Source organism: Umezawaea sp. (assembly GCF_036375055.1).
Taxonomy (GTDB): Bacteria; Actinomycetota; Actinomycetes; order Mycobacteriales; family Pseudonocardiaceae; genus Umezawaea.
In genome coordinates, this window is record NZ_DASUSQ010000111.1 from 1 (window position 1) to 44,073 (window position 44,073).

The window sequence follows — 44,073 nt, forward strand, 5'->3', positions numbered from 1 at the left end:
ATCGTGGTGGCGCATCGGTTGAGCACGGTGGTGCGGATGGATCGGTTGGTGGTGCTGGATCGGGGTCGGGTGGTGGAGCAGGGGACCCATGCGGAGTTGTTGGCGGTGGGTGGGGTGTACGCGAAGCTGTGGCGCCACCAGTCCGGCGGGTTCCTCGACGAGGAGGAGGCCGACGAGCCCCTGCCCGACGACGACAGGGGAGCGGTGGGCGCGAAGTGAACCCGCCCCCGTCGAGGGCGCCCGCGCCGCGCGCGCACCTCGCGGAGGCGCCCGCGCCCTGACGGGTCACCGCGGGCGCACGGCGTCCACGACGAGGTCGAGGAGTCTGCCGGTCCGCTCGGGGTCGCCGCCGACCGTGGTGGACAGGAAGACGCCGAGGAGCATCGCGGTGACGTCCTCGGGGTCGACGTCGGCGCGGAGGGCTCCCGTCCGCGCGCCCTCGGCCAGGATGGCGGCGATGGCGGCGGTGACGCGCTCCCGCGTGGCCGGGGTCGCCGTGCGCCCCGACTGCCAGCCCGCGCGGAGCGTGGTGATCATCCCCCGCTTGGTGTCGACGAACGCCGCGTAGCGGTCCAGCCACGCCCGCAGGGCGACCTCGGGCGGGTGCGCGGCCAGCAGGGCGGGTGCGCTGGTGGCGACGGCGTCGAGTTCGGCGGCGTAGACGGCCTCGACGAGCGCCTCGCGGGTGGGGAAGTGCCGGTAGAGCGTGCCGATGCCGACACCGGCGTCACGGGCGATGGTCTCCAGCGGGACGGTGTCGTCGGCCGCCGTGAAGGCGTTCCGCGCGGCGGTGAGGAGCCTCTCGCGGTTGCGCGCCGCGTCCGAGCGGGGTCTGCGGGCGCTCGGGTCGGGTGCAGACAAAACGGAGGCACCTCCGGTAGCGTTGTGGTGAAACGGAGGAGCCTCCGTCTTGGCGATCATCGCACGAGGACAGGATTCCCATGCCTTCACCCGTCACCACCCGCCCCGGCGGCCCCGGCCCGCTCGCGGGCCGCACCGTCTCCCGCGTCGGCTACGGGGCGATGCAGCTGCACCACGGCGCCGACCGCGCGACGGGGGTCGCGGTGCTGCGGCGCGTGGTCGAGCTCGGCGTCGACCACATCGACACCGCCCACTTCTACGGCCCCGCCAACGAGCTGATCCGCGAGGCGGTCCGGCCCGAGGACGACGTGCTGATCGCGAGCAAGGTCGGCGCCGACCCCGACCCCGGCGCCCCCGTCCCGCTCCGCCTCGCGCAGCGGCCCGAGCAGCTGCGGGCGAGCGTCGAGGCCAACCTCGTCGGCCTCGGCCTCGACCGGATCCCGCTGGTGAACCTGCGCCGCACCGACGCCGGACCCGGCCTGCGCGCCGAGGGCGACCAGGTGGTCGACCTCGACGACCAGCTCGCGACCATGGTCGCCCTGCGCGACGAGGGCAAGATCGGCGCCATCGGGCTCAGCGGCGTCTCGTCGGACACCCTGCGCCGGGCGATCCCGGCGGGCGTCGCCTGCGTGCAGAACGCCTACAGCCTCGTGTCGCGCGACGACGAGGACCTCCTCGCCCTGTGCGCCGCCGAGGGCATCGCCTGGGTGCCGTTCTTCCCGCTCGGCGGCGGTCTCCCCGGCCTGCCGAAGGTGACCGAGCAGCGGGCCGTCCTGGCCGTGGCGGAGTCCCTGGGCCGCACCCCCGCCCAGGTCGGCCTCGCGTGGCTGCTCCACCACGCCCCGAACGTGCTGCTCATCCCCGGCACGTCGAACGTCCGGCACCTGGAGGCCAACGTCGACGCGGGCGCGGTCGTGCTGGACGACGAGGCGCTCGCCGCGCTCGACGCGGTCCCGACGCGGTCGGCGAACCTCGACCTCGGATGACCTGGTCGGCCGTCGCGGGCGCGACCGATCGGGCGAGGGCGAACGAGCTTTTTGACCTTAAATCTGATGAAATGTCCGATATGAGCCTTTTTGATGCTTTCAAGGAAAAAGCCGCCGAGCTCTTCGGCGGCGCCGGAGACAAGGTCACCGAGCTGACCGGGATCGAGGTGCCCGGCGCCGAGGCCGTGGACCAGTTCGGCCAGTCCGCCGACCAGGTCGCGCAGACGGCCGGTGGGTTCGTCGAGGGCGCGGGCGAGGCCGGGCAGAACCTGGCGGGCACCGCGCAGGACTTCGGCACCACCGCCACCGACGCGGCCGGCGGCTTCATCGACCCCCACACCCAGAGGTGATGTGCCTCCCCTGATCTCGCCGTAGCACAGGGGTTCCCGCCCTCGCCCGTGGTCGACACCGGTGGTCGGTGTCGACCGGGGGCGACGGAGGTCCGCGGCGGCGCGGTCCGACGGATCAGCACACCCGGACGCCGGTGGCGGGCAGCACGGTGTCCGGCGCGCGCCGGGGTTGGCCGCGACGACCCGGTCGACCACCGCCCGGACCGTCGGACCGGGTTCCGCCCGCGCGGTCGCGGACGTCAGCGGCAGCGCCGCGCGGACGGCGGCCGGCGGGGCCAGTGCTCTCGCGGTCCCTCCGCGGTCAACCCCGGACCGACCGGATCGCCACGCCCGCGGGCAGCAGGACCGACGACCCGCCGGGGACGCAGAACTGCTGCCCGGTCCCGCCGACACCCGTGGCCGCGCAGGCGTCGTCGTCCGGCACCTGGTCGTTCACGATCACCCTGACGCTCTGGAAACCGGTCAGGTCCTGCCACACCTCGTCCCGCACGACGATCACCTGGCCGGAGCCGTCCGGGTTCGCGCAGAAGCACGCCGCGCCCACCGCGCACCACGGCGCGGCGCTCGCCGGTGCGGCGCCGACCACCGCGCCGACCGCCGGTGTTCTCCCCGTGGTTCCTCCCCCGTCCGGTCGGCCGGATCGCCGACCCCCCATGCGTACCGGAGGGTTGTTGTTCACCGTCGGGTCGAGCGCGGTTGACGAACAACGCGTGGACGAACGTGTGGTTGGGTGAGCACCACTGTGCGGAACACGTCGAGGGATGGTGATGCGGTGCTATCGGGTGATGTGCTTGCGGCGGCCGAGAGCGCGCCGCCGGTGGAGTCGGTCGAGGTGGTCGCGCGCGACCTGGCGAAGCGGTTCGACGCCTTCTACGTGTCGTTCCTGCTCGTGGACCTCGTCGACGAGCACCTGGTGCGGCTGACCTCGACCACGCACCCCGCGGGGGCCGGTGCGGAAAGCGTCGACCCGCGGGACGGCTCCTACGACGAGGTGCTGCGCACCCAGCTGCCGTGGCACCAGCCGGAGGACGACGGGGTGCGGGTGGTGCTGCCGGTGACCAACCGCGGCGACTGCATCGGCGTGCTGGAGGTGACCGTTCCCTCCCTCGACGAGGACGTGCTGGGGCAGCTCGGCGAGGCCGCGCACGCACTGGCCTACGTCATCGTCACCGACCGCCGCTTCACCGACCTCTACCACTCCGGTCGCCGCACCAGGATGATGAGCCTGGCCGCGGAGATCCAGCACCAGCTGCTGCCCACGGCGTCCTGCTGCGAGGCGGCGCAGTTCACCGTCGCGGGAGCGCTGGTGCCCGCCCACGACATCGGCGGGGACACCTACGACTACGCCCTGGACCGCGACTCCCTGCACGTGTCGATGACCGACGCCGTCGGCCACGACGTGAGCTCGGCGCTGACCGCGACCCTGCTGGTGGGCGCGCTGCGCAAGGCCCGCCGGGACGGCAGCGACCTGGCCGAGCAGGCGCGGCAGGCCAACCACGCGCTGATGGACCACCGGCGGGGGTCGCTCGCGACCGGAGTGCTGCTGCGCGTGGACCTGCGTGCCGGAGCGGTGGAGCTGGTCAACGCGGGCCACCCGCCGCCGCTGCTGCTGCGCGACGGCGTGGTCGAGCCGCTGGAGCTGAAGATCGACCTGCTGTTCGGCGTCGCCCCGCACGACTACCGCGTGCAGCGGCTGGACCTGCGTCCCGGCGACCGGCTGGTGCTGCTCACCGACGGCATGTTCGAGCGCGACGCGGAAGCCGTCGACCTGCTCGCGCTGCTCCGCGACACGCAGGACCTGCACCCCAGGGAGGTGGTGCGGGTGGTGACGAGGGCCGTGCGGCGCGCCTGCCGCGACCGCCTGGAGGACGACGCCACCGTGCTCTGCCTGGACTGGCACGGAGCGGGCCACACCGAGCGCCAGGCCGACAACGGCGCCGACACGGACACCGCCTCGCCCGCCTCGCCCGTCTAGCGCCGCCACCGTCCGGCGGACGGTGGCGTGTGTGGCGGTCGGGGTCCGGTGACGCGAACGCGCCTCCCGCACCGCGGGCCGACGACCCGGTCCACGGTGGCGATCCGGTGCGCGACCGGGATCGTGGTGCGGACGCTCCCCGGTGGTGCGGGCGGGACCGTCCTTCCGGGAGCGACCAGGTGGTTTCCACCGACGCGGGTGGATCACCCGATCGATACCGTGGCGCTGCTCCCCGGTCGGCCGGACAACCGCCGACCTCGACGAGAAGGGCCCCACCACATGGCTGATCCGACCGACCTCGACCTGCCGGACAACTGGGGGCGGTGGGGGGCCGACGACGAGCTCGGCACGCTCAACCTGATCACCGACGAGGTGCGGGCGAGGGCCGCCGCGGAGGTGCGGCTCGGTCGGTGGGTGTCGCTCGCGCAGCCGATCACGCCGAACCCGATGGTGAGCGGCCCGTTCGCGCCCACGACGGTGGAGGTGTCCCCGGTTCAGCAGATGGTGTCGCACACCGGGATGGGGGTGGCGGCGGATCTGGTGCTGGTGACGAACCACCACGTGCGGTCGACGCACATCGACGCGCTGGCGCACTGGTCCCGCGACGACCTGGTCTACCCCGGCAAGCCCAGGGAGCAGGCCGTGACGCCCGGCGGTGTCGTGCACGGGTCGACGGGGGCGTTCGCCGCCGGGATCGTGACGCGGGGCGTCCTGCTCGACCTGGCCGCGGACGGGCCGCTCGCCCCCGGCCACGCGGTGACGTCGGAGGACTTCGAGCGGGCCGAGCGGCGCCAGGGCGTCGAGGTGGGCGAGGGCGACGCGCTGGTGGTGCGGCTGGGGTGGTCGAGCGTCCCGGTGCCGGGGACGCCGACACCGGGGATCAGCCTCGACGCGGTGCGCTGGATGCACCGCCGAGGGGTCTCGCTCTGCGCCGCCGACCGCGGTGACGCGCACCCGCCGCTCGACCCGGACGGGCCGTCGCCGCTGCACGGGGTCGGCCTCGGCCGGATGGCGATGCCGCTGGTGGACGCGGCCGAGCTGGACGACCTCGCCGAGCTGTGCGCGGAGCTGGGGCGCCACAGCTTCCTGCTCACCGTCGCCCCGCCGCGCGTCCACGGCCTGACCGGCGTGCCGGTCAACCCCGTCGCCCTGTTCTGACCTGGTGCGGGCGGGTCACGACCCGGCGAGGCCCGCCCGCCAGGCCCACGACGCGATCTCGACGCGGTTGCGCGCGCCGAGCTTGCCCAGCACCGAGGTCAGGTGCGTCTTCACGGTGGACAGCGACATGTGCAGGGCGACGGCGATCTCCTGGTTCGTGAGCCCGCGCGCCACCTCGCGCACCACGTCCTGCTCCCGTGCCGTGAGCCTGTTCCGGTCCGCGCTCTCACCCCGACGGGTGAACTGCCGCAGCAGCCGCAGCGTCACCTGCGGCGAGATCAGCGCATTGCCCTGCGCCGCCGCCCGCACGGCCTCCACGAGCAGTTCGGGCCCCGCGTCCTTGGTCAGGAACCCGCTGGCCCCGTGCTGCAACGCCGTGTGCACGTACTCGTCCAGGTCGAAGGTCGTCACCACGACGACCTTCGACGTCGGCGCGAGCCGCTTCGTCACCTCCAGGCCGTCGAGACCCGGCATCCGGATGTCCACCAGGCACACGTCCGGCCGCAGCTCGCGCGCGGTCGTGACGGCCGCGACCCCGTCGGCCACGTCGGCGACGACGGAGATGTCCGGCCGCCTCTCCAGGATCAGCCGGAACCCCGTGCGCACCATCTCCTGGTCGTCGGCGATCAGGACCGAGATCACGCGTGCCCTTCCCACGGAAGTTCGGCGACGACCCGCCAGCCGTTCCCGTCCGGACCGGCGGAGAACAGGCCGCCCAGGATGCCCACCCGTTCCCGCATGCCGACGAGACCGTAACCCGCCGACCGCGCCGACCCCGGCCTGCCGTCGTCGGTCACGACCACGCGCACCGCCGTGGGCGTCCGGGACAGCTCCACGTCGACGGCGGTCGGCTCGACGGCGTGCTTGTGCGCGTTGGTCAGCGACTCCTGCACCAGCCGCAGCACGGAGCGGCCCAGCTCGGGCGGCAGGTCCGGCGGGAGGTCGATGCGCAGCCTGGTGGGCAGCCCCTGGTCGCGGGCGCGCTCGACGGCGGCCAGGACGTCGGCGCCGAGGTCGGTCGTCGCCACCTCCGCCTCGCCCTCGCGCAGCGTGCCCACGAGCCTGCGCATCGCGCCCACCGCCTCAGTCCCGCTGCCGATGATGCCGGGCAGCAGCCGGTGCGCCGCCCCTGGGTCCTCCTCCGCCACGTCCAGGGCGGCCTGCGCCTGCACCAGCATCCCGGTCACGTGGTGCGCGACGACGTCGTGCAGCTCGCGGGCCAGCGCGATGCGCTCCTCCCGCTGCGCGTCGGACACCGAGGAGGACAGCAGGCGCTCCCGCTCGGCGTCCCGCGCCCGGAAGTACCGGCCCGTCCCGATCGCGACCACGCCCAGCAGCAGCGAGCCCGCGACGTTCGACTCGGTCCAGGAGAAGCCCGTGCGCACCACGGCCGCGTGCGTGCTCACCACGACGAGCACACCCACGCTCACGCCCGCCGCCCTCGGGGTCGCGCACCGCACGACGGCGGCCACGATCGCCATGCACGCCGCCGTCTCGGCCAGCGACAGCGGGCTCAGCAGCCGTTCCAGGCGCGACCCGTCCTCGTCCACGGCGAGCGAGGTCAGCACGACGGACGTGGCCGCGACCGCCGTCGACACCGCCGGGAACCGGTGGGCGGCGAGCGCGGCCGCGCACGCGGGCACGGTCAGCAACCAGACCCAGACGTCGGGGCCGCGGACGGGCAGGAGCCAGGTCAGCTCGACCACCAGCAGCGCGCCGAGCGCGAGCGCGGTAGGCCACTGCCTGCGGAGTCCGTCCATGGTGGAGACGCTACTGATCCGGTTCACCTCCCACCTCGGTCACTTGACCGATCCGAAGTGGCGACGTGACCGAGGTGGGGACCGGCGGCGGCTCGACAGCATTCACGGCATGGCTGCGGTGTCGAGGGTTCGTGGGTCGGTCGGGGTCCGTCCGGTGTGGAGGCGTGCGCGTGCGCCGCGGGACGGAGGGGTCGCGTGAGGCTCGCGATCACCCTGTTCCGCGGCGACCGCGGCGCGCGGGTCTCGGCCGTGCTCGTCGCGCTCGGCGTGGCGGTGGGGGTGCTGCTGGTCCTCTGGCTGGTCACCGCTCCGACCGCCCTGCGGGCGCGGGAGGACCGCGTCGCGTGGCGCGGCGCGAGCCCCGAGGGGCCGCTGACGGTCGCGGCCACCCGCGACGAGTTCCGCGGCAAGCTGGTCGAGCGCTTCGACGTCGCGTCGGACGACCCGGCCGGGGTCGCCGTGGCGCGGGGGATCCCGCGCCTGCCCGGCCCCGGTGAGGTGGTGCTCTCGCCCGCGCTGGCCGACCTGGTCGGCGCGGTGCCCCCGGCGAGGCTCGGCGACCGCTTCCCCGGCGCCGTCGTGGGCCTGCTGGACGAGCGGGCGCTGGGGTTCCCGGACGAGCTGGTCGCGATCGTCGGCCACCCGCCGGGCGCGGTCGACGGCGTCCGCGCGAGCGACCTGCTCGGGCCGCGCGTGCGCGTGGCCGACACCGCCGGGATGCTGCACCTGCTCACCAGGATCGGCCTGGTGGTGCTCGTGGTGCCCTGCCTGGTGCTCGTCGGGTCGGTCGGGCGGCTCACGTCCGCCAAGCGGGAACGCAGGCTCACGGCCCTGCGGCTGGTGGGCGCCACACCGCGCCAGGCCGCCGCGGTGGTCGCGGTGGAGATCGCGGCCGGGGCCGTCGCGGGCAGCCTGCTCGGCGTCGCGCTGGCCTGGCCGTCGAGCCACCTCGTCGCGCGGGTCCCGTGGGGAGGCGGCACCTGGTTCCCCGACGACTTCACCCCCGACCCGCTCGTGGCCGCGGTGGTGGCGGTGTGCGCGCCGCTGCTCGTCGTGGGCGCCGCGCTGGTCGGCCACCGGAGGGTCCTCACCCGTCCGCCGGGCGCGGTGGAGGTCCGCGGCGTCCGGTGGCGGCGAACGCCGGTCCTGGTCGGGGCGTTCGCGCTGTTCACCGTCGGCCTCGTGGTCGCCCGCGAGGTCGGCGGGCCGAACCGCTTCGAGGTGGTGCTGGCGGGCGTCGCCGGGGTCGCGCTGGCACTGGTGTTCACCGGACCGGTGCTGACGTCGCTGGTGGGCTGGCTCTTCGTCGGGCGCTGGCGCCGACCGGCGACGCTGCTCGCCGGACGGCGGCTCCTCGGCGACCCGGTCGCGGCCTTCCGCGGCACGGCGGGCGTGGTCGTCGCCGTGTTCACCGGGGCGCTGGCGCTGACCATGGTGCCGACGCTGGAGCGGCAGGTCATCGTCGACGACGGGACGTGGGCGCCGGACGCCGTCGTCGCGCACGACGTCACCGACCCCCGGCGGATCGACGCGCTGCGCACGGCGACGACCGCGCCCGTCGTGCCCCTGGTCGACGGACTGCTGGACTCCGGCGGCCGGTCGTACCCCGCGGTGGTCGCCCGGTGCGCCGACGTCGCGGCCGTCCTCACCGGGCTCACCTGCGAACCCGGACCGGCGGTGTACGCGCCGCACCCGCTGGACACCGTCCGTCCACTTCGGATCTCCAGCCGCCAGGCGCGGCCGAGGGTCGCCCTGCCGGACGGCGTCGGGGTCCGCCTCCACCACGGCGGCTCCCACGTCGTCGTCGACCCGGAACTCGTCCCGACCCTGGCCGCCCGGCCGAACGGCGTCGCGGTGCTGACCACACCGGAGAACCGCGAGGCGGTCCACACCGCGCTCGTCAGGGCCGTTCCGGGATCGCCGCTGCGGAACTCCGCCGAGTCCGACACCCTCGCCACCACGATGCTCGCCGACCTCCACCGGGCGGTGCTGATCGGCCTGGTGGTCGCCGCGCTGCTGGGCGGCTCCGGCGCGGCGGTGAGCGCCGTGGGCTCGGTGGTCGAGCGGCGCCGGACGTTCAGCGTGCTGATGGCGGCGGGCACACCCGCGCGAGTGCTGCGCACGGTGCTGCGGCGCGAGGTCGTGCTGCCGGTGGTCGTGGCCACGCTCGCGGCCTGCGCGGCGGGTGTCGCCGTGGGGCACGGGCTGCTGACGGTCGCACCGGGCGTCCCGGACGACGCGGGCACGACGGTGACGCCGTGGATCGCCGCCCCGGCCGCCGCCGGGTTCTTCGTCTCGCTGGCCGCCGCCGCGGCGTGCGGGCGGGCGCTGCGCACCATCACCCCGACGACCCACCAGGAGGACCAGGCATGACGCGCACGACATCGACCCGCCCGCGCGGGACGGGGGCCGCCTGATGGGCTCCGGGAAGCTGCGCTCGGCGCTGGTCATCGGCGGCCAGGGCATCCGCGCCCGCAAGCTGCGCACGTTCCTGTCCATGATCAGCCTGTTCCTCGGGGTGCTCGCGGTGCTGACGGTGCAGGCGGGCTCCGAGATCGCCGAACGCGCGATGCTCTCCGGCGTCGAGCTGTCGCGGGGCAGGGACGGCACGCTCTGGATGAGCGTGCCCGACGAGCCGTCCGCGCTCACCGTGGTCGAGCGGACCCTGTCGGGCAGGTCCGACGGGGTGGCCTCGATCGGCATGAACGCGGTCATCGGCGAACCCGGTGTGCGCCCGATCAACGACGGCGCGGTGCCGTTCGACCACGCGCGGGCGGGTGGTCCGTCGGACGGCTCCGGCGAGCCGGACGGCCAGGCGATCGAGGTGAAGCTCGAAGCCCTCACCGGGGACGTCCGCGGGTTCCGGCCGTTCCGCCCGGTGTCGGGGGAGTGGCTGGACTTCGCCTCGGCACCGGCGCTGGCCCCGAGGGTCGTGCTGAACGAGGAGGCCGCGGTCGGCCTGCGGCGGTACCGGGTCCCCGGCGAGATGGCGCTGCCCGGTGCCGCGTTCCACGTGACGCCGCAGGTGGTCGGGGTGGTCGCGGACGGCAACCCGCAGCCCGCGGTCTACGTGCGCCTGGACGAGGTGGGGGCGTGGCTGCCGACCGCCGGTCCGTCCCGCGAGGGCTCCCGCGTCCAGGTGCTGCTGTCACCCGCCGCACCGGAACTCGTGCGGACGCTGCGCGCCCGCCTGGTGGCCGTCGGCGTGGCCGAGGACGGGTTGACGGCGTACCCGGTCAACTCGCGGGAGGACATGGAGAACCAGCTCTCGCTGATGCGGTTGATCTTCCTGGGGATGGCGGCGCTGGTGCTGCTGATCGGCGTCGCGGGCATCCTCAACGTCGGACTGGCCACCGTCGGCGAGCGCGTCGAGGAACTGGCCCTGCGCCGCGCCCTCGGCACGTCGCGCCTGCTGCTGGCGGGCATCGTGCTGGCGGAGACCCTCCTGGTCGGCCTGCTGACCGCGGCGGCGGCGATCGGGACCGGGGCAGCCGGGGTGGAGGTGGGGTCGGCCCTGTTCGGGTCGAGCTACCCGGCCCTCCAGGACATCTCGTTCCCGTGGCAGGCGGGGGTCGCCGGGGTGGTGGCGGGGGTGGTCGCCGGGGTGCTCGGTGGACTGGTGCCCGCGATCCGTGCCGCCCGCATCCCGATCGCGGCGGTCATGCGGGCCTGAGCGGTCCCGTGCCGCGCACGGCGGTGAGGATGGGTTCGGCGTGCTCGGGCGCGCAGATCAGCAGGTCCGGCAGGTACGGATCGGCCTGGTTGTAGGTCAACGGCGTTCCGTCGACCCGCGAGGTGTGCAGCCCGGCCGCCGCGGCGACGCCCACCGGCGCGGCGGAGTCCCACTCCCACTGGCCGCCCGCGTGCAGGTAGGCGTCGGCCTCGCCGCGCAGCACGGCCAGGGTCTTGGCGCCCGCCGAGCCCATGCCGACGAGGTCCGCGTCGAGCGCGGCGGCGACGGCGGGGGCGAACCACGGCGGTCGGCTCCCGCTCACCAGGATCCGCGGTCGCGCGGCCGTCCGGCGCACCGCCACCGCGGTCCCGCTCGCGCACACCACGTCCAGCGCGGGCTGCGCGACGGCGGCGGAGGTGATGCCGCGCCCCCGCTGCCACAGCGCCACGTGCACCGCCCAGTCGGTGTGACCGAGGAGCCCGTACTCGCGCGTGCCGTCGAGCGGGTCGATGATCCAGACGCGGTCCTCGGCCAGCCGCCGCGGGTCGTCGGCGCCCTCCTCGGACAGCACGGCGTCGTGCGGACGGGCGTCGGCCAGCGCCCGCACCAGGAACCGGTGCGACAGCAGGTCTCCCCGTCTGCCCAGCTCCGCACCGCGCAGACCGCCGCGCCGCAACCCGGTCAGCAGCCGCCCCGACTCCTCGGCCAACACCGCCGAAAGCCCGCCGTCGCACAAGACCATGGTCGAAACTTCCCCCCGCCCCGCACCACCAAACCGGCTCGCGGCGCGCATTCATTCCACCCCTGTGGTAATTCGAGGCTCAAACCGCGAATTCGTCGCATCCGATTGCTCTGAAGGTGCCACCGGCATTCGTAAAAATGTCTCAAATTTTGTGCCCGTGCAATGGGGAGTTTGCTCGGAGTTGGCCGGGGTACTGCCGTTGAACGGAGACGGCGACGGGCGACCTGAGGGGGAGCGATGCTGTTGCGTCCATCCATTCGCGATTCTTTTGCGATGTGCGAGCGGGTTCTCCCGCCGCTTTCCGCGACCCGGTCACCCGATTCCGGACGCGTCCGCTGAACCAGTCCTCACACCGGGAGTGAAGGAGCATCATGGCGCCTGACCACGCCGCCCCGCCGCTGCCCCGCTCGTCGCCGGGCGCGGTGCCGCCGCGCACGGTACCCGCCGACCCGGTGGGGCTCCTCGGCTCCAAGGCCGAGACCCTGGAGAACCTCGCCCCGCTGGTGCGCACGGCGCGGGTGCTGCCCCTGCTGCACTTCCGGGTCGACGAGTGGAGCGCCGACCGGGACCGCGTCCTCGACCGGGTCGAGGACCGCCCCTGGGGACACCGCCCGCTGATCGTGCGCAGCAGCACCAGGCGGGAGGACGACCCCCGCACCCTGATGCCGGGCAGCTACCTGTCGGTGGCCGGGGTCACCGGCCGCGCCGCCCTGCGCACGGCGGTCGACGCCGTGATCGACTCCTACCGCGCCCGCGTCGACGTGCTGCCCGAGCACGAGCTGGGCGACCAGCTCGTGCTCGTCCAGCCCCTCGTCCGCGACGTGACGATGAGCGGGGTGGTCTTCACCTGCGACCCGAACACCGGTTCCCCCTACCTCGTCGTCAACTACGAGGAGGACGGCGACCCGGCGGCGGTGACCGGTGGCGGTCGCGCGCGGCTGCGGACGTTCTACTCCTGGAAGTCCGCCGACACCTCCCGCGTCGACCCGCGGCTGCGCCGTCTCGTGCTGCTGTCCCACGAGCTGGAGGAGCTGCTGGGGCGCACCGGTCTCGACGTCGAGTTCGCCTTCGACCACGACGGGGAGCTGTACCTGCTCCAGGTGCGCCCGCTCGTCGTGGAGCCGCTGACCGACGACGGCGCGCTGGAGGAGGCGCTGGCCGCCGTCGCCGCGAAGGTCCGCACGGCGAGCCAGCCGCACCCGCACCTGTGCGGACAGCGGACCGTGTTCGGCGTGATGCCGGACTGGAACCCGGCGGAGATCGTCGGCACCCGCCCCCGTCCGCTGGCCGCGTCGCTGTACCAGCGCCTGATCACCGACGGGCAGTGGGCGGCCCAGCGGGCGCGCTACGGCTACCGGGACGTCCGCGGCTTCCCGCTGATGCTCGACTTCCGCGGGCTGCCCTACGTCGACGTGCGCGCGAGCTGCAACTCGCTCGTCCCCGCGTCGCTGGACGACCGGGTCGCGGAACGGTTGGTGGACCACTACATCGACCGGCTCGTGGACAACCCCGAGCTGCACGACAAGATCGAGTTCGACGTCGTCTTCTCCTGCTACTCCTTCACCGTCCGGGAGCGGCTGGCCGACCAGGCCGGGCACCTGTTCGGCGCGGGGGAGCGCGACGACGTCGTCGTGGCGCTGCGCACCCTGACCAACGACCTCATGGACCCGGAGTTCCCGGCGCGGCAGGAGGACCTGGCGGCCATCACCTCGTTGCGCGCCAAGCTGAACGAGGTGCGGCAGTCCGACCTCGACCTGCCGAGCCAGGTCTACTGGCTGCTGGAGGACTGCCGCCGGTTCGGCACGCTCGCGTTCGCGGGCTTCGCCAGGCTCGGCTTCATCGCCACCGAGATGCTGCGGTCGCTCGTCGGGATCGGCGTGCTGACCGAGCAGGACGTCGCCCGGCTCATGGCCTCGCTGGACACGGTGACCAACAGGATGCTGAGCGACCGCACGGCGCTGTCGCGCGAGGAGTTCCTGCACCGGTACGGGTTCCTCCGCCCCGGCACCTACGACATCCGGTCCCCGCGCTACGACGAGGACCCCGACGGCTACTTCGACTGGCCCGACCGGCGGACGCGCGCCGTGGACCCGCCGCCGTTCCGGCTGCCCGCGAGCACGATGCGCCTGGTCGACGGGCTGCTCCGCCAGCACCGGCTGGAACTGGACGCCCACGGGCTGCTGGCGTTCGTGGTCACCAGCATCGAGCAGCGCGAGAACTCCAAGTTCGAGTTCACCCGGCACCTGAGCGAGGCGCTCTCGCTCCTCGCGCGGCTGGGCCGCGAGGCGGGCGTCGACGTCGACGACATGTCCTGCACGACGATCACGTGCGTCGACGAGCTGTACCGCGGCGCGGCGAGCCCGGAGGAGGTGCTGCGCCGGAGCGCCGACGCGGGGCGGCAGCAGTACGGGCTGACCCGTCGCCTCGTGCTGCCCCCGGTCATCGCCTGCCCCGAGGACGTCACGTCGTTCCACCTGCCCACCAGCGAACCCAACTACGTCACCCAGGGCACCGCAACCGGTCCCGTCGCGTTGATCTCGTCGCGGCCGGCCGACGTCAAGGGCAAGATCCTGATGCTGCCCAGCGGCGACCCCGGCTACGACTGGATCTTCGCCGAGGGCGTGGCGGGGTTCATCACCCGCTTCGGCGGCGCCAACTCCCACATGGCCATCCGCGCGCACCAGCTCGGCATCCCGGCGGTCATCGGCGCGGGCCAGGTGCTCTACGACCGGTGGTCCACCGCCCGGCGGCTCACCGTCGACTGCCTGAACCGCAGGGTGGAGGTGCTGCCATGACGTGCGTCGCCGTCACGTCCCGCGTGGTGGTCGACCCGGAGCGCGGCACCCGCCACGACGCCGTCGACCAGCGGTGGTGGTCCTTCCTGGCGGACTGCGGGCTGCTGCCCGTCCCGGTGCCCAACGACCCCGCCCGCGCGGCCGGGGTGCTCCGCGCGCTCCCGGTGGGCGGTGTCCTCCTGACCGGCGGCAACGACCTCGTCGAACTCGGCGGTGACGCCCCCGAGCGGGACCGCACCGAGACGGCGCTGCTGGACGCGGCGCTGCGCGCCGGTCTCCCCGTGGTCGGGGTGTGCCGGGGGATGCAGCTGCTCCTGCGCCGCTTCGGGGTGCCGCTGACGCGGGTGAGCGGGCACGTGGCGCCCCGGCAGACCGTGCTGGCGGACGGCCGGGAGCGGGTGGTGAACAGCTACCACCACTGGGCGGCGGTCGGGTCGAGGCCGCCGCTGCGGGTGTGGGCGACCGGTCCCGGTGGCGTCGTCAAGGGCGTGCGGCACGAGACGGAACCGGTGCTGGGCGTCATGTGGCACCCGGAACGCCTGCCGACCGCGCTCGCCGAGCCGGACCGGGAGCTGTTCCGCTCGCAGTTCGGCGGTGGGCGATGAGGGGGGTGATCCTCGCGGCGGGCCGGGGCAGCAGGCTGCGCCACCTCACCGACGACCGGCCGAAGTGCCTGGTGCCGCTGGCGGGCCGTCCCCTGCTGGCGTGGCAGCGGGCGGCGCTGACCGCGGCCGGGGTGACCGACCTGGCGATCGTGGCGGGCTACCGCGCCGACGACCTCACCGGGCTGGGGCTGCCGGTGTTCCCCGCCCACCGGTGGGCCGAGACCGCCATGGTGCGCTCGCTGCTCGCCGCGTCGGAGTGGCTGGCCGGCGGGCCGTTCGTCGTCTCCTACGGCGACATCGTCTACTCCGCGGCGACGGTGCGCGGCCTCGTCGCCGCGCCGGGGGACCTGGCCATAGCCCACGACCCCCACTGGCTCCAGCTCTGGGAACGGCGGTTCGCCGACCCGCTCGACGACGCGGAGACCTTCCGGCTGGCCCCCGACGGGGCGCTGGAGCGGATCGGTGCCCGGCCGAGCACGGTCGCCGAGGTGCAGGGGCAGTACCTGGGGCTGCTGCGGTTCACCCCGGAGGCGTGGGCGGCGACCCTGGCGCTGCTGGACGGGCTGCCCGCGCGGCGGGTCGACGAGCTGGACGTGACGAGCCTGCTGCAAGCGCTGCTCGACGCCGGGGAGCGGATCGAGACCGTCCCCTGCCACGAGGCGTGGGGCGAGGTGGACAGCCCCGGCGACCTCGACGTCTGCGAGGACCTCGTGCGGCGGGGCCGGTTGGTGTTCGGCGACGGGCAGGAGGTGCTCGGGTGATCGTCTGGTTGATCGGTCTGTCGGGTGCGGGCAAGACCACCGTGGGCACGCGCCTGGCCGCGCGGCTGCGCGAGGAGTCGGCCAACCTCGTCTACCTCGACGGCGACCTGCTGCGCGAGGTGTGGGGCGGCGCGCTGTCCCACGACGTGGCGGGCCGCGAGGTCAACGCCGAGCGGATCAGCCGCCTGTGCCGGATGCTCGACCGACAGGGTGTGCACGTGGTGGCCGCCGTGCTGTCGATCTTCCCGCGGTGGCGCGCGTGGAACCGCGAGAACCTCTCGGACTACTTCGAGGTGTTCCTCGACGTGCCGATGGACGTGGTGGTCGAGCGCGACACCAGGGGCCTGTACCGGGCGGCCCTCGACGGCGAGCAGTCCGACGTGGTGGGCGTGGACATCCCGTTCCCCCGCCCCGAGGACCCGGACCTCGTGCTGGACAGCTCCGGCCGCGACGGCACCCCGGACGAGCTGGTCGAGCGGATCGTGGCCGCCCTGACCGCGCGGGTGACGACGTGACGGCCGCCGGGCGGCTGGCCGCCGCGGCGGCCGGGTACCTCGCGGCGGAGCTGGCCGTCCACGCGCTGGTGCGGGCGCTGCGGCCGGACTTCCCCTGGCTCGTGTCGCGGCGCGACCTGGCACCGGAGATCCCCGCGGCACTGGTCGAGCGGCACGCCGCGAGGTCGTTCGACCCCGAGCTGGGGTGGTGCAGGCGCGCAGGGGAGCACGGCACCGAGACCACCGACCGGGGCACGACGAGCTGGGCCGTGGACGAGCGCGGACGCAGGCGCGACCCCCGCCTCGACGGCGGTGCCGCCGTGGCCTGCTTCGGCGACTCCTACACGTTCTGCCGCCTCGTGGACGACGACGAGACGTGGCCGCACCTGCTGTCGCGGGCGCTCGGCGTCGGCGTGGCGAACTACGGGGTCGGCAACTACGGCCTCGACCAGGCCCTGCTGCGCCTCGAACGCGAGCTGCCGACCCTGGAGGCCGACGTCGTGGTCATGGGCGTCGTGCCGGAGACCGTCGCACGGGTGCACTCGTACTGGAAGCACTACTTCGAGTACGGCAACGTGCTCGCGTTCAAGCCGCGGTTCACCCTGGGGCCCGACGGCCTGGTGCCGCACCCGAGCGCGGTCGACGACCCCGGCGGGTACGCCACCTACCGCGAGCGACTTCCGGAGATCACCCGGCTGGATCCCTTCCACGCCACCAAGTTCCGCCGCGACCTGCTGGACTTCCCCTACCTGCCCAGGCTGCTGCGCCGCGCGCGGCGGCACCTCCCGGTGCTGGCGCACCTGCTGACCGGGATCGGTCGCGGACCCGAACGGCGGGAGCGGGCGGTCCGCGCGGCGTTCGGCGTGGTGCTGCGGGACAACGCGCGCTGGACGGCGCGGCTCTGCGCGGACCCGGACGCCCGCCGCCTGCTGCGCGCGCTGGTGGAGCGGTTCGCCGCCCGGTGCCGCGCGGCGGGCAAGCACCCGGTCCTGCTCGTCGTGCCGCAGCCGGTGGACCTGGAGCGGCCCGACGGCGGCACAGCCCACGAGGAGGTGTTCGCGGGCCTGCGCTCGACGCTGCCCGTCGTGGACGTCACCGAGCGGTTCCGCCGGGACCCGCGGTGGCGGGAGCTGTTCACCCTGGGCCGGTTGGGGCCGCACTGCGGGCCGCGCGGCAACGCCGTGGTCGCCGACGCGCTGCGTCCCGTCGTCGCCCCGCTGCTGAGCGGCTCGACCGCCACGACCACGTCCACGAGGGGGTGACGCGCCTGGACCGTTCCGCCGAGCACGAACTCCACCAGCGTCCGCTGAGACCCCGCTGTGCGGCAGTGGCCGCGTCCGACCCAGAGGAGGACCGCATGCGCGCGAAAGTCCGGGACACCGAGTTGTACTTCGACGTGGAGGGCGCGGGACTCGTGCCGGACGGCGTCGACATGCGCGAGAAGCCGGTGCTGTTCGCGCTGCACGGCGGCCCCGGCGGCGACCACAGCGGCTTCAAGCCCGCGTTCTCCGCGCTCGCCGACAAGGCGCAGATCGTCTACGTCGACCACCGCGGGAGCGGGCGGTCCGCGCGAGGGCCGAGGGAGACCTACACGCTGGAGAACAACGTCGAGGACGTCGAGGCGCTGAGGCGGTACCTGGGCCTGGAGAAGATCGGCCTGCTCGGCGTCTCCTACGGCGGGATGGTCGCGCTGTCCTACGCGACGCGCTACGACCACAACCTGTCGCACCTGATCGCCGTGATCACCGCACCCGACCACCGGTTCATCAGCCGCGCCAAGGAGTTGCTCGCCGAGCGCGGTACGCCGGAGCAGCGCGAGGCCGCGGAGAAGCTGTGGGCGGGCGCGTTCCGGGACGAGGAGGAGCTCCGCGAGTACTTCGAGGTCCTCGGACCGGTGTACTCGCGCACGTTCGACCTCGCGAAGGAGCGCGAACGGCGGTGCGTCTACTCGCCGGAGGCGCTCAACGAGGGCTACGCGGGATTCCTCCGCACCTACGACGTCACCGGCGACCTGCACCGGATCACCGCCCCCACGCTGGTGATCGGGGGACGGCACGACTGGATCTGCGCCCCGGAGTTCTCCGAGGAGATCGCGCGGAGCATCCGGGGGGCCGAACTCCGGATCTTCGAGAACAGCGGCCACACCGTCTACACCGACGAGCACGAGGCCTTCGTGGACGTGGTGCGCGGGTGGCTGACCTACACCCCCGCCGCCACCTGAGCGACCCACCGACTTCCGCACGTCTGCCACAGGAAGGTGTGAATCGACCATGACATCCGCCAACAAGCCGCTGGAGTGGGACTACACCAAGCTCGCGGCGACCTACACGCAGCGGCCCCCGTACGCGCCGCGCGCCGTGGACCGGATCGTCGAGCTGGCCGGACGGCCCGCTCCCCGCGTCGCCGACATCGGCGCGGGCAACGCCCACCTCACCGTCGACCTGCTCGCGCGCGGCTGCGTGGTCGACGCGGTCGAGCCGAACGACGCGATGCGCGAGATCGGCGTCGAGCGGACGAGGGGCGGCGAGGTCACCTGGCACGTCGGCATCGGCGAGGACACCGGGCTCGCCTCCGCCGCCTACGACATCGTCACCTTCGGCTCGTCGTTCGCCACGACCGACCGGCCGCTCGCGCTCCGCGAGACGGCCCGCATCCTGCGGCCCGGCGGGTGGTTCGTCTGCGTCTGGAACCACCGCGACCTGGAGGACCCGCTCCAGGCGGAGATCGAGGGCCTGATCCGGGCCAGGATCCCGGACTACGGCTACGGCGCGCGGCGCGAGGACCAGGCGCCGGTGATCGAGGAGAGCGGCCTGTACGGGACGCCGACCGTGCTGCGCGAGCCGGTGCTGCACCGGGTCCCGGTCGCGGACTGGCTGGCGGCCTGGCGGTCGCACGGCATCCTGGAGCGCCAGGCGGGCGAGCAGTTCGACGCGATCCTCGCCGACATCGACCGGCACGTCGAGGCGCTCGGCGTCGACGAGATCGACGTCCCGTACGTGACGGTCGGGTGGATCGCCGCCGTGCGCGACGCGGGGGAGCGGCGATGACGGTGCTCCCCGACCACGACCTGGCCCTCGGTCGGGTGAGCGAGCTGTACCGGCGCAACGTGACCCGCCTCGGGCGGCAGGACGTCGTCGTCGCGAGCCACGGCGGGTCGGGCCAGTCCCTCATCGGGAACGTCCTGTTCGAACTCGGCCTCAACTACGTCGACGCCTACACCGAGGTGCTGCACGAGGACGGGCGGGCCGAGGTGGCGGCCGACCACGTGGCCTACCGCCGCCACCTCGCCGCGCAGCACGACAAGGACGAGACCGGCGACGGCCGTCCCGTGGCGCTGTGGCCCCGCTTCGTCAAGACCCACCACCCGCCGGTCGTGTTCGGCGAGGCCGACGTCGGCGGTGTGTGGGTGCTCGTGCGCGACCCGCGCGACGCGATCTACGCCAGCTACCAGTGGCGGCGGCGGTTCGCCGAGGAGGAGTGGGACCGCGTGCCGGACACCTTCGCCGGGTGGCTGCGCGGTCCCGGCGACTTCAGCCCCGGCCCGGTGGACGACTGGCCCGCCTTCTACGCGTCGTGGGCGGAACGGGCCGAGCGCGCCGACCACGTCCACGTCCTGCGGTTCGAGGACCTCAAGCGGCGACCGGTGGAGGTGGTGTCGACGGCGCTGCGCGAACTCGGCGTCGAGGCCTCCGAGGCCGAGGTCGTGCGTGCCGTCGGCGCCAGTTCGTTCGCGCGGATGCGGGAGCACGAGGACCGGGTGGCCGCGGCCCACCCGGAGCACGACGACCAGCGCAGGGTCGTCCGCGAGGGCAAGACCGACGGGTGGAAGGACTGGATGACACCGGAACTGGCGAGGTTCTTCTCGGGCGGGGAGCTGCGGGACGTCGCCCGGCGGTACGGCTACGACCTGACGACGTCCGCATGACGGGGGAGGTGGGGACGCGGGCACCGGGTGGCGGCCGGACCACCGGGCCGGCGGTCCGGCCGTGGCCGGTGGCCGTCCTGCTCGGCAGCGCCTCCCTGCTGGTCCTGTTCGACAGCCTGGCGGTCGCGACGGCGCTGCCCTCGATCGGCTCCGAGTTCGACCTGGCACCGGGCGCCCTCCAGTGGGTGCTCAGCCTGTACTCGCTGAGCATCGGGGCGCTGCTGGTCCTGGGCGGGCGGGTCTGCGACCTGTGGGGGCGTCGCCGGACGCTGGTGGCGAGCCTGGCGCTGTGCACCGTCGCCGGGCTCGTCGCCGGACTGGCCCCCGGCCTGCCGCTGCTGCTCGTCGGACGCGTGCTCCAGGGCGTGGCCGCGGCGTTCGCGATCCCGGCGGCGCTGGCCACGGCGGGCTCGGTGTTCACCGCGGAGCCCTGGAAGAGCCGGGTGTTCTCGGTGATCGCCTTCGCGGCGTGGGTGGCCGGGCTGGCCGGTGCGATGCTGGGCGGGCTGATCACGGTCCAGCTCGGGTGGCGGTGGATCTTCCTGGTGACCGTGCCGGTCGGGGCGGCGGCCGTCGGCGCGGCACTGGTGTTCCTGCCCCGCGACGAGCCGCGCCGCGGGGCCGCGGGCAGGCTCGACGTCCTCGGCGCCGTCGTGGTCACCGCCGGGCTGGTCACCCTGCTGCTGGGCATGGAGGAACTCGGGCGCGGCGACCACACCGGCCGCGCCGCGCTCGTCGTGTGCCTGGGCCTGGTCCTGCTCGCCTCCCTGGTGCTCGTCGAGCGCCGCGCGTCCCACCCCCTCATCACCCCGCGCCTGGTGCGCTCGCGCCGGATGGTGGGCGGCTGCCTGGCCTTCGGCGCGTACTGCGCCGGCTACACGGCCGTGATCGTCGTCGGCAGCCTGCGCCTCCAGCAGGAGCACGGGCTGTCGGCGGCGGGTGCCGGTCTCGCCCTGTCACCGGTGCTGGTCAGCGGGATCGTCAGCTCGCTGCTGACCCCGGTGGTCCTGCGCAGGCACGGCACCCGTCTCGTCCTGGTCGTGTCCATGCTGCTGTGCGCCTCGGCGCTCGCGATGATCGCGATCAGCGGCTCGGACGGGGTGACGGCGATGCTGCCGTGGCTGGTGCTGTGGGGGATCTCCTCGGGCCCGATCTACGTCGCGCTCACCCGCGAGTGCGTCGGCGACGCCGAGGAGGCCGACCGCGGCACGGCGTCGGCCCTGCTGGAGTCCATGAGCCACGTCGGCGGTGGCCTCGCCGCGTCCGGCTACCTGATCCTGCTCGGTGCCGGGGCGGGCTTCCGGGCCACCGAACTGGTCGGCGCGTTCGCGGTGGCCGCCGGAGCCGCGGTCGCGCTCGGGGTGCTGCCGCGCCGGGGCTCACCGCGGTGATGCCGCCGCGGGCGGGACCGCTTCGCCGGTCCCGCCCGCGGCGCCGTCACCCGACCTCGGCCAGGAAGGGCAGGAGCACGTCGGCCACCTCGTCGGGGACTTCCTCGGCGAGGTCGTGCCCGGCGTCGAAGACGTGGCCGACGACGTCGTGGGCGAGCAGGCGCATCTGGGATTCGTTGCGGTCGCCGATGAAGGCGGAGCCACCGAGCGCCAGGACGGGGATGTCCAGTTTCCGCTCGGCGGCCTGCCGGTTCTGCTCGGCGTCGACGAGGATCGCGCGGTAGATCGAGAGCATGGCGCGGATGCCACCGGGGGTGGAGTAGCAGCGCACGTACTCGTCGACCGCGTCCGGGCCCGCGCTGTCCGGACGGGCGCGCTCGAACTTGATCATGTACGTGATCAGCTCGCGCTCGTGCCCGGCGATCAGCGCCTCGGGCACGTCGGGCTGGAAGTAGAAGCCCAGGTGCCACAGGTGCAGTCCGCTCGCGACGTTCTCGGGGGTGAGCGCGACGTGCTCCTCGAAGCCGAACCCCGGCATCAGCGCCTCGGCGAACACGAGGGCGTCGACGTGGTCGCGGTGGCGGGCGGCGAGCTGGTAGCCGATCACCGCCCCCCAGTCCTCGCCGACCGCGGTGTAGCTCCGGTGTCCCAGGTGGGCCATCAGCTCGGCGACGTCGTCGCCCATGGTCGCGGAGTCGTAGCCGTCCGCCGGGCGGGCGGAGTCGCCGAGGCCGCGGAGGTCCGGCACGACGACGGTGTGGTGGGGCGTCAGCTTCGGCAGGAGGTGCCGCCAGTGGTAGCCGGTCTTGGGCACGCCGTGCAGCAGCACGACGGCGGGCCCGGACCCGGCCGTGCGGTAGTGCAGGCTCGTGCCGTTGACGGTCGCCCTGCCCGTGCGGACGGGTGCTCCGTCGTGGTCGAACATCATGTCTCCCAACCTTCCTGGCGACGATCGTTCTCTGGATCGACCGATGCGGTGTGAGGGCGTGGCGCACCGGTCGAGTGGGGAGCGTGGCGCATCAGTCGAGGGCCGCCAGCGCGACCTCCACGAGGGGTTCGAGCGCCGCGGTGTCCGGCGTGACCTTCGAGGAGATGAGCAGTCCGTTGAGGAAGGTGACGAGGAAGGCGGCGAGCGTGCGGGGGTCGTGCCGCGCCGCGATCTCGCCGCGCTCGGCCGCGACCCGCAGCACCTCGGCGAGCGCGTCCCGGCTGGCGTCCTGCACGTCCCGCACGGTGCGCCGGGTCGTCGGGTCCTCCGGCAGGCGCTCGCAGGCGGCGTTGACCACCAGGCAGCCCCGACCGCCGTCGGCCACGGCGATCCGGATGCGCTCGACCAGCATCGTGCGGATCGCCGACCGGGCGTCCACCCCCTTCTCCAGGTCGGCCAGCGCGGCGGCCGCGCGGGTGGTGCGGTAGTGCTCCAGCGCGGCCCGGTACAGACCGTCCTTGTCGCCGAACGCGGCGTAGAGCGACCCCTGCCCGATCCCCAGGTGCCGCGTCAGGTCCCGCACCGAGGTCGCCTCGTAGCCGCGCAGCCAGAACAGGTCCATCGCCCGGCTCACCACGGCCTCGGTGTCGAACTCGCGGGTCCTCGCCATGGCCTCACCGTACGTTATCTGGATCGTACGATCAAGAATGGGCCTCAGTCGACGACCAGGCAGTCCAGGTTCCCGCCGCTCGCACCGGTGGCGGTGGCGCGGACCGTGATCGCGCTCCCCGCCGGGAGCGCGGCGGTCAGCCGGGCGGTGGCCCACGTCGTCCAGGCTCCCGTGGGGGCGAAGGGCAGCGTGCCGACGACCGTGCCGCCGACCGAGACCCGCAACGGCCGGTCGGTGGTACCGCCGTTGGCGTACCGGAAGCCGAGCGCGCGGGTCCCGGCCGAGGGCACGGCGATCGTCCACTCCACGAAGTCGTCGGTGGCGCCGGTGAAGTCGACGTAGCCGTTGCCCGTGTACCCGGCGTGCCGCGACCCGATCACCGCACCGCCGAGGGCGGCGTCCTCGGCCCCGTGCACGGTCCTGCCCGACGGCGTCGGGAACGCGGTTCCGCTCGGTTCCACGACCGCCGCGGCACCACCGCCGGTCACCACGGCGATCGTGGGCGTCACGACCGAGAGGACCTTCCTCGCGGGGTCCCAGACCTGGCCGCTGCCGTTGAGCACGGCCGCCGCCTCGCCGGTGAACGCGGGCAGCGCGGCGCCGCCGCGCACGCGCATCCCCACGGGCGCTGCCAGGCCGTGGAAGCGGACCACGTAGCGGCGCTCGGTCGGCGCGCCCCGGTAGGTGCCCACCGGGTGGTCGACCACGACCCGCCTCGCCGAGTCGGTGTAGGTCAGCGCGGTGGTGCTCGCCGCGGAGCCGACGCGGAACTCCTCGGTCACGCCGTCGTCCTCGTGCACGGCGAACGACCCGTCCCCGCCCGCGTAGACGTCCACCTCCAGGTGGGTCCGGTCGAGGAAAGCGGTGCTCTGCGCGTACCGGTACCGGGGCAGGACGCTCCCCGCCCTGACGTACATGACGATCTCGCCGGTCCGGGTGGTGTGGGCCTTGTCCGCCGTGTCGGAGCCCGCGGTCCTGGCGTCGGACCAGAAGTCGTACCAGGTCGTGCCCGCGGGCAGCCACACGTTCTGGACCGCGCCGTCCACGTCGGTGGTGACGGGCATGACGAGGATCGACGGACCCCACATGTACTGGAGGTCGTGGGAGTAGGCGTTGCCGTTGTGCTGGTGGTCGATCACCATCGCCCTGGCCATCGGCATCCCGGTCGCGTGCGCGGCGTGGGCGATGGAGTAGACGTAGGGCAGCAGCGTGTAGCGCACCCGGCTGTACTTCAGGAAGTCGGCCTGCACCGCGGCGCCCTGGTCGATGGGCCAGCGGGACGCGGCCCGCCCCAGCACCGCGGTGTCGCCCGTCGAGTGCGGCCGCCAGATCGGGGACGTGCTGGCCCAGGCCGCCACCCAGTTGCGGTACAGCGCGTCGGACAGCACGCCGCCGAAGAAGCCGCCCGCGTCGATGTTGGAGTACGGGAAGCCGCCGAGGCCCGCGTTCTGCATGCCCCGGATCTGCTCCCGCATCTCCGAGTAGGTCGAGTCGATGTCGCCGGTCCAGAGGTGGCCGTAGCGCTGCTGGCCCGCGGTGGCGCCTCGGGTGAACGTCCAGGGGCGCTTGGCGGTGCCGACGTAGCGGTCCCAGCCCTCCTGGCCGACGCCCTTCTGGAAGTGCAGGAAGTACGCGTTGCGCAGCTCGGCCCAGCGCTGGCCGTTGGCGGCGAGCGCGTTGTGCGGGATGGGTCCCATCTCGTCCGGCTCGTCCAGCCACAGCGCGTCGCCGGGGAAGCCCAGCGCCGGGTCGAGCGCCTTGGTCCAGAAGACGCGCCACACCCACGCGCGGGTCGCCGGGTTGCTCCAGTCCGGGACCGCGTCGTTGTCGCTCACGCCGGTCAGGTCGGCCGGGGCGAAGCTGTAGCCCGGTGGGGGACCGGGGATCCAGCCCGCCATCTCGTTGGAGTTGTTGCGGTTGTAGTCCAGCGTGGTGAGCACGCCGTTCTCGGTGGCCCAGCGCTTGAAGCCCGCGGGATCGGGCCACCGCACCGGGCTGAACTCGAACCAGGACCCGCTCCAGTTCCCGGAGCCCGCGCGCCAGCGGTTGTCGTGCACCTGCACGTCCAGGGGGAAGCCCGCGTCGCGCAGCGCGGTGATCCTGGTGGTCCACCAGTTCTGGTCGCTGACGCTCGGGAAGTTCTTGTCCGACAGCTGCAACCCGAAGACGCCGATCCGCGGGAAGCGCGGCCTGCCGGTCAGGCGGGTGTAGCGGTCGAGGAGGGCGGCGAACCCAGGGCCCTCGATGACGAAGAAGTCGATCTGCGGTCGGACGCCGGACGTGTCGTGGCCGTCGGCGGAGAACTCGTACCTGCCGCTCGCGCCGAAGCTGAACGTCGTGTCGAAGGTGGTGTTGACGAAGACCGCGTACCCCCTGGACGACAGGTAGAGCGGCACGATCGCGGGCGCCTGGTCCGAGTGGTCGCCGCGCGCGCCGTAGTTGTGCGACACGACCTCCCCGGTCCGGTCGACCCCAGGGGCCCGTCCGTAGAGGCCGTGGCCGCCCTTGACGAAGCGCTCGCCGCTCGCCGCGGGCGTGAAGGCCTGGGTGACCACGCTGCCGTTCCAGCTCATGCTCCGCGTGGCGTCCTCGCCCGCCAGCAGGCTGTTGTCGCTCGTGCGGCGGTACTCCAGGCGCAGGGGGTTCTTCCGCAGGACGATCGTGATGCCGTCGGCCGCGCCGGTCGTGATCGTGAGGCCGGCGCCCTCGTCGACGACCCGCAGGCTGCCGGTCATGCCCGCGTGGTTCGCGGGGTCGACCATCTCGTAGCGGTCGTCGGCGAAGAAGGTCTCACCGCCGCGCACGGCCCGCACCCGGACGACGTGGTCGCCGTAGGCGGTGATGGCGAGGTGCTGCCCGGTCGTGCTGGTCGTCGTCACCGTGCGGCCGTCGGTGCTGTGGCCGCCGTAGTCCGCCAGCGTCTCGACGGCCCGCGCCGACGCGGTCGGGGCGGGCACCCGCGCACCCGCGGCCGCACCGACCGCGATGCCCGCCGCCCTGAGGAAGTCGCGCCGCGTGGGCTTCCTGGAGGACATCCGCTTCTCCTTGTCGTCCGGACTGGATGTCGGGAGGCGGGGCGGGGACGGCCGACTCCTCCAACGCTTACGGCAGCACCCGGACGTTGTCAACAGAAAGCAACAGGATCAGACATTTTTCGACAGGGTCCGTCGGGGTGGCGTCCACCCGGCCTGCGGCACGATCACCCGAACGGCGATCACCGACGAGCGGTTGGGCCGGCGGCACGGGGTTCCCGCGGACGTCGCGGAGGAGTTGGCGGGGCCGCTGAGGCCCTGCGTCCTGCTGGTGAGGCACGGGGACCTGCCGGAGGGTTCCCTCGTCCTCCACGTCCCCGCGGGCGTGCCGACCGGGGAGCGTCGGCCGTCGGAGGGCGCGGTGGTGCGCGAGCCGCACGCGCTGTACCCGTTGCCGGGGCTGACCATCGACCACGGCCGGCGCGGCGCCCCCGCGGTGCGGGCGTTCCTGGACGGCGGCGAGCCGCTGGACGGCTTCGCGGCCGCGGTCCTGGGCAAAGTCCACAACGGACGGTCGCCCTCCGTCGTCGCGCGGGTGGGCGGGTTCTCCGACCAGCGGCGGGACCCGCCGGACCAGGACGGGCCGGTGCTCCTCGCCCAGGTGTCCGGCAACGGCGTCGACCACGGCCTGTTCACCCCGAACCTCGTCGTCGGCACCCGCGAGGACATCGCCGCCGGGCGCTGGGAGGACCTCCGGTGGGAGCGACAGTGCCGAACCGGTCCACTGTGGACCGTTCGGGGCCTACTTCTTCGGCGTGATGGTGACGGGCACCTCGACGACCAGCGGGACGTCGGAGTCCGTGGTGGCGGTGATCGTGCCGTTCTGGGCCTTCGGGCCCGCGAGCAGCCGGAAGACGAACGTCACCGAGTCGCCCGGCGCGAGGTCCTGCTCCGCCGTGCAGACCACCGTGACCTTGCCCGCCGGGCAGCCGACGGTCTGCGTGGCGCCGTCGAGGCCGACGAGCCTCCTGCCCCGGAGGTTGTTGCCCGGCCCCACGACCTTGAGGTCGTCGGGCAGCGACAGCGTCATCGTCGTGGGCGGCGCCGGTGCGGAACCGGTGTTGCGGATGGTGATGGGGAAGTCGGTGGGCGGTCCGCCGGTGGACGTGGTGAACCCGGCGGGCGCGCTCGGCGCGAGGGTGGGCGCCGCGGGTGGGGCCGTGCCCGGTGGCGCGACGGCCGTGCCCGTCGGTCCGACGGCGCTCGACTCGCCCGTCGACGTACCCGGCGATGACGACGAGGTGGTGCCGGTGGGCGCGGACGAGGTGGTCTGCTGCCCGGCGGCCTCCGTCGTCCGGGCGGTGGTGGCCGACACGGGGGCCTGGGCGACGGTCGTGGCCTCGGCCGGGCCCTCCGGGCTCTCCAGCCCCGAGCCGATGGTGATCGCGAGCAGCGCCGTCGAGGCGACCGCGCCGATCCAGTGCGGCGTCGAGGCTCCGGTGCTCGCGACGAGCGACGTGACCGCGTTCGCCTTGCCCGCTCCGGCGGCCAGGTAGCCGGTGGTGCCGACGCCGAGCACCAGCGGCGCGACGACGGCGCGCAGCGCGCCGTTGACGTCGGCCAGTTCGGCCGTCAGCGCCCGGCAGGCGGCGCAGTCGTCCAGGTGCGCCTCGACCTGGGCGGTCTCGCGCTTGGACAGGCCGCCGCGGGTCCAGGCGCCCAGCTTGGCCGCCGTCGCCCGGCAGCGTTCGGAGGGGTTCACCGCCACGTGCGCCTGGAGGTAGGCCTTCCGCAGGGCCTCGCGGGCCCGGTAGGCCATCGCGGAGACGCCGTTGGGGGTCAGGCCGAGCAGAGGCGCGACCTGCGCCGGGGTCTGGCCCTCGATCTCGGTGTGCCACAGCACGGTCTGCCAGTTCTCGGGCAGGCTCGCGAACGCCCTGGCGGCCAGCGACCGGTCCAGCCGCGCCACCGCCGTGTCGTGGAACGGCAGGCTGGTGGTGGCGGCGACGCCCGAGACGGCTTCCACGTCGTCGGCCAGTTCGAGCCTGCGGTCCCGCCTCGCCTTGTCGTAGGCCGTGTGGCGCAACGAGGTCAGCAGGTACGCCCGGAAGGACGAATCGGGGCCGCCGCCCCCGCACAGCACGGAGAGGACCTTGGCGAACGCGTCCGCCACCAGGTCGTCGGCCTCGATCGGCGACCTGGCCAGCTGGCGGGCCAGGTTGTGGGCGGCGTGGACGTGGCGTGCGTAGAGCTGGCCGTAGGCCTGGATCTTCCCGCCCCGCACCGAGTCGATCAGCTCCGCGTCCGAGGTCAGGCTCACGGGGCGCGAGGGCCGTTCCACCGGTTCGCCCGGCCTGCCGTCCGCCTCGCGGCCCCTGGGGCGGGTGTTCGGCGCGGGGCGTTCCCGTGGCGGGCGCTGGGGAGCGCGGACCGTGTCGTCGAGGTCGGGAGGTGGGCCGCCGGCGAGAGCCCGGTCGAGTTCGGCGCGCATGACCGCCGCGTCGCCGTCCTGCCACCGCTGTAGGTCGTCCTCGTCCAGGCGCCCGATCACCGGCCGCCCCCTTCCGATGCCGTGTGGGAGGGGCGACCTTATCCACAACGGTGTTCGTGCTCTCAAGGAGGTACGGTGGCCGGACGATCGTGCTGCTGGGGAGGGCTTCGCGGCGATGCGGACAGCGGATGCCTCGCGTGCGGTGGCCGCGGCCACCTCGATCGCGCGGTCGCTCGGCCTCGCGGTCGACGAAACGATCGTTCTGCACGACTCCAACAAGCTCACCGTGCGCCTGCTGCCGTGCGACGTCCTGGCCAGGGTGGCGCCCGCGGACCAGCAGGTCGCCCGGTTCGAGGTCGACCTCGCCCTGCGGTTGCGCGAATCCGGGAGCCCGGTGGCAGCGCTGGAGCGGCCGCACGTCCACGAGCACGGCGGTTTCGCGGTCACGCTGTGGACCTACTACGAACCCGTGCCGCACCGGGGGGTCTCGCCCGCCGACTACGCCGCCGCGCTCGAACGGCTGCACGCGGGGATGCGCGGGCTCGACCTCCCCGCGCCGCACTTCTCGGAACGGGTCGGGCAGGCGCGGCGGATCGTGGCCGACCGCGACCGGTCCCCGGCGCTCACCGACGAGGAGCGGGGACTGCTCGGCGGCGCGCTGCGCGACCTGGGCCGGGTGGTCGTCGAGCACGGCGGTGCCGACCAGGTGCTGCACGGCGAACCGCACCCCGGCAACGTGATCAGCACGGCGGGCGGGCCGCTGTTCGTGGACCTGGAGACGTGCTGCCGGGGCCCGGTCGAGTTCGACCTCGCCCACGCTCCCGAGGAGGTCGGCGAGCACTACCCCGGCGTCGACCGGGAGCTGCTGCGCGCGTGCCGGACCCTCGTGCTGGCGATCGCCACGGCGTGGCGCTGGGACCGCGACGACCGGTTCCCCGACGGGCCCGAGCTGGGCGTGCGGTGGCTCGGGCAGGTCAGGGAAGCGCTTGCCCGTGGTTGATCCGTCGCATGTGGACGGTGGGGCTAGGCGAGCAGGTCGCGGAAGCGCTCGACGCTGATGTTGCCGCCGGACAGGACCACGCCGACGCGACCGGACAGGGTGCCCCCGAGCAGCGCGGCGAGCGACGTCGCGCCGCTCGGTTCGAGCACGACCTTGAGCCGTTCGAACGCGAACCGCATCGCCGCGCGGATCTCGTCGTCGCCGACCAGCACGACGTCGTCGACCAGGCGCTGGTTCACCGCGAACGTCAGCTCGCCGGGGATCTCGGTGGCCTGCCCGTCGGCGATGGTGCGCGGGACGGGGATGCGCACGCGCTCGCCGCTCCGCAGCGAGAGCTGGGTGTCGTTGGCCCGCTCGGGTTCGACGCCGACGATCCGGGTCTTCGGGTGGAGGTGGCTGGTGGCGGTCGCGCAGCCCGCCATCAGCCCGCCGCCGCCGATCGGGACGAGCAGGACGTCCAGCGGGCCGGTCTCCTCCAGCAGTTCGAGCGCGACGGTGCCCTGCCCCGCCATGACGTGGGGGTGGTCGTAGGGCGGGATGAGGGTCAGGCCGCGGTCCTCCGCGAGCTGGTCGCCCAGCGCCACCCGGTCGCCGGTGTAGCGGTCGTAGGTGATGACCTCGGCGCCGTAGCCGCGGGTGGCGTCCACCTTGGAGGCCGGGGTGTCCTCGGGCATCAGGATGACGGCCTTCGTGCCCCTGAGCCGCGCCGCCAGGGCGACCGCCTGGGCGTGGTTGCCGGAGGAGTACGCGGCGACGCCGGTGGCGAGCTGCGCGGGCGTCAGCCGGGAGAGCGCGTTGTAGGCGCCGCGGAACTTGAAGGCGCCGACGCGCTGGAAGTTCTCCGCCTTGAGGAACGCGGTCGTGCCGGTGTCCCGGTCGAGGGTGGAGGAGGTCAGGACGGGGGTCCGGAGCGCGACACCGTCGATCCGTTCGGCGGCGCCCCTGATGGCTTCGAGGTCGAGCATGGTCTTGACCTTATACATTTGGTCCAGGATTGGATAGTTTGTCTCGCCGGTCAGCCGGGCACGTCCACGCGCTGGGTGCCGATGACCGGCGGCGGCCGCAGGGCCGCGACACCGAGACCGAGATGATGGACACCCTGGTGGCGCACCCGCCCGGACTGCCCGAGCCGCTGGTCGCGGGGACGCCGCTGGGCCGGGGCGCCGACCTGGCCGGGGCGCCGAGGCGGCGGCGTGGCTGCTCGGCGACCGCGCGTCGTTCGTGTCCGGGACCGTGCTGCGCGTCGACGGGGCGCCCGCGCCTGACGGGCGGCCCGCCCGTCTCGGTGGCACTAGGGGGTCGGTTCCACGGCCCCCATGGCGTCGGCGATCCACGTGTAGGGGATGTCGTGGCCGTCGGCGCTCGGGGTCCCGTTGATCCGCGCCACCAGCGCCAGGTAGCGGCCGTGGGTGTCGTCGTAGACGGGGCCGCCGGACGCGGCGTCCTCCTCGGCCATCCGGCGCACGATCTCGGGGATCTGCCGGTACCCGTCGGCCATCCGGTCGCGGGCCTCGGCCGTGAGCGGCCTGCCGGACAGCGCGGTCACCGCCTCCAGGAAGCGCGTGGCGGCGTGCTGGGCCCACGGCGACCGGGGTGGCTCCCCGGCGCGGTGGGCCGCGAGGAGTTCCTCCATGAGCGAGGCCCCGGTCACGTGCACGAAGTCCTGGAACGGCTCGCTCGTCACGGTCCTGGCCTCCGGCGTGGAGTAGGTGTCCCGCAGGTAGGTGCGCACGGCGTCGCGGAACGCCTGGTCGGACACCAGGTCGGCCAGCTCGATCCACGCCTCCAGCTGTGCGGCGGTGGGGTCCGACGGCAGGACGGGGCGGTTCGCCCGCAACCGGTCCACGAAGCCCTCGGCCACGTCCAGGCCCTCGCTGACGTCGTTCCAGAAGTCGTCGACCGCCTGCTCGCGCTCCTCGTCGGTCATCGAGACCAGCTTGTGCATCAGGTCGGCCTGCGCGGTCGTGCCGCCCTGCTTGATCAGGGTCCTGAGCACGGCCCGCTTGGCGCGCAGGGTGCGCTCCTGGCGCTCGACGACCTCCAGGTGCGTGGTGAGCAGGTCGTGCAGGGTGACGCCGCCCTCGATCAGGCGGCGGACGTCGTCGAGGGCGGTGTCGAGGTCGCGCAGCGTCCGGACGAGTTCCAGCCGGGCGATGGCGTGGATGTCGTACATCCGGTGACCGGACCCGTTGAGGTGCGTGGGCTCGATGAGCCCGGCGTCGGCGTAGAACCGGACCGCGCTCACGCTCAGGCCGCTGCGGCGCGCGGCGTCTCCGATGGAGTACAGCTCGTGGTCGTTCACGGGGACCACCCTGGTACCTCAACCGGCTTGAGGCGCAAGCCGGTTCCGCCGCTAGTGAGCGCTGCTATGCACTGGTAGTCAGCGGTGCCGTGTACTGCCACCAAGTACCGCAGAGTAGTGGGGTGTCCGACGGGTGAGCAGGGGGGAGGCACGACGACGGCAGGCGCGTCCTCGACCGCGGTGGCGTGGACCGGCGTGGTGCCGGTCGACGGTGCCCGGCCCCACGACCGGATCGACGAGGTCGACGTCGAGCGCATGCGGGCGCTGTGGCGGCGGCTGGGCTGGCTGGTGACGCTGCTGCGCCCGGTCGGCCTGGCCCCGCGGATGTCCGCCGAGCAGGTGGCCGACAGCGGTATCGAGGTGGGCGAGATCGCCCGCGAGCGCGCGCTGGGGCCGGTGCTGGACGGGATCGTCGTGCCGACGCGGTGCGTGAACGCCTCGGGCTCGTCGCTCGGGAGCAAGGGCGACGAGCAGGAGCGCATCCGCGCGAGCCCTGGCGGGGTGGTCGGGCGCAACCCGAACATCAGGATCAGCGCGAAGGTCCCGAGCAACCGCGGTGCGGTTCCGCGCAAGGATTTCCGGGCTGTGGCGGCGGCGGTGCGCGAGGTGGCGGCGCTGGACCGGGTGGCTCGTTGGCGGTGGGGTTCGGCCGGTGGCCCGCTGGGGGCGGGTCACCGGCCTCGGTGGGTGCCGTCGACGGGGACGCGGATGACGATGACGCCGTCGTCGAGCCAGGCGTCGATGCGGTGCGCCCCGACGTTCACCGGCAGGGTCGCGCAGCAGTGGAAGTCGTGCGGGGGAAGGGTTCGGCGGATCGTGATGCCGACGCGTTCGCGTTCGACGAGTCCGCCGTCGGGGCGCACGTCGTGGTTGCGGACGTCCACGAGCAGGTCCTCCCGGCGCACGCCGGTCATCGACGTGGTGATCAGGTAGGCGTTCCTGGTCACCACGACGTCCACGGTCGACGGGAACCCGTCGGCCACGCTGATGTCCCACTCGGTTCCCGAGGTGCGGCCGAACCACTTCCACCACGTGTCCATCTGGGTCACCGGGTCCAGCCGCCGTCCGGGACGCGGTGGGACAGGAGGAACGCACTGCCTGACAGCCAGCCGGTCGCCCACGACCTCACCCGCATTCGTCTGTTTTCGCGCCGCTCTAGGGGGAATAGCCAGACTGGGCGGATCCAAGCTGGTCCGAACGGGTGGACATCCACCTCGGAGGGTTTCGATCGCGTGACCGCGGCTCGTCGGGCGCCGACCCGGTGCCGGTGTCGGACCGGCTACCAGGTGACCGGCAGCGAGTAGAGGCCGTAGATCGCCGCCTCGTCCTTGAACGGCAACCGCTCCAGCGGCTCGGCGACGGCGAGGTCGGGGATGCGGCGGAACAGGGTGTCGATGACGATCTGGAGCTCCATGCGGGCCAGGTTCTGGCCGAGGCACTGGTGCGCGCCGAAACCGAACGCGACGTGGTGCCGGGCGCCGCGCTCGACGTCCAGGCTGTCGGGGTTCTCGAAGGCCTCCGGGTCGCGGTTGGCGGCGAAGCTGAGGCCGAGCACGCCCTCGTTCGCCCGGATGGTGACCCCGCCCAGTTCCAGGTCCTCGGTCGCCACCCGCGCGGTGACGGCGTCGACGATGGTGAAGTACCGCAGCAGTTCCTCCACCGCGGGCAGCGTCTTCGTCGGGTCGGCCTTGACGAGCGCGAGCTGGTCGGGGTTCTCCAGCAGCGCCACCGTGCCGAGCGAGATCATGTTCGCGGTGGTCTCGTGCCCGGCGACCAGGAGGAGGAAGGCCATGGCCACCAACGCCTCGTGCCGGTAGGTGCCCTCCGCGCGGCCCTTGGTGATCTGCCTGCCGAGGAGGTCGTCCTCGCTGGGATCCTTCTCCTTCACCGCGATCAGGTCGCTGAGGTAGCCCTCGATGGCCTGGAGCGCGGCGTGCCGGTCCTCGGCGGCGCTCAGCCGGTTGACCATCGTCGCGGTGTGCTCCTGGAAGAACTCGTGGTCGCTGTAGGGCACCCCGAGCAGTTCGCAGATCACCAGCGAGGGCACGGGGAGGGAGAGTTCCTCCACCAGGTTCGCGGGCTTGGGCCCGGCCAGGATCGCGTCGATCCGCTCGTCGACGATCTCCTGGATGCGCGGGCGCAGCGCCTCCATGCGGCGGACGGTGAACTCGCCGAGCACCGCGCGCCTGGCGGGTCCGTGCTCGGGCGTGTCCATGGAGATGAGGGACTTCTCGGCCTTGTCGTCGTCCGGCCGGATCCGCCCGCCGGTGGTCATCACCGGGAAGTTCGGGTTCGTCCGGTCCGAGCTGAACCGCGGGTCGGACAGCATCGCCCGGACGTCCTCGTGGCGCGTGACCGCCCAGGCCCACTTCCCGTCGGGCAGGTGGACCCTCGCGATCGGCTCCTGCTCGCGGATCTCGCGGTACTCCTTGGGCGGGGAGAACGGGCACTCCCTCGACAGGGGGAACTGTTCGGGCCGGATCTGGAGCGCTTCCGTCATGGCGATCTCCTCCTGTGGAACCGTCAGTAAGCGGAGGATTACCTTCCGCTTGATTTCCACGCTAGCGAAGCGGACGAAAACCGTCCACCTGCTTCGGGGTGAAGCTCCCCCGATTTCCGGTACGCCCGGTTGTGATCACCCCGTGCGAGAATCGGGCCCCGATTCGAGCGGAGAGGCGCGGTGACATGGCAGTCGACCCCGGTGCACCGCTGCGCGCCGACGCCAGGCGCAACCGCGACCAGATCATCGCCGCCGCCCGGACGATCTTCGTCGCCCAGGGGCCGCAGGCGCCGATGGAGGAGATCGCGCGCTCGGCGGGCGTCGGCGTCGGCACGCTCTACCGGAGGTTCCCCGACCGCGAGACGCTGATCCGCGAGGTCGCCCTGGACAGCTTCACCCGTGCGCTGACCGAGGCGCGGGCCTGCATCGACGAGGAGCCGACGTCCTGGGACGCGCTCGTCCGGTTCGTGCGGTACTCGCGGGAGCTCCGGCTCAGCGTCCACCTCGCCATGATCTCCGAGCAGGCGGGCGCGATCATCCGGGGCGACCCGACGACCGAGCGGTTCCGCCGCGTCCTGCTCTCCGACCTCGACCGGATGGTCACGGGTGCCCAGGAGGAGGGGCAGGTGCGGCCCGACGTCGGCACCGGGGACGTGGCGATGCTGATCGTGCTCCTCACGCGGCAGCTCCCGAAGAGGGTCGACGGGGTCGAGGGCGCGGCCGAGCGCTGCATGGCGCTGATGCTCGACGGGCTGCGCCCCCGCCCCGACCCCTCCCTGCCCGGCCACAAGCTCACCTGCGACGACCTCTTCGGCTGAGGGGATTGCCGCGGCCCGGCGCTGGGTAGGCTGGGGGCCGGGTCGGACGAGTCGAGGGAGTACGACGTGGTGATCTTCGGCTTTCGGACCAAGGTCTTCGTCCTGGCGGTGCTGACGCTGCTCTGCCCGAGGTGCGGCAACCCGGTGGCGCACCCGCTGCACAAGGCGGTCACGAAGTTCACGCTGTTCTTCGTCCCGCTGTTCCCGGTCAAGACCAGGTACAGCACGCAGTGCACGTTCTGCGGTCTGGCGAACCGCGTGGCCGGGGAGGACGCGACCCGGCTGCTCCAGCAGGCGAACGGGTCGTTCGGGGGGCGGCCCCAGGACGTGCGGCAGTCCCAGCAGTACCCGCCCCGGACCTGATCGCGGGCCCCGCGCCGGGCGGGCTCAGGGCGCGTCGACGATCCGCGCGATCCGCCGCGTGATCTCGTGGACGGACTGGCGCAGCGCGGGCCACGGGAACCCGGTCATGGTCGTCCTGGTCATGACGAGGCCGTTGAGCGCGGCCAGCAGGTAGGCGCCGTCCTCCGCCGGGTCCGTGCTGGCCGACCGGCCCGCGGCGACGCAGGACTGGACCACCGCGACGAGCCTGTCGAACGTCCGGTGGCCCGCGTCGTTGGACGCGTCGTCGATCCGGGTGAACATGAGCAGGTGGCGGCCGGGGAACTCGATGCCCCTGGCCACGATCGTCTCCGCGCGCAGGTGGAGGGCGTCGACGGGATCGGTGATCCCCTCCGCCGCCGCGTCGCAGGCGTCGAGCAGTTGTTCGAACGCGCGGGTCCGCAATTCGCTGTGCAGGTGCGTGACGTCGCGGAAGTGACCGTACAGCGCGGGTGCCGTGATACCCGCCCGCGCGGCGACCGCGCGCAGCGTCACGGCCTCGACCGCGCCCTCCTCGTGCAGGACCTCGAACGCCGCCACCAGCGTTTCCTCTCGCAGCCGCCCTCCCTCGCCCGGCTTGTTCCGGCGGCGCCGCGGCGTGTCCTGGCTCGTCACCGGAGGAACTATACGGCCGTTTACCAGCGGTGACAACTGAGCGTTCTTCCGCTGAAGAACTGGTTCTATACAGGTGTTTAGTTCGACGGTACGTTCGGTCCGGTCAATCCCGACGTGAGAAGGAGTTGGACGATGACGGCCGATCTGCGACCCGCCTACCTCAGCGGTGGTTTCGCCCCCGTTCCGGACGAGGCGGACGCCGTCGACCTCGACGTGTCGGGCCACCTGCCCGCCGAACTGGCCGGGCGCTACCTCCGCAACGGCCCCAACCCGCTGCCCGGAACCGACCCCGGCCACAACTTCGCCGGGCAGGGGATGCTGCACGGCGTCCGGATCGTCGACGGGCGGGCGACGTGGTACCGCAACCGGTGGGTGCGCACGCCGCTGGCGGACGGCGCGCGTCCCGACCGGACCGATCCGCTGAGCGCGCTGACGTGCACCACGGCCAACACGAGCGTGATCCACCACGCGGGCAGGATCCTCACGCTGGTGGAGAACGGCGTGCCGTGGGAGGTCACCGAGGACCTCGACACCGTCGGCCCCTGGGACTTCCACGGGAAGCTGCGCACCGCCATGACCGCGCACCCGAAGGTCGACCCGGCGACCGGTGACCTGTACCTGTTCGGCGTGGGCCTCCAGCCGCCCCACCTGACGTTCCACCACGTCACGGCCGCGGGTGACCTCGTGCGCAGCACCCCGATCACCGTGCCGCGGCCGACGATGATGCACGACTTCGCGATCACCGAGAACCACGTCGTGTGGCTGGACCTCCCCGTCGTGTTCGACCAGGGGCTGCGCTCCCGGCCGGGGATCCCGTTCCGCTGGTCGGACGCCCACGGCGCGCGGATCGGGGTGATGCCCCGCGACGGCGGCGACGCCGACGTGCGGTGGATCGACGTCGAGCCGGGCTACGCCTTCCACGTGGCGAACGCGAAGGAGGCCGCGCCGGGACGGATCGTGGTCGAGGCCGTCCGCTACACCCCGGCCACGTTCGACCGGATCTGGACCGGTCTCGGCGGGGTCTCCTCGCCGTCGGCGGTGGTGGCGGGATCCGGGGCCAACCTCTACCGCTGGACGCTCGACGTCGCCGCGGGGACGGCGGGCGAGGAGGCGGTGGACGACCTGGACGTGGAGTTCCCCACGATCAACGACGACCGCACCGGGCTCGCGAGCGACACCGTGTACGCCGTCACCGCCCCGCTGATGATCGACGACAGGAACAAGCCCGCGATCATCAAGTACGACACCGTCCGCGGCACGCGTGACACGTGGGTCTTCGACCCGTCGTGGATCCCCGGCGAGGCCGAGTTCGTCCCGGCGCGGGGGGCCACCCGCGAGGACGACGGGTGGTTGCTCTCGATCGTGGCCCACCGGACGGCCGACGCGGCGAGCCTCGTCGTGCTCGACGCGAGCGACGTGGCCGCCGGTCCGGTCGCGACCGTCCACCTGCCCCGCCGGGTGCCGCTCGGGTTCCACGGCGGCTGGATCCCCGACGCCGGACGCTAGGGGGCGCAGACCCGGTCGGCCGCGGTTCTCGGCGTGGCCGCCAGGTAGTCGAGCAGGGTGCGCACGAACCACTCCGGGGCCTCCTCCGCCGCGAAGTGGCCGGTGGGGGCGACGAGCCCGGTGAGGTCGTCGGCGTGGGGCCGCAGGGCCTCGGTGGTGCCGTCCGCCACGGAGTCCCTGTCCCCGATCGACGGGACCGGTGCGGTGGGGCGGCGCGTGGCGAGCGCCGCCCGGTTCTCCCGGCCGTCGTCGAGCAGGGTGCGGTAGTGCTCGAAGCCGCCGCGGAGCCGGTCCCGGCCCTCGTAGGCCTTGGCGTGGTAGGCGATGTCCTCGTCGCCGAACGTCGACGGCGTGCTCCTGGCGTCGAACGCCGACCGGAAGAACTCCTCCTGGTGGCCGTCGAGCAGCATCTCGGGGATGGCCGGGGTCATGGAGAACCCGAAGTGCCACGAGCCCCCCGCGGTGACGTCCATGTGGAGGACCCCTGGGTCCGATTGAACGGCGGGGCCCGCCGTTTGGCGTCCGCTACGATGTGGCGGGGCCCGCCAGTTGTCCAGGTTCGGAGAGGACGCCATGCCGGATCGTCAGCGCGCCGACGCGGTGCGCAACTACGCGCGCATCCTCTCCGTGGCCGAGCAGGAGGTCGCCGCCCACGGCGCGAACGCCTCGCTGGAGCAGATCGCCCGCACGGCCGGGGTCGGCTCGGCCACCGTGCGCAGGCACTTCCCCACCCGCCGCGCGCTGCTGGAAGCCGTGTCCCACACCCGCATCGACGCACTGGCCGCCCGCGCCCGCGAGCTGGCGGACGCCGGAGACAGCCGCACCGCCCTGCTGGACTGGATGGGCGAGGTCGTCGCCTACTGCGTCGACGCGAGGGGGTTGGCCGCCGCGCTGGCCTACGACGGTTCCGCGGTCGACTCCGTGCACGAGAACTCCTGCGCGGCGGCGCTGTCCGCGGCGGCGGAGCCCATGCTCGACCGAGCCGCGCGGGACGGCGCCGTGGCGCCGGACGTCACCGTGGCCGACCTGATCGCGCTGGCGGTAGGCATCACCATGGCCACCGAGCACCACCCCGACCCGACCGCCCAGGCGAACCGGCTGTTCCGGCTCGCGGTGGCGGGGCTGAGTCCGGGGCTCCCGCGCCGGACGGCCCCGGCCGACGAGGTCCGGTGAACGGGCGGATGACGTGATCGACGCGCCGGGTCGGCGCACCCGCGAGATCGTCGGGCGTACCCGCCGTCAGCTACCCCGTTCCCAGAGCGGCAGCCGGAAGGTCGCGTAGGTGAACTTGCCGGTGATGCGTCCCGCCGCGTCGAAGTGGAAGACGTCCAAGCCGTGCCACTGGATCCGGCCGCCGTGGCGCAGGCGGGCGAACCAGCGCAGCGGTGCCGTCGCGCGCTTGCCGTGCGCCCCCCTCAGGTCCAGCTTGCACGCCCACCTGATCGTCGCCCGGCCGCGGGTCTCGTCGATCACGGTGTCGTACACGTCGAACGTCATCGCGCCGTAGCGACCGGCGAACTGCGGCGCGAACTCCGCCCTGATCGCCGCGAGACCGCGCAGTTCGGGGCCGTGGCCCGGCAGGTAGCGCGCGTCCTCGGCGAAGAAGGACATGACCCGGTCGAGGTCGGGGGCCGGGTCGTTGAAGGCCGCGACGAAGTCGTCGACGGTCCGGCCGAGGTCGGTGCTGCTGGTCATGTGCCTGCCGTTCGGAGCGGGGGAGGGGATGGGCGAATGTTATTAGAACACCATCTCCTTAACAAGAGAACGTTGTTCCGTTAAGCTGGGGCTAGGGTGATGGCTGTCATGGGAGCGTCGTTCCAGCGGGCCAGGCGCCCGGAGCAGAAGAACCAGCGGCGCGAGACCATCCTCGCCATCGCGGGCGAGCTCGCACAGGACTCGGGCGTCGCCCAGGTCACCCTGGGCGACATCGCCGCCGCGGTCGGGCTGGCCAAGTCCAACGTGCTGCGCTACTTCGGCACCCGCGAGGAGATCTACCTCCAGCTGACGATGCGGGAGGGCTCGGAGTGGGCCGCCGCCGTCGGAGCCGCGCTGCACGGGGCGAGCGGCTTCGCCGCGACGGCGGACGCGCTGGCCGACGCCTACGCCGACCGGCCCCTGTACTGCGACCTCACCACCCACGCCGAGACGATGCTGGAGCACAACGTCTCGGTCGACGCCCTGCGCGTCTACAAGCTGTGGGCCATCGAGACCTACTTCGCGGTGGGCGGGCGGATCACCGCCGCCTGCCCGGAGCTGACCGCCACCGACGGCGCGTCGCTGGTCATGGCCTCCAGCGCGTTCGTCGCGAAGCTGTTCCCGCTGACCCGGCCCCCGGAGGCGCTGCGGCAGCTCTACGACCGCGAACCGGAGATCGCGCGGGTGTTCCCGCCGTTCCGGCCGACGCTGCGGCGGATGATCGCCGCCACCGCGGCCGGGCTGCCCGCCACGCACTGACGTGGCGGGCGCCGGTCGGTCACGGCTCGGCGAGGACCTCCACGTACCCGTCGGCCCCGTTCACCCGGATCCGCTGCCCGTCCCGGATCAGGCGCGTGGCGCCCTCCACCCCGACGACGGCGGGCAGGCCGTACTCCCGCGCGATCACCGCGCCGTGGGTCATCAGGCCCCCGACCTCGGTCACCAGGCCCGTGATCGCGACGAACAGCGGCGACCAGCTCGGGTCCGTGTGAGCGGTGACGAGGATGTCACCCGGTTCGACGTCGGCCTCCGCCATGTCCAGGACGACCCGTGCCCGCCCCTCGACGGTCCCGGCCGACACCGGCAGGCCGACCAGCGCGCCCGCGGGCAGGTCGTCCCGCCGGTACGCCCCGGTGACGGCCTCGCCGTCCGACGTGAGCACGCGGGGTGGCGTGAGCGCCCGGTAGGACCGGAACTCCTCCTCACGCAGGCGGATGAGCGCGTCGTCGACCCGGTTCGCGCGCACGGCGTCGTGGAACTCCTGCAACGTCAGGAAGAACACGTCCTCCGCCGCACCGAGCACACCCGCCCGCACCAGCCGCTCGGCCTCGCCGAGCAGCGCCCGCTTGTAGAGCGCGTAGCGGCTGACCATCACGTACTTGGGGTACTCGCGGTACCCGCTGAAGGTCCGGACGCGGTCGATCATCCGCTTGGTCTCCTCGGCCCTGCGCTCACCGCCGGGCAGGACCCGCAGGCGCTCCAGCACCTCCTGCTCCTTCTTCCACGCCTCCTGCCGCCCCTGCTCGAAGCGCCGCCCACCGGCGCCCTGCTCGAAGTTCCTGACGTTGGTGAGGAGCACGGGCAGCAGGGTGGTGGGCCGCTCGCCCCACCGCGGCCTGGTGATGTCGATCTCGCCGACGCACCGCATCCCGTACCGGCGCAGGTAGGCCGCGATGGCGTCCCGCGCCTGCGGCCCGCCGGGGAGCGCGGCCAGCCCGTCGAGGAAGTCGTCGTCGGTGGTGTCGTCCAGGAAGGCGACGACCTCCGGGTGCGGGCGGACCACGTCCGCGACGTCGAGGAGCGCCAGCCCCATCTCCGACGTGACGTTGTGCGGGACGGACTGGGTGAGCGTGTCGGCCGCGGTCTTCTCGCCCAGCCAGTCGCCCAGGTGCTCGGTGAGCCACGCCGTCGCCTGCATCGCCGCCACGATCACCTGGAGGCTCCGCGGTTCGAACACGGCCCCGCGCAGCTCCTGGAAGTCCTCCAGGATGAAGTCGAACAGCGCGGGCCCCGACCTCGTCCGGATCTCGCGCTCCGCCGCGGCGGTGGACGCCTCGCCGCGCTCGACGAGCTCGGTGACGAGGGCCGGATCGGTCTCGATCGTCGACGGCGTGGCGCCGGGGATCCGGGCGACGGCCTCGGAGTCCGGGAGCGACGGCACGAAGCCGTCGCGGTCGAGGACGGTCCGCAGCGCGTCCCCCATCAGCGGGTCGGACGTCCCCAGCGCGTCCAGGAGGTCGGCGCGGCTGGTGGGTGAGGCGAGGTCGCGGGTGACGTCGACGAACAGCCGACCACCCGCCACGGCCATCGGCCTCCGGGTCGTCAGCTGCCACACCGAGAGCCCGAGGGGCTTCATGGGGTCGGTCATCATCTGCTGGTGACCGACGGATACGTAGACGTGGTTCTGGTCGTCGTCGGTCTCGGGAACGGGGAACAGCGTCGTGATCGGTCGGCTCTGGACGATCTGGAAGTCGTCGTCGACCAGGCACCACTCGACGTCCTGGGGGCTGCCGAGGTGCGCCTCGATCCGCCTGCCGAGCCGCACCAGCCGCACGACCTGCTCGTCGGTCAGCGCGGGCCGTTCCCGCTGGTCGGGCTCGACCGCCCGCTCCCGCGTCCCGCCCGAGGGGACGCCGTGCAGGGCGACCGCCTTGGTGGCGATCGACCTGGAGACCACCTCGCCGTCCCGCACCCGGTAGGAGTCCGCGTTCACCAGACCGGAGACCAGCGCCTCGCCGAGGCCGAACACGGCCTCGACCGAGGCGACCTTCCGGTTGGACGTCACGGGGTCGGCCGTGAAGAGCACGCCCGACGCCAGCGGGACGACCATCCGCTGCACGACGACGGCCATGCGGACCTTCCGGTGGTCGAAACCGTTGCGCAGCCGGTAGGTCACGGCCCGCTCGGTGAACAGCGACGCCCAGCACCGGCTGACGTGCCGGAGGACCGCCTCCGGGCCCACGACGTTCAGGTACGTGTCCTGCTGGCCCGCGAAGGACGCCCCCGGCAGGTCCTCCGCCGTCGCGCTCGACCGGACCGCGCAGGCGGTGCCCTCGCCGAGCCCGGCCAGCGCGTCGGTGATCCCCGCCGCCAGGTCCTCCGGGACGACGACGCCCTCGACGATCCGCCGGACCTCCTCGCTGAGCGCCCGGATCCCGTCCCGGTCGTCCGGGGCCAGGTCGGCCAGCCGGTCCAGCCGCTCGCCGATCGAGGGCTCGCTCTCCACGACCCGCCGGAAGGCGTCCGTCGTCACGCAGAAGCCGGGCGGTACGCGCACCCCCTCGATCCGCGACAGCTCACCAAGGTGCGCCCCCTTGCCACCGCCGACCGCGACCCCCGTCCGGTCCAACTCCTCCAGACCGAGCACGTGCCCGCCCGTCCGATCGCCTTCGTCCGCCCCGTCGGGCATGTCCCGCTCCTCGTTCGCACCGCTGGTCCGCGGACTGTGGTTCAGTCCACCAGCCGGGACCTGTTTCCGCGGGTTCCGGCCGCGGGCGGAGAGTGTGCGGCACGAAGGGGGTCTTGCCGCAAGACCCCCTGTGCGCTATACGTTGGAGGTGGCGGGGAGCGGGTCGCTCCTCGCCGTCGTCGTTCCCGGCCCACGCCTACCCGGCGTGCGGGACGTCGAGGTGCACCGTCCGGACCAGCACGGCGTCGCCCAGCGCGCACGCGCGGCCTGCCCACCCACGAGGACGCGTGCGGGCGGCCCGGCCGGTCGCGCGTCAGCGGCGGACGGACGCGACGAAGCCGACGGCGGGCAGCGTGCCCGCGGCGATCCGGCGTTCCTCGGCGCGGCGCACGGCGTCGAGGACGCCGGGGACGGCGGTGACCTGCTCCGTCCACGCGCCGCCGCGGCCGTTGAGCAAGCGCCACAGCACGGGCGTGGCCGCGGTGGTCGGGTCCGATCCCACGCGGTCGAGCGCGGCCAGCACGGCCGACCCGGTGTGGAGGGAGTCGTGGCCGGTGACCCAGTCGTCGAGCAGGTCACCGGAGGGGGCGTCGGCGTCGAGCAGGCCCGCGGCGACCAGCAGGGCGCGGTTGTCGTAGAGGAAGTCGGCCGCCGCGCGGTCCACGCGCTCCCAGGCGAACTCCTCGACCACGACCCGCCCGTCCGGGGCGAGCAGCGAGGCGGCGTGGGCGAGGACGCCGTCCAGGTCCTCGGCGTGGTGCAGTGATCGGGTGAACAGCACGACGTCGTGCTCGCCGGAGACGTCGAGCACGTCGGCGTGGATCACCGGCACACCGCGCGCACCCGCCGCGGCGGCCACCTCGGCGTCGCGGTCGACACCGGTGACCCGGTAGCCCAGCTCCGCCAGCGCGGCGGCCAGCGCGCCCCGCCCGCAGCCCGCCTCCAGGATCCGCGCCGGGGGAGCGGGCAGCAGCGGCGTCAGGTGGGCGAGGGAGTGGGGAACGGCGGCGGTGGTCATGTCCATCCGGCCAACCCTAGGGCGGCGGCGCGGGCCGGGCGACGGGATTGCGGAGTGCCGGGCCGCCCGTCACGACCTGCCGAGCAGCACGTCCGCCACCTGGTCGAAGTAGGGCGACACCTCGGCCGCGGTGGTGGTCGACAGCGCCTCGCCGCGCACGACCGAGCGGACCACGCTGATCCCCAGCAGCCACGCGCTGAACAGCTCCGCGCGGAGGTCGGCGTCGGGTCCGTCCACCAGTTTCCGCAGGTTGGCCACGTAGGTGTCGCACACGTGCTCGCGGAGCCGGTCG

General features: G+C 73.5%; 39 protein-coding genes and 2 pseudogenes. 22 read left to right on the plus strand and 19 right to left on the minus strand.

Going from position 1 to position 44,073, the window contains the following annotated elements:
- Positions 1–219, plus strand: a pseudogene (locus VFZ92_RS28255) (ABC transporter ATP-binding protein); the annotation flags it as partial.
- A 66-nt stretch (positions 220–285) separates the two neighbouring features.
- Here VFZ92_RS28255 and VFZ92_RS28260 read toward each other — a convergent pair.
- A complete protein-coding gene (locus tag VFZ92_RS28260) occupies positions 286–861 on the minus strand; it encodes a TetR/AcrR family transcriptional regulator (protein WP_330879095.1) in 576 nt (191 codons plus the stop codon).
- Between the two features lie 80 nt (positions 862–941).
- On the opposite strand from VFZ92_RS28260, the gene VFZ92_RS28265 reads away from it, so the two are divergent.
- On the plus strand, positions 942–1,847 hold the full coding sequence (locus tag VFZ92_RS28265; protein WP_330879096.1) for an aldo/keto reductase: 906 nt from the start codon (positions 942–944) through the stop codon (positions 1,845–1,847).
- Complete coding sequence (locus tag VFZ92_RS28270) at positions 1,844–2,197, plus strand: hypothetical protein (RefSeq protein WP_330879097.1); 354 nt, start codon at positions 1,844–1,846, stop codon at positions 2,195–2,197. The genes VFZ92_RS28265 and VFZ92_RS28270 overlap by 4 nt, the downstream gene beginning before the upstream one ends.
- Positions 2,198–2,498: 301 nt before the next feature.
- On the opposite strand, the gene VFZ92_RS28275 is transcribed toward VFZ92_RS28270, so the two are convergent.
- Positions 2,499–2,783, minus strand: coding sequence for a hypothetical protein (locus tag VFZ92_RS28275; RefSeq protein WP_330879098.1), 285 nt, complete (start codon positions 2,781–2,783; stop codon positions 2,499–2,501).
- Positions 2,784–2,969: 186 nt separating this feature from the next.
- Between VFZ92_RS28275 and VFZ92_RS28280 the strand changes: the two genes are divergently transcribed.
- The gene (locus VFZ92_RS28280; RefSeq protein WP_330879099.1) at positions 2,970–4,172 is read left to right on the plus strand and encodes a PP2C family protein-serine/threonine phosphatase; all 1,203 of its coding nucleotides are present in this window, start codon (positions 2,970–2,972) and stop codon (positions 4,170–4,172) included.
- Between the two features lie 279 nt (positions 4,173–4,451).
- Entirely contained in the window at positions 4,452–5,330 is an 879-nt protein-coding gene (locus VFZ92_RS28285) for a cyclase family protein (protein WP_330879100.1), read from the plus strand.
- Positions 5,331–5,345: 15 nt separating this feature from the next.
- Here the strand turns inward: VFZ92_RS28285 and VFZ92_RS28290 are convergent, their stop codons facing one another.
- Positions 5,346–5,972 (minus strand): response regulator transcription factor, encoded by a 627-nt coding sequence (locus tag VFZ92_RS28290; RefSeq protein WP_330879101.1) that lies wholly within the window; start codon positions 5,970–5,972, stop codon positions 5,346–5,348.
- Complete coding sequence (locus tag VFZ92_RS28295; protein WP_330879102.1) at positions 5,969–7,090, minus strand: sensor histidine kinase; 1,122 nt, start codon at positions 7,088–7,090, stop codon at positions 5,969–5,971. Before VFZ92_RS28295 ends, VFZ92_RS28290 begins: the two co-directional genes overlap by 4 nt.
- Positions 7,091–7,285: 195 nt before the next feature.
- Between VFZ92_RS28295 and VFZ92_RS28300 the strand changes: the two genes are divergently transcribed.
- A complete protein-coding gene (locus VFZ92_RS28300; RefSeq protein WP_330879103.1) occupies positions 7,286–9,463 on the plus strand; it encodes an FtsX-like permease family protein in 2,178 nt (725 codons plus the stop codon).
- Positions 9,464–9,506: 43 nt separating this feature from the next.
- The gene (locus tag VFZ92_RS28305; protein ID WP_330879105.1) at positions 9,507–10,763 is read left to right on the plus strand and encodes an ABC transporter permease; all 1,257 of its coding nucleotides are present in this window, start codon (positions 9,507–9,509) and stop codon (positions 10,761–10,763) included.
- On the opposite strand, the gene VFZ92_RS28310 is transcribed toward VFZ92_RS28305, so the two are convergent.
- Positions 10,750–11,505 carry a 3'(2'),5'-bisphosphate nucleotidase CysQ gene (locus VFZ92_RS28310; protein ID WP_330879106.1) on the minus strand — a complete coding sequence of 252 codons (756 nt, stop codon included), beginning with the start codon at positions 11,503–11,505 and terminating at the stop codon, positions 10,750–10,752. The two genes, VFZ92_RS28305 and VFZ92_RS28310, sit on opposite strands and share 14 nt — an antisense overlap.
- Before the next feature lie 371 nt (positions 11,506–11,876).
- Between VFZ92_RS28310 and VFZ92_RS28315 the strand changes: the two genes are divergently transcribed.
- The 9 genes from VFZ92_RS28315 to VFZ92_RS28355 all read left to right on the plus strand — a co-directional run bounded on the left by VFZ92_RS28315 (position 11,877) and on the right by VFZ92_RS28355 (position 21,476).
- Positions 11,877–14,300, plus strand: coding sequence for a PEP-utilizing enzyme (locus tag VFZ92_RS28315; protein ID WP_330879107.1), 2,424 nt, complete (start codon positions 11,877–11,879; stop codon positions 14,298–14,300).
- Complete coding sequence (locus VFZ92_RS28320; protein WP_330879108.1) at positions 14,297–14,905, plus strand: gamma-glutamyl-gamma-aminobutyrate hydrolase family protein; 609 nt, start codon at positions 14,297–14,299, stop codon at positions 14,903–14,905. The genes VFZ92_RS28315 and VFZ92_RS28320 overlap by 4 nt, the downstream gene beginning before the upstream one ends.
- Complete coding sequence (locus VFZ92_RS28325) at positions 14,902–15,666, plus strand: phosphocholine cytidylyltransferase family protein (RefSeq protein ID WP_330879109.1); 765 nt, start codon at positions 14,902–14,904, stop codon at positions 15,664–15,666. Before VFZ92_RS28320 ends, VFZ92_RS28325 begins: the two co-directional genes overlap by 4 nt.
- A complete protein-coding gene (locus VFZ92_RS28330) occupies positions 15,663–16,181 on the plus strand; it encodes an adenylyl-sulfate kinase (RefSeq protein ID WP_330879110.1) in 519 nt (172 codons plus the stop codon). Before VFZ92_RS28325 ends, VFZ92_RS28330 begins: the two co-directional genes overlap by 4 nt.
- Positions 16,178–17,422: a hypothetical protein gene (locus tag VFZ92_RS28335; RefSeq protein ID WP_330879111.1), complete on the plus strand. Its 1,245-nt coding sequence runs from the start codon at positions 16,178–16,180 to the stop codon at positions 17,420–17,422. Before VFZ92_RS28330 ends, VFZ92_RS28335 begins: the two co-directional genes overlap by 4 nt.
- 95 nt (positions 17,423–17,517) lie before the next feature.
- The gene (locus VFZ92_RS28340; protein ID WP_330879112.1) at positions 17,518–18,381 is read left to right on the plus strand and encodes an alpha/beta fold hydrolase; all 864 of its coding nucleotides are present in this window, start codon (positions 17,518–17,520) and stop codon (positions 18,379–18,381) included.
- Between the two features lie 49 nt (positions 18,382–18,430).
- Positions 18,431–19,207 carry a class I SAM-dependent methyltransferase gene (locus VFZ92_RS28345; RefSeq protein WP_330879113.1) on the plus strand — a complete coding sequence of 259 codons (777 nt, stop codon included), beginning with the start codon at positions 18,431–18,433 and terminating at the stop codon, positions 19,205–19,207.
- The gene (locus tag VFZ92_RS28350) at positions 19,204–20,085 is read left to right on the plus strand and encodes a sulfotransferase domain-containing protein (RefSeq protein ID WP_330879114.1); all 882 of its coding nucleotides are present in this window, start codon (positions 19,204–19,206) and stop codon (positions 20,083–20,085) included. The genes VFZ92_RS28345 and VFZ92_RS28350 overlap by 4 nt, the downstream gene beginning before the upstream one ends.
- Complete coding sequence (locus tag VFZ92_RS28355) at positions 20,082–21,476, plus strand: MFS transporter (RefSeq protein WP_330879115.1); 1,395 nt, start codon at positions 20,082–20,084, stop codon at positions 21,474–21,476. Before VFZ92_RS28350 ends, VFZ92_RS28355 begins: the two co-directional genes overlap by 4 nt.
- 46 nt (positions 21,477–21,522) lie before the next feature.
- Here the strand turns inward: VFZ92_RS28355 and VFZ92_RS28360 are convergent, their stop codons facing one another.
- From VFZ92_RS28360 to VFZ92_RS28375, 4 genes are all read right to left on the minus strand, one after another.
- A complete protein-coding gene (locus tag VFZ92_RS28360) occupies positions 21,523–22,404 on the minus strand; it encodes an alpha/beta fold hydrolase (RefSeq protein WP_330879116.1) in 882 nt (293 codons plus the stop codon).
- 91 nt (positions 22,405–22,495) lie between these two features.
- Positions 22,496–23,074 carry a TetR/AcrR family transcriptional regulator gene (locus tag VFZ92_RS28365; protein ID WP_330879117.1) on the minus strand — a complete coding sequence of 193 codons (579 nt, stop codon included), beginning with the start codon at positions 23,072–23,074 and terminating at the stop codon, positions 22,496–22,498.
- A 44-nt stretch (positions 23,075–23,118) separates the two neighbouring features.
- A complete protein-coding gene (locus tag VFZ92_RS28370; RefSeq protein ID WP_330879118.1) occupies positions 23,119–26,109 on the minus strand; it encodes a TIM-barrel domain-containing protein in 2,991 nt (996 codons plus the stop codon).
- Positions 26,110–26,848: 739 nt separating this feature from the next.
- On the minus strand, positions 26,849–28,597 hold the full coding sequence (locus VFZ92_RS28375; protein ID WP_330879119.1) for a sigma-70 family RNA polymerase sigma factor: 1,749 nt from the start codon (positions 28,595–28,597) through the stop codon (positions 26,849–26,851).
- A gap of 115 nt (positions 28,598–28,712) precedes the next feature.
- Between VFZ92_RS28375 and VFZ92_RS28380 the strand changes: the two genes are divergently transcribed.
- Positions 28,713–29,537: an aminoglycoside phosphotransferase family protein gene (locus tag VFZ92_RS28380; protein ID WP_330879120.1), complete on the plus strand. Its 825-nt coding sequence runs from the start codon at positions 28,713–28,715 to the stop codon at positions 29,535–29,537.
- 23 nt (positions 29,538–29,560) lie between these two features.
- Here VFZ92_RS28380 and VFZ92_RS28385 read toward each other — a convergent pair whose 3' ends face one another.
- From VFZ92_RS28385 to VFZ92_RS28400, 4 genes are all read right to left on the minus strand, one after another.
- A complete protein-coding gene (locus tag VFZ92_RS28385) occupies positions 29,561–30,502 on the minus strand; it encodes a pyridoxal-phosphate dependent enzyme (protein WP_330879121.1) in 942 nt (313 codons plus the stop codon).
- Positions 30,503–30,828: 326 nt separating this feature from the next.
- A complete protein-coding gene (locus tag VFZ92_RS28390; RefSeq protein WP_330879122.1) occupies positions 30,829–31,839 on the minus strand; it encodes a MerR family transcriptional regulator in 1,011 nt (336 codons plus the stop codon).
- A 671-nt stretch (positions 31,840–32,510) separates the two neighbouring features.
- A complete protein-coding gene (locus VFZ92_RS42525; protein ID WP_414720038.1) occupies positions 32,511–32,879 on the minus strand; it encodes an Hsp20/alpha crystallin family protein in 369 nt (122 codons plus the stop codon).
- Between the two features lie 239 nt (positions 32,880–33,118).
- Positions 33,119–34,339 (minus strand): cytochrome P450, encoded by a 1,221-nt coding sequence (locus VFZ92_RS28400; RefSeq protein WP_330879124.1) that lies wholly within the window; start codon positions 34,337–34,339, stop codon positions 33,119–33,121.
- A gap of 185 nt (positions 34,340–34,524) precedes the next feature.
- Here VFZ92_RS28400 and VFZ92_RS28405 point away from each other — a divergent pair, with 185 nt between their 5' ends.
- Both VFZ92_RS28405 and VFZ92_RS28410 read left to right on the plus strand, forming a co-directional pair.
- On the plus strand, positions 34,525–35,157 hold the full coding sequence (locus VFZ92_RS28405; protein WP_330879125.1) for a helix-turn-helix domain-containing protein: 633 nt from the start codon (positions 34,525–34,527) through the stop codon (positions 35,155–35,157).
- A 66-nt stretch (positions 35,158–35,223) separates the two neighbouring features.
- Complete coding sequence (locus tag VFZ92_RS28410) at positions 35,224–35,520, plus strand: zinc-ribbon domain-containing protein (protein ID WP_330879126.1); 297 nt, start codon at positions 35,224–35,226, stop codon at positions 35,518–35,520.
- A gap of 24 nt (positions 35,521–35,544) precedes the next feature.
- Here VFZ92_RS28410 and VFZ92_RS28415 read toward each other — a convergent pair whose 3' ends face one another.
- A complete protein-coding gene (locus VFZ92_RS28415) occupies positions 35,545–36,153 on the minus strand; it encodes a TetR/AcrR family transcriptional regulator (RefSeq protein ID WP_330879127.1) in 609 nt (202 codons plus the stop codon).
- Between the two features lie 132 nt (positions 36,154–36,285).
- Between VFZ92_RS28415 and VFZ92_RS28420 the strand changes: the two genes are divergently transcribed.
- Complete coding sequence (locus VFZ92_RS28420; RefSeq protein ID WP_330879128.1) at positions 36,286–37,659, plus strand: carotenoid oxygenase family protein; 1,374 nt, start codon at positions 36,286–36,288, stop codon at positions 37,657–37,659.
- Here VFZ92_RS28420 and VFZ92_RS28425 read toward each other — a convergent pair.
- Positions 37,656–38,132 (minus strand): hypothetical protein, encoded by a 477-nt coding sequence (locus VFZ92_RS28425; protein ID WP_330879129.1) that lies wholly within the window; start codon positions 38,130–38,132, stop codon positions 37,656–37,658. The genes VFZ92_RS28420 and VFZ92_RS28425 overlap by 4 nt on opposite strands.
- Before the next feature lie 100 nt (positions 38,133–38,232).
- Between VFZ92_RS28425 and VFZ92_RS28430 the strand changes: the two genes are divergently transcribed.
- Positions 38,233–38,832: a helix-turn-helix domain-containing protein gene (locus VFZ92_RS28430; RefSeq protein WP_330879130.1), complete on the plus strand. Its 600-nt coding sequence runs from the start codon at positions 38,233–38,235 to the stop codon at positions 38,830–38,832.
- Between the two features lie 66 nt (positions 38,833–38,898).
- Here VFZ92_RS28430 and VFZ92_RS28435 read toward each other — a convergent pair whose 3' ends face one another.
- Positions 38,899–39,354, minus strand: coding sequence for a YybH family protein (locus VFZ92_RS28435; protein WP_330879131.1), 456 nt, complete (start codon positions 39,352–39,354; stop codon positions 38,899–38,901).
- 99 nt (positions 39,355–39,453) lie between these two features.
- Here VFZ92_RS28435 and VFZ92_RS28440 point away from each other — a divergent pair, with 99 nt between their 5' ends.
- Entirely contained in the window at positions 39,454–40,113 is a 660-nt protein-coding gene (locus VFZ92_RS28440; RefSeq protein WP_330879132.1) for a TetR/AcrR family transcriptional regulator, read from the plus strand.
- Between the two features lie 19 nt (positions 40,114–40,132).
- On the opposite strand, the gene rph is transcribed toward VFZ92_RS28440, so the two are convergent.
- The 3 genes and pseudogenes from rph to VFZ92_RS28455 form a co-directional block, all read right to left on the minus strand.
- Positions 40,133–42,763, minus strand: a complete 2,631-nt coding sequence (rph, locus tag VFZ92_RS28445; protein ID WP_330879133.1) for a rifamycin-inactivating phosphotransferase — start codon at positions 42,761–42,763, stop codon at positions 40,133–40,135.
- Positions 42,764–43,076: 313 nt separating this feature from the next.
- Positions 43,077–43,787 (minus strand): class I SAM-dependent methyltransferase, encoded by a 711-nt coding sequence (locus tag VFZ92_RS28450; protein ID WP_330879134.1) that lies wholly within the window; start codon positions 43,785–43,787, stop codon positions 43,077–43,079.
- Between the two features lie 63 nt (positions 43,788–43,850).
- Positions 43,851–44,073 (minus strand): annotated as a pseudogene (locus VFZ92_RS28455) (TetR/AcrR family transcriptional regulator); the annotation flags it as partial.

Excerpts from the sequence above, each read along its gene's own strand:
- VFZ92_RS28265 (WP_330879096.1), top strand. The coding sequence starts at position 942 with ATGCCTTCACCCGTCACCACCCGCCCCGGCGGCCCCGGCCCGCTCGCG.
- VFZ92_RS28270 (WP_330879097.1), top strand. The coding sequence starts at position 1,844 with ATGACCTGGTCGGCCGTCGCGGGCGCGACCGATCGGGCGAGGGCGAAC.
- VFZ92_RS28285 (WP_330879100.1), top strand. The coding sequence starts at position 4,452 with ATGGCTGATCCGACCGACCTCGACCTGCCGGACAACTGGGGGCGGTGG.
- VFZ92_RS28295 (WP_330879102.1), bottom strand. The coding sequence starts at position 7,090 with ATGGACGGACTCCGCAGGCAGTGGCCTACCGCGCTCGCGCTCGGCGCG.
- VFZ92_RS28305 (WP_330879105.1), top strand. The coding sequence starts at position 9,507 with ATGGGCTCCGGGAAGCTGCGCTCGGCGCTGGTCATCGGCGGCCAGGGC.
- VFZ92_RS28310 (WP_330879106.1), bottom strand. The coding sequence starts at position 11,505 with ATGGTCTTGTGCGACGGCGGGCTTTCGGCGGTGTTGGCCGAGGAGTCG.
- VFZ92_RS28315 (WP_330879107.1), top strand. The coding sequence starts at position 11,877 with ATGGCGCCTGACCACGCCGCCCCGCCGCTGCCCCGCTCGTCGCCGGGC.
- VFZ92_RS28320 (WP_330879108.1), top strand. The coding sequence starts at position 14,297 with ATGACGTGCGTCGCCGTCACGTCCCGCGTGGTGGTCGACCCGGAGCGC.
- VFZ92_RS28325 (WP_330879109.1), top strand. The coding sequence starts at position 14,902 with ATGAGGGGGGTGATCCTCGCGGCGGGCCGGGGCAGCAGGCTGCGCCAC.
- VFZ92_RS28340 (WP_330879112.1), top strand. The coding sequence starts at position 17,518 with ATGCGCGCGAAAGTCCGGGACACCGAGTTGTACTTCGACGTGGAGGGC.
- VFZ92_RS28345 (WP_330879113.1), top strand. The coding sequence starts at position 18,431 with ATGACATCCGCCAACAAGCCGCTGGAGTGGGACTACACCAAGCTCGCG.
- VFZ92_RS28350 (WP_330879114.1), top strand. The coding sequence starts at position 19,204 with ATGACGGTGCTCCCCGACCACGACCTGGCCCTCGGTCGGGTGAGCGAG.
- VFZ92_RS28355 (WP_330879115.1), top strand. The coding sequence starts at position 20,082 with ATGACGGGGGAGGTGGGGACGCGGGCACCGGGTGGCGGCCGGACCACC.
- VFZ92_RS28360 (WP_330879116.1), bottom strand. The coding sequence starts at position 22,404 with ATGATGTTCGACCACGACGGAGCACCCGTCCGCACGGGCAGGGCGACC.
- VFZ92_RS28365 (WP_330879117.1), bottom strand. The coding sequence starts at position 23,074 with ATGGCGAGGACCCGCGAGTTCGACACCGAGGCCGTGGTGAGCCGGGCG.
- VFZ92_RS28370 (WP_330879118.1), bottom strand. The coding sequence starts at position 26,109 with ATGTCCTCCAGGAAGCCCACGCGGCGCGACTTCCTCAGGGCGGCGGGC.
- VFZ92_RS28380 (WP_330879120.1), top strand. The coding sequence starts at position 28,713 with ATGCGGACAGCGGATGCCTCGCGTGCGGTGGCCGCGGCCACCTCGATC.
- VFZ92_RS28385 (WP_330879121.1), bottom strand. The coding sequence starts at position 30,502 with ATGCTCGACCTCGAAGCCATCAGGGGCGCCGCCGAACGGATCGACGGT.
- VFZ92_RS42525 (WP_414720038.1), bottom strand. The coding sequence starts at position 32,879 with ATGGACACGTGGTGGAAGTGGTTCGGCCGCACCTCGGGAACCGAGTGG.
- VFZ92_RS28400 (WP_330879124.1), bottom strand. The coding sequence starts at position 34,339 with ATGACGGAAGCGCTCCAGATCCGGCCCGAACAGTTCCCCCTGTCGAGG.
- VFZ92_RS28405 (WP_330879125.1), top strand. The coding sequence starts at position 34,525 with ATGGCAGTCGACCCCGGTGCACCGCTGCGCGCCGACGCCAGGCGCAAC.
- VFZ92_RS28420 (WP_330879128.1), top strand. The coding sequence starts at position 36,286 with ATGACGGCCGATCTGCGACCCGCCTACCTCAGCGGTGGTTTCGCCCCC.
- VFZ92_RS28425 (WP_330879129.1), bottom strand. The coding sequence starts at position 38,132 with ATGGACGTCACCGCGGGGGGCTCGTGGCACTTCGGGTTCTCCATGACC.
- VFZ92_RS28430 (WP_330879130.1), top strand. The coding sequence starts at position 38,233 with ATGCCGGATCGTCAGCGCGCCGACGCGGTGCGCAACTACGCGCGCATC.
- VFZ92_RS28435 (WP_330879131.1), bottom strand. The coding sequence starts at position 39,354 with ATGACCAGCAGCACCGACCTCGGCCGGACCGTCGACGACTTCGTCGCG.
- VFZ92_RS28440 (WP_330879132.1), top strand. The coding sequence starts at position 39,454 with ATGGCTGTCATGGGAGCGTCGTTCCAGCGGGCCAGGCGCCCGGAGCAG.
- rph (WP_330879133.1), bottom strand. The coding sequence starts at position 42,763 with ATGCCCGACGGGGCGGACGAAGGCGATCGGACGGGCGGGCACGTGCTC.
- VFZ92_RS28450 (WP_330879134.1), bottom strand. The coding sequence starts at position 43,787 with ATGGACATGACCACCGCCGCCGTTCCCCACTCCCTCGCCCACCTGACG.